General features: G+C 43.4%; 47 protein-coding genes (1 of these 47 only partly in view). 19 read left to right on the top strand and 28 right to left on the bottom strand.

What is annotated here, in order from left to right; all coding sequences use genetic code 11:
* Positions 1 to 172: 172 nt before the first annotated feature.
* The 10 genes from B2746_RS16360 to aspS form a co-directional block, all read right to left on the bottom strand.
* On the bottom strand, positions 173 to 550 hold the full coding sequence (locus B2746_RS16360; RefSeq protein WP_290796061.1) for a hypothetical protein: 378 nt from the start codon (positions 548 to 550) through the stop codon (positions 173 to 175).
* A 27-nt stretch (positions 551 to 577) separates the two neighbouring features.
* Complete coding sequence (locus B2746_RS16365; protein WP_290796063.1) at positions 578 to 1,546, bottom strand: DUF6089 family protein; 969 nt, start codon at positions 1,544 to 1,546, stop codon at positions 578 to 580.
* A 121-nt stretch (positions 1,547 to 1,667) separates the two neighbouring features.
* Entirely contained in the window at positions 1,668 to 2,117 is a 450-nt protein-coding gene (locus tag B2746_RS16370) for a GNAT family N-acetyltransferase (RefSeq protein WP_290796065.1), read from the bottom strand.
* Between the two features lie 9 nt (positions 2,118 to 2,126).
* A complete protein-coding gene (locus B2746_RS16375; protein WP_290796067.1) occupies positions 2,127 to 3,476 on the bottom strand; it encodes a M28 family metallopeptidase in 1,350 nt (449 codons plus the stop codon).
* Between the two features lie 12 nt (positions 3,477 to 3,488).
* Entirely contained in the window at positions 3,489 to 4,751 is a 1,263-nt protein-coding gene (locus tag B2746_RS16380; RefSeq protein ID WP_290796068.1) for a replication-associated recombination protein A, read from the bottom strand.
* A 49-nt stretch (positions 4,752 to 4,800) separates the two neighbouring features.
* Entirely contained in the window at positions 4,801 to 5,745 is a 945-nt protein-coding gene (locus B2746_RS16385) for a transglutaminase family protein (protein ID WP_290796070.1), read from the bottom strand.
* A gap of 8 nt (positions 5,746 to 5,753) precedes the next feature.
* On the bottom strand, positions 5,754 to 6,695 hold the full coding sequence (locus B2746_RS16390; RefSeq protein ID WP_290796072.1) for an alpha-E domain-containing protein: 942 nt from the start codon (positions 6,693 to 6,695) through the stop codon (positions 5,754 to 5,756).
* A 23-nt stretch (positions 6,696 to 6,718) separates the two neighbouring features.
* Positions 6,719 to 8,131, bottom strand: a complete 1,413-nt coding sequence (locus B2746_RS16395; protein ID WP_349680616.1) for a circularly permuted type 2 ATP-grasp protein — start codon at positions 8,129 to 8,131, stop codon at positions 6,719 to 6,721.
* A 132-nt stretch (positions 8,132 to 8,263) separates the two neighbouring features.
* Positions 8,264 to 8,776: a hypothetical protein gene (locus B2746_RS16400; protein WP_290796076.1), complete on the bottom strand. Its 513-nt coding sequence runs from the start codon at positions 8,774 to 8,776 to the stop codon at positions 8,264 to 8,266.
* 52 nt (positions 8,777 to 8,828) lie between these two features.
* Positions 8,829 to 10,652, bottom strand: a complete 1,824-nt coding sequence (gene aspS, locus B2746_RS16405; protein WP_290796077.1) for an aspartate--tRNA ligase — start codon at positions 10,650 to 10,652, stop codon at positions 8,829 to 8,831.
* Positions 10,653 to 10,696: 44 nt separating this feature from the next.
* Between aspS and B2746_RS16410 the strand changes: the two genes are divergently transcribed.
* Both B2746_RS16410 and B2746_RS16415 read left to right on the top strand, forming a co-directional pair.
* On the top strand, positions 10,697 to 11,521 hold the full coding sequence (locus B2746_RS16410) for a zinc-dependent peptidase (RefSeq protein WP_290796079.1): 825 nt from the start codon (positions 10,697 to 10,699) through the stop codon (positions 11,519 to 11,521).
* 217 nt (positions 11,522 to 11,738) lie between these two features.
* Positions 11,739 to 12,539, top strand: a complete 801-nt coding sequence (locus tag B2746_RS16415; RefSeq protein ID WP_290796081.1) for a zinc-dependent peptidase — start codon at positions 11,739 to 11,741, stop codon at positions 12,537 to 12,539.
* On the opposite strand, the gene B2746_RS16420 is transcribed toward B2746_RS16415, so the two are convergent.
* Positions 12,536 to 12,826 carry a SelT/SelW/SelH family protein gene (locus B2746_RS16420; protein WP_290796084.1) on the bottom strand — a complete coding sequence of 97 codons (291 nt, stop codon included), beginning with the start codon at positions 12,824 to 12,826 and terminating at the stop codon, positions 12,536 to 12,538. The genes B2746_RS16415 and B2746_RS16420 overlap by 4 nt on opposite strands.
* 47 nt (positions 12,827 to 12,873) lie before the next feature.
* Here B2746_RS16420 and B2746_RS16425 point away from each other — a divergent pair, with 47 nt between their 5' ends.
* Complete coding sequence (locus B2746_RS16425; RefSeq protein WP_290796086.1) at positions 12,874 to 13,671, top strand: MOSC domain-containing protein; 798 nt, start codon at positions 12,874 to 12,876, stop codon at positions 13,669 to 13,671.
* On the opposite strand, the gene B2746_RS16430 is transcribed toward B2746_RS16425, so the two are convergent.
* The 7 genes from B2746_RS16430 to B2746_RS16460 all read right to left on the bottom strand — a co-directional run bounded on the left by B2746_RS16430 (position 13,658) and on the right by B2746_RS16460 (position 26,373).
* Positions 13,658 to 14,017 (bottom strand): hypothetical protein, encoded by a 360-nt coding sequence (locus B2746_RS16430; RefSeq protein WP_290796088.1) that lies wholly within the window; start codon positions 14,015 to 14,017, stop codon positions 13,658 to 13,660. The two genes, B2746_RS16425 and B2746_RS16430, sit on opposite strands and share 14 nt — an antisense overlap.
* A gap of 26 nt (positions 14,018 to 14,043) precedes the next feature.
* Entirely contained in the window at positions 14,044 to 15,123 is a 1,080-nt protein-coding gene (locus B2746_RS16435) for an NAD(P)/FAD-dependent oxidoreductase (RefSeq protein ID WP_290796090.1), read from the bottom strand.
* A gap of 5 nt (positions 15,124 to 15,128) precedes the next feature.
* Positions 15,129 to 21,176 carry an alpha-2-macroglobulin family protein gene (locus B2746_RS16440; RefSeq protein ID WP_290796092.1) on the bottom strand — a complete coding sequence of 2,016 codons (6,048 nt, stop codon included), beginning with the start codon at positions 21,174 to 21,176 and terminating at the stop codon, positions 15,129 to 15,131.
* A 331-nt stretch (positions 21,177 to 21,507) separates the two neighbouring features.
* Complete coding sequence (gene sucD / locus B2746_RS16445; RefSeq protein ID WP_290796094.1) at positions 21,508 to 22,380, bottom strand: succinate--CoA ligase subunit alpha; 873 nt, start codon at positions 22,378 to 22,380, stop codon at positions 21,508 to 21,510.
* A 74-nt stretch (positions 22,381 to 22,454) separates the two neighbouring features.
* Positions 22,455 to 23,264 (bottom strand): ABC transporter ATP-binding protein, encoded by an 810-nt coding sequence (locus B2746_RS16450; protein WP_290796097.1) that lies wholly within the window; start codon positions 23,262 to 23,264, stop codon positions 22,455 to 22,457.
* Between the two features lies 1 nt (position 23,265).
* The gene (locus B2746_RS16455; RefSeq protein WP_290796099.1) at positions 23,266 to 24,003 is read right to left on the bottom strand and encodes an MlaE family ABC transporter permease; all 738 of its coding nucleotides are present in this window, start codon (positions 24,001 to 24,003) and stop codon (positions 23,266 to 23,268) included.
* Between the two features lie 24 nt (positions 24,004 to 24,027).
* Positions 24,028 to 26,373 carry an NADP-dependent malic enzyme gene (locus B2746_RS16460; protein WP_290796101.1) on the bottom strand — a complete coding sequence of 782 codons (2,346 nt, stop codon included), beginning with the start codon at positions 26,371 to 26,373 and terminating at the stop codon, positions 24,028 to 24,030.
* Positions 26,374 to 26,480: 107 nt separating this feature from the next.
* Here B2746_RS16460 and B2746_RS16465 point away from each other — a divergent pair, with 107 nt between their 5' ends.
* Genes B2746_RS16465 through B2746_RS16480 form a run of 4 tightly spaced genes read left to right on the top strand, consistent with a single transcriptional unit; the run spans position 26,481 to position 29,284 of the window.
* Positions 26,481 to 27,311 (top strand): ATP-binding cassette domain-containing protein, encoded by an 831-nt coding sequence (locus tag B2746_RS16465; protein ID WP_290796102.1) that lies wholly within the window; start codon positions 26,481 to 26,483, stop codon positions 27,309 to 27,311.
* A 24-nt stretch (positions 27,312 to 27,335) separates the two neighbouring features.
* The gene (locus B2746_RS16470; RefSeq protein ID WP_290796104.1) at positions 27,336 to 28,145 is read left to right on the top strand and encodes a hypothetical protein; all 810 of its coding nucleotides are present in this window, start codon (positions 27,336 to 27,338) and stop codon (positions 28,143 to 28,145) included.
* A 25-nt stretch (positions 28,146 to 28,170) separates the two neighbouring features.
* On the top strand, positions 28,171 to 28,548 hold the full coding sequence (locus tag B2746_RS16475; RefSeq protein WP_290796105.1) for a GntR family transcriptional regulator: 378 nt from the start codon (positions 28,171 to 28,173) through the stop codon (positions 28,546 to 28,548).
* Positions 28,549 to 28,558: 10 nt separating this feature from the next.
* Complete coding sequence (locus tag B2746_RS16480) at positions 28,559 to 29,284, top strand: hypothetical protein (RefSeq protein WP_290796107.1); 726 nt, start codon at positions 28,559 to 28,561, stop codon at positions 29,282 to 29,284.
* On the opposite strand, the gene B2746_RS16485 is transcribed toward B2746_RS16480, so the two are convergent.
* The 3 genes from B2746_RS16485 to deoC form a co-directional block, all read right to left on the bottom strand.
* Positions 29,285 to 30,487 carry a M20 metallopeptidase family protein gene (locus B2746_RS16485; protein WP_290796110.1) on the bottom strand — a complete coding sequence of 401 codons (1,203 nt, stop codon included), beginning with the start codon at positions 30,485 to 30,487 and terminating at the stop codon, positions 29,285 to 29,287.
* A gap of 62 nt (positions 30,488 to 30,549) precedes the next feature.
* The gene (locus B2746_RS16490) at positions 30,550 to 30,978 is read right to left on the bottom strand and encodes an SPOR domain-containing protein (protein WP_290796112.1); all 429 of its coding nucleotides are present in this window, start codon (positions 30,976 to 30,978) and stop codon (positions 30,550 to 30,552) included.
* A 62-nt stretch (positions 30,979 to 31,040) separates the two neighbouring features.
* The gene (gene deoC / locus B2746_RS16495) at positions 31,041 to 31,718 is read right to left on the bottom strand and encodes a deoxyribose-phosphate aldolase (protein WP_290796114.1); all 678 of its coding nucleotides are present in this window, start codon (positions 31,716 to 31,718) and stop codon (positions 31,041 to 31,043) included.
* Between the two features lie 91 nt (positions 31,719 to 31,809).
* Here deoC and B2746_RS16500 point away from each other — a divergent pair, with 91 nt between their 5' ends.
* The 4 genes from B2746_RS16500 (at position 31,810) to B2746_RS16515 (ending at position 38,239) form a co-directional block, all read left to right on the top strand.
* On the top strand, positions 31,810 to 34,887 hold the full coding sequence (locus B2746_RS16500) for an amidohydrolase family protein (protein WP_290796116.1): 3,078 nt from the start codon (positions 31,810 to 31,812) through the stop codon (positions 34,885 to 34,887).
* A gap of 12 nt (positions 34,888 to 34,899) precedes the next feature.
* On the top strand, positions 34,900 to 36,210 hold the full coding sequence (locus B2746_RS16505; RefSeq protein WP_290796118.1) for an amidohydrolase family protein: 1,311 nt from the start codon (positions 34,900 to 34,902) through the stop codon (positions 36,208 to 36,210).
* A gap of 289 nt (positions 36,211 to 36,499) precedes the next feature.
* On the top strand, positions 36,500 to 36,946 hold the full coding sequence (locus B2746_RS16510) for a hypothetical protein (protein WP_290796121.1): 447 nt from the start codon (positions 36,500 to 36,502) through the stop codon (positions 36,944 to 36,946).
* 84 nt (positions 36,947 to 37,030) lie between these two features.
* A complete protein-coding gene (locus tag B2746_RS16515) occupies positions 37,031 to 38,239 on the top strand; it encodes a DUF5009 domain-containing protein (RefSeq protein WP_290796123.1) in 1,209 nt (402 codons plus the stop codon).
* Here the strand turns inward: B2746_RS16515 and B2746_RS16520 are convergent.
* From B2746_RS16520 to B2746_RS16535, 4 genes are read right to left on the bottom strand one after another with little or no spacing between them, the layout of a single operon-like run.
* Positions 38,234 to 39,811, bottom strand: coding sequence for a calcineurin-like phosphoesterase family protein (locus B2746_RS16520; protein ID WP_290796125.1), 1,578 nt, complete (start codon positions 39,809 to 39,811; stop codon positions 38,234 to 38,236). The genes B2746_RS16515 and B2746_RS16520 overlap by 6 nt on opposite strands.
* Positions 39,812 to 39,816: 5 nt before the next feature.
* Positions 39,817 to 41,250 carry a SusD/RagB family nutrient-binding outer membrane lipoprotein gene (locus B2746_RS16525; protein ID WP_290796127.1) on the bottom strand — a complete coding sequence of 478 codons (1,434 nt, stop codon included), beginning with the start codon at positions 41,248 to 41,250 and terminating at the stop codon, positions 39,817 to 39,819.
* Between the two features lie 18 nt (positions 41,251 to 41,268).
* On the bottom strand, positions 41,269 to 44,508 hold the full coding sequence (locus B2746_RS16530) for a SusC/RagA family TonB-linked outer membrane protein (RefSeq protein WP_290796129.1): 3,240 nt from the start codon (positions 44,506 to 44,508) through the stop codon (positions 41,269 to 41,271).
* Between the two features lie 22 nt (positions 44,509 to 44,530).
* The gene (locus B2746_RS16535) at positions 44,531 to 45,571 is read right to left on the bottom strand and encodes a FecR family protein (RefSeq protein WP_290796131.1); all 1,041 of its coding nucleotides are present in this window, start codon (positions 45,569 to 45,571) and stop codon (positions 44,531 to 44,533) included.
* 200 nt (positions 45,572 to 45,771) lie between these two features.
* Here B2746_RS16535 and B2746_RS16540 point away from each other — a divergent pair, with 200 nt between their 5' ends.
* The gene (locus B2746_RS16540; protein ID WP_290796133.1) at positions 45,772 to 46,266 is read left to right on the top strand and encodes a sigma-70 family RNA polymerase sigma factor; all 495 of its coding nucleotides are present in this window, start codon (positions 45,772 to 45,774) and stop codon (positions 46,264 to 46,266) included.
* On the opposite strand, the gene B2746_RS16545 is transcribed toward B2746_RS16540, so the two are convergent.
* Positions 46,247 to 47,089 (bottom strand): 3-keto-disaccharide hydrolase, encoded by an 843-nt coding sequence (locus B2746_RS16545; protein ID WP_290796134.1) that lies wholly within the window; start codon positions 47,087 to 47,089, stop codon positions 46,247 to 46,249. The two genes, B2746_RS16540 and B2746_RS16545, sit on opposite strands and share 20 nt — an antisense overlap.
* A gap of 79 nt (positions 47,090 to 47,168) precedes the next feature.
* Positions 47,169 to 50,495, bottom strand: coding sequence for a preprotein translocase subunit SecA (gene secA, locus B2746_RS16550; RefSeq protein WP_290796136.1), 3,327 nt, complete (start codon positions 50,493 to 50,495; stop codon positions 47,169 to 47,171).
* 211 nt (positions 50,496 to 50,706) lie between these two features.
* Here secA and atpG point away from each other — a divergent pair, with 211 nt between their 5' ends.
* From atpG to B2746_RS16585, 7 genes are all read left to right on the top strand, one after another.
* The gene (gene atpG, locus B2746_RS16555) at positions 50,707 to 51,588 is read left to right on the top strand and encodes an ATP synthase F1 subunit gamma (RefSeq protein ID WP_290796138.1); all 882 of its coding nucleotides are present in this window, start codon (positions 50,707 to 50,709) and stop codon (positions 51,586 to 51,588) included.
* 129 nt (positions 51,589 to 51,717) lie between these two features.
* Positions 51,718 to 52,488, top strand: coding sequence for an SMC-Scp complex subunit ScpB (gene scpB, locus B2746_RS16560; RefSeq protein WP_290796140.1), 771 nt, complete (start codon positions 51,718 to 51,720; stop codon positions 52,486 to 52,488).
* A 52-nt stretch (positions 52,489 to 52,540) separates the two neighbouring features.
* On the top strand, positions 52,541 to 53,746 hold the full coding sequence (gene lysA / locus B2746_RS16565) for a diaminopimelate decarboxylase (protein ID WP_290796142.1): 1,206 nt from the start codon (positions 52,541 to 52,543) through the stop codon (positions 53,744 to 53,746).
* Between the two features lie 67 nt (positions 53,747 to 53,813).
* A complete protein-coding gene (locus tag B2746_RS16570; RefSeq protein WP_290796144.1) occupies positions 53,814 to 54,479 on the top strand; it encodes a ferritin-like domain-containing protein in 666 nt (221 codons plus the stop codon).
* 47 nt (positions 54,480 to 54,526) lie between these two features.
* Positions 54,527 to 55,363 carry a ferritin-like domain-containing protein gene (locus B2746_RS16575; protein ID WP_290796146.1) on the top strand — a complete coding sequence of 279 codons (837 nt, stop codon included), beginning with the start codon at positions 54,527 to 54,529 and terminating at the stop codon, positions 55,361 to 55,363.
* Between the two features lie 90 nt (positions 55,364 to 55,453).
* Positions 55,454 to 55,939: a DUF4442 domain-containing protein gene (locus B2746_RS16580; RefSeq protein WP_290796148.1), complete on the top strand. Its 486-nt coding sequence runs from the start codon at positions 55,454 to 55,456 to the stop codon at positions 55,937 to 55,939.
* Complete coding sequence (locus tag B2746_RS16585; RefSeq protein ID WP_290796150.1) at positions 55,936 to 57,339, top strand: MBL fold metallo-hydrolase; 1,404 nt, start codon at positions 55,936 to 55,938, stop codon at positions 57,337 to 57,339. The genes B2746_RS16580 and B2746_RS16585 overlap by 4 nt, the downstream gene beginning before the upstream one ends.
* Here the strand turns inward: B2746_RS16585 and B2746_RS16590 are convergent.
* Positions 57,331 to 57,671, bottom strand: partial view of a trans-sulfuration enzyme family protein gene (locus B2746_RS16590; protein WP_290796152.1) — the 3' end only. 826 nt of this gene lie beyond the right edge of the window; 341 of the gene's 1,167 nt are visible here — the last part of the coding sequence; the start codon falls outside the window, past its right edge; the stop codon is at positions 57,331 to 57,333. The two genes, B2746_RS16585 and B2746_RS16590, sit on opposite strands and share 9 nt — an antisense overlap.

The raw sequence follows: 57,671 nt of genomic DNA on the forward strand, positions 1-57,671 counted from the left end.
CCTCGCACCTTTCACCTTTCACCTTCTTATCCGATAAGAATCGGCAGGTAGTCTTAATAAAATCGTTGCATATAAAGGGTACTAAACTATAGGGAACGGATCAGGTTCTAAAACCGGATAATTGGATTTTATCAATTTCCCTGCCTTCTTATCGGGATGCTCTTTAATTCGATTATTGTACAAGTATGGTTCCGCTTTCGATCAGAACATTGTCACTGAATACTTCATAGTAATAACTACCCTTTTCCGGTTTGCTCACCACTGTAGTTTCCCTGTTTCGGATTTTACTTTGTTTCACAAGGACTCCCTTTTGACGAAACAGTAAAAATTTGTAGGTGTTTCCTTCATCTCCCTGTGCACTGAAAAACAATACTTTCTGGGATGTATTCGTGTAAATATTGACCGTATGCTTATGATTGTTGTTTAGTTTTTGAATTATTATACTGTCTACTTCTGCCGGATAGTTTTTCTCCCCGGCCATTGCAACTATACTTCCCATACAACTCGCCATGATCATCCACAGTTGCCGCTTCAGGAACTTGCACTTCATGGGTTGGTTTATTGATTACACAATAGTTTAGTAACGTAGCAAAGTCGGACATTTCATCTGCCTGCTGCTATTTGTAGAACGGGCCAGTTTGAAACTTAATTTAAAGTTGAAAGAATAGTACCCGTCATTTTGTGTGGGTGTTCCTCTTTTATCACCCGGACCAAAACCTGCCGAAGCACCACTGCTCTGATCTGTTTTATTGGCCATACGACGGGCAAGCTGGGCTTTTTGTGTACCCACTCCAAAATACTGATCAAATAAATCCGGATCAATATAATTGGTACTCACATCATCAATATAATCAGTGAATGTTTTACGATGTAAAACCTCCAGGGAAAGGCTGCTTTTTTCACTCAGGAAATATTTTACACCAATGCCCATTGGAATATTCAATTGAGTAAGTTTATACGGCTTCCTGTCTGGATGCTCTGCAAATCCCTGTCCCTCTGTACTCAGTGGTTTCAGGTTTACATATTCACCGGTTAAGGGGTCTGTACCCTGTGGATTAAAGTTGAATACACCCACACCGATTACACCATAAGGACGAAATTTACGGTATAAATCCTCCGGATCCCACTCAAATAAAACAGTTGGATAAACCTCTGCTACCAGCATTCCTTCCAATACACGGGAGCGAAAATCGTTATTACGAAAACGACGGGCTTCTTCCCATCCACCCTGTCCTTTAATTACAGCGTCATCGCCAGCAATGGTGCCATAATTGGCCGCCAGTCTCAGTCCAAGTAAAGGAGATTGGTAAGCCGTAATATGTCCGCCTATAAAGAATCTGGTTTGGGAAAAATTATTGTCTTTCAGGAAGCCTGTTCCTTTTCCACGGTTACCACCAAGGTCGCCAAGAAAGTTAGATGGACCAATAGTGATACCCGCTTCCAGCTCATTGAAGAGTCCGATTTGAGCAAAAGAGGCCTGCGTGCACGCCAAAGCAACTATGGACAAGGCACATTTACGCAGGAATAGGGGTAAATGCTGTTTCATGAATATCAGATTTTGTTTTCGAACGGTTACTTGGATTACATCTACTAACGAGGATTGGAAGACTCTCGTATAAGGTTCGTAATCTTTTTTTTACGTTGCGTAAAACTACCTGCTGATATTACTAGATATTTTTTAGCATCTCTACGTGGGGAATTCCGTCTTCAATATAGGGCTCTCCATCTGTTTCAAAGCCCAAGGACTGGTAAAATTTCTCCAGATATTGTTGAGCACCAATGCGTATGGGGCTTTTACCCCATTGCCTGTAACAGGCATCTATAGACTCTTCCATGAGTTGCCTGCCAATTCCCGTGCCACGAACCTGCTGAGAACTTACAACACGTCCAATCGACATTTCGTTATAGGAAATTCCCGGTGGCACCAAACGGGTAGATGCTGCCAACAAATCGTTCTGCCATCCTAATAAATGAAGGCAGTGCTGATCCTTGTTATCCATGTCCAGAAAAACACATTGCTGCTCTACTACAAACACCTCGCTTCGTAACCGAAGTAACTGATATAGTTCAGTCACAGTAAATTCACTGAATGATTTGATTTGCCAATTTGTAACCATACACTCAAGTTATCTGCCAACCTGTGGCGTTACGGGTAAACTTTCCTGTCCGTTTTCACTCACCGATTGAACAGCAAAAAAATAATTATCCTTTGAATAGGGAAGGCGTAAAGAAGTTTCAGTTGTAAATATTTTTTTCTGCCAGTGTGATTCACTGGTTTCACGCAATAATATATAATAGCCTTTGGGTTTACCCGTTAACGGTGCTTTCCAATAGAGATAACTTGAATTGGTCAGATTTTTTACATCAATTTTTAGCTCCTGAGGTGCCCCCGGTGAGCCTGCCAGATTCGCCAGACAGGCAAGATTCACTGCCGTGTTTTTTCGGAGGTATTCAAAATCCATAAACTCCCTAAGATCACCATATTGTATTCCATTTTCTTTCCGAACATCCTGGTGCTGGTGCAGAAAATTTTCATTCATCTCAGTTATTCGTACCGCAGCAAATCCTTTTTGAATAAATGGTGTATGATCACCACCTCTTAAGAAACGATCATTCCGATAAATCAATTTAATTTCAAGATGATCTACATAGCGTTCTCCAACTTCCTTTACATATCTGGCAAGCTGTCTGGAAGGGCCATCATTTTCCAGCCCCATTCCTCTGATTCCCGCTGCTTTTTTATCGAGTTCATAGGCCGGTAGTCCCTCACTGAAAACGCGCAACCGGGTATTATCTATGATATTGGTTTCACTGCTGTTATTGCTGCCCATAATATCGTTATTCAGAACAGCTTCAATCTGCCAGCCTTCCCTTTTAGCTTTTTCGGCAAGATATCCAGCTCCGAGTAGCCCCTGTTCTTCCCCACTAACGGCTACAAAAATGATGGTGGCAGGATAGGCAGACTGGCTCAATATTCTGGCCGATTCAATTACAGCTGCCACACCACTGGCATCATCATTGGCACCGGGTGCGTCTGCTGCAGCATTCATGACATCCGTAACCCGGCTGTCGAGATGTCCGCTTATCAGAAAGATCCGTTTATCCAAAGCATCCGTTCCTTTCAGGATCGCCATCGCATTGCCAAGATTTACTTGCTGATTGATTCGTCTGCCATCAGGCTGGAGGGTGGTGGTATCCACAAAGGCGGTCATCCGGCCATTTGTTTTACGCGCGAATTCAGTAAACTTCTGCACTACCCAGTTACGGGCTGCACCAATTCCTTTTTTAGGATCCGTTGTTGAACTCAGCGTATGCCTGCTTCCGAATTTCACTAACTGATCAATATAAGATTGCAGAGAATCGACAGAAACTTCGTTTACCATTTTTTCAATTGTCCGATCTCGAACAATTGTTGTTTGTGCCTGGGAAAAAAATCCCGCTCCAAGGACTGTACAAATAATCAGTGCTTTTTTCATAAACGGATCGTATTAATAATTGTATTTATCCTTCCATCGCTGCTGAAGGAATTTACGAATTTCTTCTTCTCTTGCATTTCTTCCGGGTTTATATATAGGCCGTCCGCTCAATGCATCCGGCAGGTATTCCTGGGCTGAAAAATTCAACGCATAATCATGGGAATACTGATAGCCTTTAGAATACCCCTGTTCCTTCATCAATTTGGTGGGTGCATTTCGTAAATGAAAGGGGACAGGCAAATCGCCGTGTTGTTGAACCAGCGCGATGGCTTCATCTATGGCGAGATAACTTGCGTTGCTTTTGGCTGATCCCGCCAAATAAACGGCACATTGTGAAAGAATTATTCTTGCTTCGGGATTACCTATTTTATTTACGGCATCAAAACAGGCATTGGCCAATAAAAGCGCATTGGGGTTAGCATTGCCGATATCTTCACTTGCCAGAATGACCATTCTGCGTGCAATAAATTTGATGTCTTCTCCACCTGCCAGCATTCTGGCCAGCCAGTACACAGCACCATTTGGATCGCTGCCGCGAATGGATTTTATAAAGGCTGAAATGATATCATAATGCTGTTCTCCCTGTTTATCATACAGCGCTACTTTCTGTTGTGCCACCTGCATTACAAACTCGTCTGTGATAATGATGGGTGATGTATTACCTGCCGCCTGCACTACCAGTTCCAGCAGGTTTAGCAACTTACGGCCATCACCGCCGGAAATTCGTATCAATGCAGCCGTTTCTTTTAATTCAATAGTTTGCTGCTGCAACCATTCATCTCTTTGCAATGCATCTTCCAGTAAGTCAGTCATCGCTTTTTCTGAAAGCGATTTCAATACATAGACCTGGCTTCTGCTTAACAAAGCGCTGTTTACTTCAAAAGAAGGGTTTTCTGTGGTGGCACCAATCAGTGTAATCGTGCCTTTTTCAACAGCACCCAGTAATGCATCCTGCTGCGATTTATTAAAGCGATGGATTTCATCAATAAAAAGAATCGCTTTCTCCTGGTTTTTGGCAAGTTCAATTACTTCGCGCACTTCTTTTACGCCGGACGAAATTGCACTTAATGTATAAAAGGGACTATCCAATGTATGCGCAATAATATTGGCAATGGTGGTTTTGCCCACACCCGGAGGTCCCCATAGGATCATTGAAGGCACTTTTCCCTGTTCAATGGATTTTCGCAGGATACTGCCTTCACCAGTAAGGTGTTCCTGGCCAATTAACTCATTAAGTGTATGCGGACGTAATCGCTCTGCTAATGGAACCGGCATGGCGTTGAATTAGTCGACAAATGTACAGGAATGCCTGCATTTTGGCAGCTTATTGCTGTTGTCTGCCGGCTTCATCCACCGTCGGACGATACTCTCCATCATTGGAAGGAACAGGAGTCTTTACCTGGTTTCTTTCCTCAAAGCGATGACCATCTTCATATCCTACTGATACGAAAACATACAACATCTGCTGAGCCGGCCCTTTAAAAGTTCCTTTTACGGGTGAGCAGTCTGTGAAATTTCGTCCCACGGCGAGCTTGACATGTGTATTGCTTACCCAGATATTATTGGTGGGATCAATGCCCGTCCATCCATAGTTGGGTATCCAGGTTTCTACCCAGGCATGGGTGGCCCCTTCGCCGCGTAAGCCGTTTTTATTCGGGCAGATATAGCCACTCACATATCGGCTGGGTATTTTAAGCGTACGCAATACCTGCAGCATTACATGTGCAAAATCCTGACATACTCCGGATCGGTGTTCAATGATCTGATCCACCGTTGTTTCAATATCCGTAATGCCTTTAATATATTGAAAATGCTGAAAGATAAACTGGCAGCAATCCTGTACCGTTGCCGCTACCGATTTCCAGGGTTGAAAAATCTGACGCACGATATCCTGAATGGCTTCCTGGTACTGAATGGCTTCCGGCTTGGTTAATTCCAGCAGGGGAAGCGATTGGTTGATTTCCTGCTGTAACTGCTCAAAGCCGGTATTGAAAACCAGGGTGCGATCCGTTGGCGCTTTTGTTCGTACCACCAGCTTACTCTCAATCACCAATTCGGAATGCGGTGGATTTAGATTGAACTGCCCTATTCTGTTTCCCCAATAATCAGTATAGTGCAGTATGCTTGGATTACCGGTTATATTCAATTCGTGTTCCAGTATTTCCTGTTCTTCACAGGCATAGGGCGTGATCCGGATTTCATTGATGCTTTCAGTTACGGGACGGTCGTATTCGTAACTGGTGATATGGTGAATTTTGAACGTTGGCATGATTCTTTTTAAGCGTATGAAAAGAAAACCTGACTAAAGCGCTGATTAAAGTTGAACAACTCTGTTTTGATTTCCTGAAGATAAGGCTGTAATCCTTTTTCTCTAAGTACTGACAAATCAGAATATTCTATTTTACTATGCAGGCGACTAAATTCACGATACAAGCTGCGCGCCTCTTCACTGTTATTGTCCGTTACTACTTTTTGTAAATAAAATTCGATCCGGTCAAAACAATAACTGGCCGATCTGGTAAACTGTTTGCTGAATAATACCTGTGATGCCACATGCTGGTTATGATGCGGGCTGCGATAGGTTTTAAGATATAATTCATATCCGGAAAGAGACAGTAATAAAGACCGCCAGAATAATACATCCTTCGATTGATCAAGTGAGTAATCGGTTTCTGCAAAAAAGCGATCGGCAAGTTCAATGCTGATTACCGCCCGTTCTACAAATTTCCCCAGTGTCATGAAATTCCAACCCATATTTCGCGGCATGGTACTGTCTGTAATGCCTGCATAAAGCGTCATCTGGTTGCCAAGTTCAGCCAACACATTCAGTGCATCGTTTCTCACCAGCTTTTGCTGCAGCATGGGGTTGTTGATAAGATGGTAAAACTGATTCACCTGTTCCCAAACTTCTTTGGTTATATGATCCTGTGCTCCACGCGCATTTTCGCGTGCCCTTATAACCATAGCACGTATGGAATTACCATTGGTGGTATCATAAATCAGGTGCTGAACAAGTTGAAGAGGGTGCTGATCAAATAGCTGTTTTTTTGCATCCTCAGCAGTGCTGAACATATGAGTTAACTGGGTCCAGAAATGAATAGAATGTTCGCCTTTGTCCAGCCAGAGGGTATAATTGATATGCAGGATGCGTAAGATGGCATCGCTTCTTTCGAGGTAACGGTTGAGCCAGTAAAGAGAGTCGGCTAATCTGCTGAGCATAGTTGGTGTTGAAGGTTCTTTGATTAATTGATGATCCAGGTGTCTTTACTTCCGCCACCCTGAGAGGAGTTCACCACCAGGGAGCCTTCCCGAAGCGCAACACGGGTGAGTCCGCCTGGCACAATCTTTACGCCACCCGGACCAAAAAGTGCAAATGGTCGCAGGTCCACATGCCTGGGTTCAAATCGATTGTTTATAAAACAGGGAACAGTTGATAACTGAATAATTGGTTGCGCAATAAAGTTGCGGGGATCTTCATCCACCGCTTTCATCATCAAATGGATTTCTTCATCTGTTGCGGAATTTCCCATTAACATGCCATAACCACCTGATTGATTAGTTCGTTTAATAACCATCTCACGGATATGATCAAAGGTATATTTCCGTGCATCCGGATCAACCAATTGATAGGTGGGCACATTGGCCAGAATAGGTTCTTCATTCAGGTAATACCGGATCATTGCCGGCACATAGGCATACACCGCTTTATCATCCGCCACCCCATTTCCAATTGCATTGATCAGCGCGATATTTCCTTTGCGATAGGCGCCTAATATTCCGGGTATTCCCAATGCACTATCAGGCCTGAATACCAGCGGATCCATGTATTCATCATCAATTCGGCGATAGATTACATCCACCTGTTGAAACCCCAGGGTGGTTTTCATGTACACTTTGTGATTGTCTACAACAAGATCACGTCCCTCCACCAGCGGAATGCCCATCGAACGTGCCAAAAACGTGTGTTCATAATAAGCGGAATTAAATACTCCCGGTGTTAATAGAACCACCGTTGGGTGGGCAATTTGCCGGGGTGCCAGGGATACCAGCACATTGTATAGTTCCAAAGGATAATTATTCACCATCCGTACCTTACTGGAGGTAAGCATATCCGGAAAAATCCGTTTGGTTACTTCCCGGTTTTCCAGCATATATGATACGCCGGATGGGGTTCGTAAATTATCTTCCAAAACATAATAGGAGCCGTCCTTTCCGCGGATCAGGTCAATTCCTGCAATATGAACATAAATATCATGGGACACCCGGATCCCAAAAATCTCCCTGGTATAATGCGGACAGGATGCAATCAGTTCTGCCGGAATAATGCCGTCTTTAATGATCTGCTGGGTATTGTAAATATCTTTCAGAAAGAGATTCAGAGCTTTCAGGCGCTGTGTGATACCTGCCTCAATATGATCCCATTCGTTCCCGGGTATTATCCGGGGAATGATATCAAAGGGGAAAATCCGTTCGATTCCTTCATTATCACTGTAAACAGTAAATGTGATACCCTGACTCAGAAAAAGCTCGCTCGCCATCCGGTCGCGATCATTCAGGCTGGCTGCACTTAGCTGGTTGAGGGTTTCAAATACCTGCTGATAGGGGAGACGCACATTGTTACCATCGCACATTTCATCCCAACTCATAGGAATCATACAATAGTTGCTGAAAACTGAATGTTCGAGCATAGTTTTGGTTATAGATAAAAAATGGTTGCTGCCCCACGTATGGAGCAAGCAACCAGTATTTCAAATATAACGATTCAGAATTGTTTTTGGAACCTAAAATTATGCTTCGTTGGACGGCAAATCAAAAGCATCTGCATGTTGCCGGAGCAGTCTGAATGTGATGAATATATGCAGCAGGAGCCCAATACTGTAAAACAGGAGGAATTTAATGGTGTAATTCATAAAGGAAATCATCATTTCTTCCATGCCTTCCACCTGCTCTTTTTGCATGGACATGGCTTGTTCAACTACTTCGTTTAATGTAGACGGATTCATCATCAGCATGATACAGTTCACAATGGTAAGGGAAGCGAAGCCCATGGTTCCATATCCGTTTACGCGGATGAGGTCACGCAACGAGGGCCGGCAATACATATGAGCATCAATCCCTCTGCTCAGAAAACGGAAACTGCAGTAGGTATAGATGAGCACACAGGCCAGCAGGAAAACCGGGAGTAATAATACCGGATTGGCTAGCGCAGCCATCAGCATTCCAAGCAGTAATAAGGCTAAAAATCCGCCGATTGCCAGCAAAACATAGGTTAATATCCGGTAAACTGTCAAATTATTCATGGGTCATTCCTTTTTTCCACCCGTCGGGTTTACCCGACAGGTGGAGGGGGCGTTAGGTGTTCAGTTTGATGCTTAGTTCGGTGAGTTGTTTGTCGTCGATGGAGGAAGGAGCATCCAGCATTACATCGCGGCCCGAATTGTTTTTGGGGAAAGCGATGAAATCGCGGATGCTTTCAGAGCCACCCAGAATCGCGCAGAGCCGGTCAAAGCCAAAGGCAATTCCACCATGCGGAGGCGCACCATATTCAAATGCTCCCAGCAGGAACCCAAACTTATGCAGGGCTTCTTCCTTACTCATGCCAAGCGCATCAAACATTTTTTCCTGCAGCTCCCGCTGGTAAATTCGGATGGATCCACCACCAATCTCATTCCCGTTCAATACCATATCATAGGCATTGGCCTTAATATTCGAATAGGGGTGTTGCAGGTAATTAGCCGCGTCGGTAATTACCGGATCATTTTCAATCATCACTTTAATATGATCGGGCTTGGGTGAAGTAAAAGGATGGTGCCTTGCTACCCAGCGATTTTCTTCTTCTGCATATTCAAACAGGGGAAAATCCAATACCCATAATAATTTGAATTCATCCTTACGGCGTAAGCCCAGGCGTTCACCCATTTCCAGTCGTAATTCACTGATCGCTTTACGGGTTCTTTCTTCACGGCCGGCCAGAATCAAAACAAGGTCGCCGGGTTTGGCATTCGCTAATCCCGCCAGCGTTTTCAATTGCTCCTCATTGAAAAATTTATCGGCGCTGCTTTTAAAACTGCCATCCGCATTACAACGGATAAATACCAACCCGTTCATTCCGATTTGCGGACGTTTCACCCATTCTGTTAGTTCGTCGGTTTGCTTCCGGGTATACTCACTGCAACCAGGCACAGCAATCGCCAATACGGTTTCTGCTTCATTGAATACTTTGAAACCGGACGCTTCAAAAATGCCAAGCGCTGTTGCATCTCCTGTTTGTCCTTCGAATACGGTTTTAAAATTAGCCAGTTCCATACCAAAACGGATATCCGGCTTGTCGTTTCCATATTGTAACATGGCATCGTTCCAGGTCATGCGCTGAACCGAATCCGTATAGTCCATATTCTTAACGTCTTTGAATATGCGCTTTATCAATCCTTCAAACATCTGAAGGATATCTTCCTGTTGCACGAAACTCATCTCGCAATCAATCTGTGTAAATTCCGGCTGCCGATCGGCACGAAGGTCTTCATCCCGAAAACATTTCACTACCTGATAATAGCGATCGTATCCGCTCACCATCAGCAATTGCTTAAAGGTCTGCGGACTCTGGGGCAATGCATAAAACTGTCCGGGATTCATGCGCGATGGCACTACGAAATCGCGCGCACCTTCCGGCGTACTCTTAATCAGAAAAGGGGTTTCAATATCCATGAAACTATTTTCATGCAGGTAATTCCGGGCCGAACGGTTTACAGCATAACGTAGTTCGAGATTCCGTTTAACCGTATTTCTGCGTAAATCAAGATAGCGGTATTTCATGCGAAGGTCATCGCCGCCATCGGTATCATCCTGTATGGTAAAAGGTGGTGTTGCTGCTTTATTCAGAATGGTAAAACTGATTACATCAATTTCAATATCACCGGTTGCAATATTTTTATTCTTACTGGTACGTTCTATAACTTTACCGGTAACCTGCAGAACAAACTCCCTACCCAATGGCTGACCATCAAGTTGGGGGGTGAGAGTTTCACCAAATAATAACTGTGTAATGCCATACCTGTCCCGTAAATCTACGAAGGTGATGCTGCCAAATTTCCGGATAGTCTGTACCCAGCCTGCCAGTGTCACTTCTTTTCCAATAGAATTTGAATTTAATTCGCCACAAGTATGCGATCTATACATATAGAATTTATATTTTCGGTTTGTTGCTGAGGTGCAAATGTAGCATGATTACCGTAATTACCATATTAGGCAGTAGCAGCCTCCTGGTTTTTCTGATTTGGAGCTGGGAACGCTTCCGGTACGATTATCGCCGGATGGCAAGAGACAGTAATCATCCGGCTCCGGAAGGTTCGGGTTCTCTTTTGCCCGAATGGGCACAGCACCATGATTGGCTTCGTACCCATAATATCTATTACCGTGCACTGAATCTGGATAACCAGGCCCGATTCCTCAGAAGGGTCATGGACTTCATGCGTTACAAAGAATTTAAATATATCGATCTGGACCCCGACCCCATGATCCCCCTCCTGATCAGTTCAGCAGCCGTTCAGCTGACATTTGGACTGAATGATTTTAGGCTTGATTTTTTTGATAAAATTTATGTTTCCGGCTCCGCATACCGGGTGCACTGGCATAAACAGGCTTTTCAGGGACATGTAAGCTTACAGGGCATTTACCTGAGCTGGGATCATTTTTTTCATGGTTACCAGGAATACGACGATGGCCATAATGTTGGCCTGCATGAAATGGCGCATGCTCTGACCTACGGTGCCCTGATGGGCAAAACCACCATGGAAAAAAGCTTTCGTATTAAATTCAAAGACTATGTCAAAGCGGCTCATCCTATCTATACCAATATGAGAAATGGCGCGGAATCGGTCCTGGACCGTTACGCGGCCACCAATTTTCACGAATTCTGGGCCGTTTCGGTAGAGGCATTTTTCGAAAAGCCCCTGCTGCTCAAAACCTGTGAGCCCAATTTATACATCTCTATGTGTGAATTGCTGAACCAGGATCCCCTTCAATTGATGGTGGTAAAAGCGGTCTGAATCGTCCATTCGTCGAAAACTTCGTTTTTGCAGGATTTTAAGACCAAAATGCTTTTAATCTTCAGATTCAAGAATTAACTTGTGCTTAATTAGTACCTAACTCGAACCGTCGAGTCTTTTAATCCGTACCAGTCTCCTCTCCGAAAGGCCCTCGTATCCATTTCTGTGTTTAACCAGCAAGACAATTTCGATTTTCTTACCCGTAAAGTTGACCCTTATGGAAATCGTTTTCATTTGTTTGCTGGTGTTCAGTACGATCTTTTTATTTGACTTACTGAACAATCGCTGGCAATATTTTTTACTCTATCGTCGCCGTAAAGGCTTTGAACTGCATGAAGAACAGTTCCGGAAGCTCATCTCTTCCAACATCCGCTATTTTAATAAAGTAGATGAAGCTACCCAGCAGAAATGGCTGTTTCGCGCCTATCTCTTTTTCCGCTCAAAGAAATTTCATTATGTAGGAGTGGACAGAAAAGAAGAAATGCCGATCCTGATCAGTGCCACTGCGGCGCAGTTAACACTCGGACTGGAAAATTTTTCGCTCAATTATTTCAGAGATATCTATGTGCTTCAGCACGATTACCATTATGGTCATTATTCACTTCCCTTTATGGGACATGTAGACAGTTCAGGCATCTATCTGTCCTGGCATAATTTCCTGGAAGGAATCCGGAGTGCACACGACAGCAGTAATGTTGGGCTGCATGAAATGGCGCATGCGCTGGCTTATGTGAACTTCATTACCAAAACAGATGAAGACCGTCACTTCAAAAAAGAATTTCATAATTTTTCCAAGGTTGCCCGTCCTATTTTTCAGGATATGCAAAGAGGGCGCAAAACCATTTTGGGTGAATACGCTGCTACCAATTACCATGAGTTCTGGGCTGTTAGCGTGGAAGTGTTTTTTGAAAACAGTGTGCGTTTACGGCACGACCTGCCTGAATTGTATGAAGCGATGGCAAAACTGTTGCGTCAGGACCCTTACAAGGTTTTGTTAAGCCGATTGGCAGCAGCCTAGTGCGATTCCTCCTTTCGGTCTGAATGTCCGAGTGCTTTTCCAGGTGCTACTTTGTCGCGTACCAATTGTTTTATGACTTTGATTTCAACGAAGCCTCCATCCCGTTTGCGATCAAAAACCAATTCGTCATTTATGGAGATGATGTAGCGTCCGGCTACCTCACTGGGACGAAGTGCCACTTCTTCCAGTTCCTCCTCAAAAGTGGTTAATAATTCCTGTGCCATATAAGCTGCTCTCAGAAGCCAGTGGCATTTAGGACAGTATTCAATGATGATTTTGGCTTTCATGTTGATTCAATTCAGCCAAAGGTAAGCGCAGTTTAGTATTTTGCAGTATGGCTACAATCAGCGGATTATTTATTTATCCCATCAAATCCCTTGGTGGTATTGAACTGGATTCTGTTTTGGTAACCGATCGGGGTTTGCAATATGACCGTCGCTGGATGCTGGTGGATGCAAACGGACGTTTTCTCACGCAACGCGAACATCCGGTAATGGCATTGTTACAGGTAGGGTTGGGAGCGGACCATTTGCTTGTTTTCCATAAACACCATCCAGAAGAAGCGATTCAGATTCCTTTGGACCTAACCAATGGAATCGAACTTTCCGTAACCATTTGGGACGATACCGTTCAGGCGCTGTTGGTTGATAAAAACCTGGACAACTGGTTTTCCCGCCAGCTCGGGATAAATTGCAGCCTGGTATATATGCCCGATAGCAGCCGAAGGGAAGTGGATTCACGTTATGCCAGCCAAAAAGAAATTACCAGCTTTTCGGATGCCTATCCAATGCTCCTGATCGGACAAGCTTCACTGGATGATCTTAATACCCGGCTTGCATCACCCGTACCTATGAATCGCTTTCGGCCAAATATAGTAGTGGAAGGATGGGAAGCTTATGAAGAAGACAGCATCGGGTCTTTTCAGGCCGGCGCTATAAAGTTTACTGCAGTTAAACCTTGTGCCCGTTGTGTATTGACAACCATCAACCAGGAAACTGGTGAAAAAGGCAAGGATCCTTTAAAGACACTGGCATCCTATCGTACACAAAATAATAAAGTGCTATTCGGGCAAAACCTTGTACATATTGGAAGTGGATACCTTGAAAAAGGTATGAACATTATTTCTTTTTAAGTTCCACCAGATAATACCAGGCTATTGCCAGCATTCCCATGCTAAATGGAATCGCCGTATAATAACGGTAATGATCGGGTGTTTCATAAAATTCCAATACCATCCAGGAACAGTTGGCAATGATCCAGAAGAGTACGGCCAGATTATGGTATAGTTCCGATTTAATATTTCTTGTCTGGTAAGTGATTAGGACTGCCACCGTCAGTGTTGGAATAATCATGATCATCCCAATTGGTTTCCACAACAATGCCCAGCTCATATCTTTCAAAAGCCAGAATACAATGTGCAGATTTTCTATCCGGCGAAACCGTTCTGGAATCGCATACATACCGGGTTTGCTTGCCATTTCAGCGTAAAATTTCAGCGGCAAAGTTAGGGCCTGAGCAGTCTCGAAAATCGATTGATATGCGCTTCCGGCAGAATCGGACTTCCATCCACAATTGACTTCGCCAGTTGCTGACCGAAATAAGGCGCCAGTGAACATCCCTTGGTGCCAGTTCCGTTTAATATTCCGATGGATGGATAGTGTGGATGCATGCCGGCGAATGGCCGGCGTTCCATATTTGCCGGACGCACACCCGCCCAATGATATAAGGTTTTGAATGGCAGTTTAATCCAGTTGCGAACCAGTTGCTCTGTTCGTTCCCTGAATTCTTGGGTGGGTTCTTCCGTAATAAAATCATTTTCGTAAGTTGAACCTGCCCAGAAAAAAGTGGGGTTCTGCTCCCCATTAATAGTTGGATAAGGCACTATACTGATCCCTTTTTTATAAATATGGCCGGATGGTAATCCGGGGATCTCCAGCAACAAAGCCTGCCCCTTATTGGGCGCGAAAGGAAGCCGGTTAAAATAAGGAAGCTGCATTCCCTGTATGCCATCGCAATAGATGATGCGATCCGCCCGGATATCCCGGTATTGAATGGAGTTTTCGGAATGAATAAGTTCAGTCGGCTCAAATCGCTCCAGGATCAATCGGTTTTGGTGGAGTAATTCCTCCTTCCAGCGACCTAACAAAAGATTCAGGTTAATGAGTAAGGCTGGTTGAATGCTGCCAATTCCATACGGACTTTCCATCAGCGTTTTCCAATGGTCCAAGTCATCCGGAACCTGCAGGTATTCGCCAAATTCCGGCAACCTTGCATCGAAGGCTTCCTTCATTTGTAAACTCGGGAAACTATGCAGGATGCGGGTGGATTGAATACATTCAATTCCCAAACTATTGCCCAGTTTTGTGTAGGCGTCCAAAGCAAATGGCAACAATGTTTCAATCATCCAGGTTTTTGCCAGAATGCGTCCGGTTACCGGATTTATAACACCTGATGCGATGCGGGAGGCGCTGGTCGTTTTCCCTTCATCAATCAGCAAAAAATCATGTTTATGTTGGGTTAACCACCAGCTCAGCCAGGTTCCGCAAAGTCCCTGTCCAATGATCAGGGTATTCGTATGCCGCATCCGTTTTAATTTGCTTCTATGTTTAATTTAATGCCTTCCGTATGGCTCGTAAATTCCGGAGCATACATGCATTGAATACTGCTGATCCCATTACTAAATGTTCCTGCATGCGAAACAAACAGTGAATATTCCATAACATGCGTTCCTTTTGGAAGATACTGAATGAAGAAATTAGTACTTGCATCACGGGTGCTTTCATAATAACCCAGTGATCCTTTCCAACGATATCCACTTAGTACATTTGTTGGTTCCAATGAAGATGCCCGCATATCTTTCACATGCACATATTCCATTGGACGATCTGTTTTGATTTCGAGCCGTACCACCAGTTTATCGCCCACTTTTAAAAAGCTTCCATCCTGTATGGCTTCCAAAACGGGACCTTTATCAGTCAGTTTTTCAACCAATACCTGTTTGTTGATAGAAAGTGGTCCTTTTGCAGCAGTGATATTTTCCAGATTATCAAAATACTGCCAGTAGATGGCACCCCATACAGGAGCGTTGGCTTTTGGCGCCTGAGCCTGTTCCACATTTATTTTTATTTGTCCCATTTCCGGAAAAACTGCCGTGCCCGGAATGATCTTTTGGTAATATCCGGTACCGGCTTCCTCTTTTGCGCCAGTAATAGTAGTTACTCCTCCCAGCTTTACACTGATTTTTGGTTGTGCTTCCAACCAGTTATCACCTTGCAATAACAGTGCATAACAGGCGTCTGCCGTTGCTTTGGTACTGCTCCAGCGATTGGTTTGTTTATTCAGCAATAACCAGGCTTTTAATGCATTTACAGTGGTGGCCGGTTGCTTTAATTCCTGAAATAACTCAATCAATAAAGCCTGCGTTTCAATCGGCGCTTCCTGCCAGTAATAACCTGCTGTATTGGCTTTCCAATACATGCCTTTGTCTTCGGTTTTAATGGCTGTTTGCTGCAACGATTTCAGGATATTGGAGGCCGTTTGTTTGTCTCCGGTTCTGTGCAATGCCAGCGCAATCATTGCTTTTGAAAACAGGTTTCCTTTTATCCAAAGTGACTGAATTTCCTTTCTGTAATGATTGGCAGCCAGAACATATTCACCTGATAACCCAACACTGCTGTAAAAACTGCGCATATAATGATATTGCACCGCAAAATAATTCAGGTAAGTGGGTTCTTTGGCTCCCTTATCGCGTTTCTTATAATCTTCCAGGATACGCTGATCGGAATAAGCGAGTCCGGGTGTTACAATAGGTGCAAAAATTCCATAGTCTGCTCCAATAATTCCCAGCTTTTGTAAATGCCCGATTCCGGTTAGAATATACTGCGTAATATACCGATCATCCGGTCCGCCTTTGAACCAGCTGAAGCCGCCATTGGAACTCTGCATTTCTTTTAGTTTGGCAATCATTTTACCTGACTCCAGGCTAAGTTTTCCGGCATCAAAGAGCAGTAGCAGGCGTTTCTTTTGTTCTGCTTCTGATTTTGCTTCCAGCACCCAGGGGGTTTCTTCCAGCAATACCTGTTTCAACTGCTCATTTTTCTGCAGATTGCTCAATAAGGCACTGGTATCTTTTTGCTGCCATTCTTCCAGCACTTTTTTGATGCGGGGAGCAGATTTCAATAAATGATCGGCGATCAGATAACCATATAAACGATTAAAACTTTGCTCTGCACACTCATAAGGATAATCAGTCAGATAAGGAAGCGACTGAATGGCATACCAGGCCGGATTAGAAGAAAACTCAACCGTCAGGGATTGATTGCTGAGCGTTTCGCTTTCCTTACTGTTGATCAATTTTATTAGTGGAATTTCCTTACTGGATGAACCGTTGATAAAGAAGGGAACTGCTTCGGTTACCAGTTGTCGATTGCTTAATACAGGAAGTGTAGAAGATTCTCCATCGGTTTTATCACCCACCCGGGCAATGATTTTCCAGGTAAGGGCCCGGTCAAATAAGAAGGGGACTTCCACCGGGAATTTCACCAGCTCACTCGATTTTGGTCCAACTGTGAAATATTGATTGGGGAAGAAATTGCGGAACCAGCCATCCACCGGTTGATTGGTGGTAGCATCAATCAGTTGCAATTCTGCTTGTCCGGTTACTTCTTTGTCTGTTAGGTTTACCACTTTGGAGGTGATTTCCATTTTATCACCCTCCCGCAGAAAACGTGGCATATTAGGTTGTACCATCAGGTCTTTCTGCGTTACTATACTTTGTTGCAGGTAACCCATTGCCAGCGATTTGGTATGTGCAAACAACTGCCATTTCCAGGTGGTTACCGATTCGGGCATGGTGAAACTAAAACTGAATTGTCCGTTGGAATCTGCTGATAATTGCGGAAAGAAAAATGCTGTTTCATTGAAATTGGTGCGGATGGCGGGGGGAGCTGTTGCGGGTGGGGGAGGGGGAACGGCAGATGTATTATCACCTATAATATTTAATTCCTCCGCTTTTACTGTAGCAACTGAACCTGTTATTTCTTTTTTTACAGAAGTGGCATAAGCTGTTACAACCACTTCATCCATTTCGCCTTCCTGTTTTTCTCTTGCACTTAGTGTTGCATGACCTCTAATTTTAATTCCCGGTGCCATCATCCTTCTGCGCTCCGCAAATTCAAATCCTAACAATTCATCCATTCCTGCCCATTTCAATTCCTTTTTTTCTACCGGAATCTGGTAATCAGCGCCACCCTGCGCTACAAAATTCGTGCGCCCGCTCCAATTACTCAATCGCTGCAAACTTGGCCATAGCCCCGGTTTATTCCAGTTATGCGCACCAAACTGATCCAGCGAAGCATCATACATCGATGTCAATAATTCCATTCCAAATTTTTCCGCTTCTTCTCCTGAAATGGATACCGTCCATTTTTCTTGTTGTCCGGGTTCCAGTTTGTCACGGTAGGTCTGCAGCTTAATCTTTAATTCCTTTTCTTCCATCGGCACCGCAAAATAACTCTCCTTCGTATACACCCGATTATTCCGAACAAATACATGTTGAACCTCAATCCCTCCTTTATCTGCTTCTCCAGCAAGTACAGGTATCAATACCCGCTCTTTATTCAGCTCAAACAACCGGTATTTTTCAGAAAAGGGGAGTTTAATATCACCGGACTGCCCTTTCCAGTTGATTCTTTTTTCTATTACGAAAAGATCAGTCGCTTCTGTTGCCAGTTCTATAGTGGTTTGCTCCCCTTGTTTCAGCAGTTGTTTTCCCTGTGTTCCTGAAAGGTAACCTGCTTCTGCCACCGATTTCCCGGTTGGATCAGTTAGGAATACAATGGACTTCGCTTCAATACTGTCTCCATTCGGATCCACTCCTTTGGCGATCAGTTGATACCATCCGGCAGCCCATTTTTTTCTGTCCAGTTGTACCATACCGCTGGAATCCGTTTGAATGGTTTTCTGCCATACTGCTTTGCCAGCCGGCCATGTTTGCGGATCGTCTTCGTTTTTATACAGATCATTCGGGAAATATTGACGATATTCTTTTTCAGTTAATACAAAAGTATCAGGCGTTTCCCAGTAGCGGGAGCGAAGCAGTCTACCCGGACTCTTTAAAGGAAGGATCTGCACAGCCAGCGTGGCTGTTTGTGGTTCACCCATCAGGTTGTTAGCTGCCAGCTTAATTTTCTTGAAATCAGTTGCCGCCAGTTTATCCTGCTCTGCACTTATATTAATTTCTACTGATTTATACGACACCGGTACCGAGCTGTTGGCTGATCGGGTCTCACCATTCAGATCAGTAATATCAATGGTTATTGCATATTCAAATACAGGATCTGTTTTGCGATCTATTGTTGCATCTGGAATAGCCGGAAAGGAAATACTGAAACTTCCATCTGCTTCTGTAGTTAACTGACCATGTGCAATTTCAGCTGTTTTATACCTCGGACGGAAACCATAACCAGATATTTTCCAGGGATAGAGATACCGGGTTCCTCTTGTTACCCTAAATGTACCGGTCGCGTTGCTAATGGCATTGCCAGCATAAGCGATTGCCTTTCCTTTAATGGTAACGGTATCGCCTAAACGAACGGTTGTTTTTAGTTTGTCCAGAGTTACTTCAAATCGTGGCCGCTTGTATTCTTCCACATTAAAGTAAGTGGATGAATGATACAACTCTTCCTGCAGGTAAAACTGTCCGGTTAATCCGCTGGAAGGCAAAGTGAATTTCCCTGCAACTGATCCAAATTCATTGGATATTACGACTATGGAATCTGTTTTTTCGTCATTGGCATTATAAAGATAAATCGATGTTTTTCTTCCTGTTAATAACTGAGGTAATTGTGTTTCCTTGTCCTTGCTGGTTAATACAGCTTTAAAATAAATAGTTTGTCCCGGGCGGTAGATGTTCCGGTCCAAAAAATAAAAAACTCTTGCATTCCGACGCTCGTATTCTGCTGCAGACGTATCCCGATCCCGCTGATTATAGGAATAAATATACTCCTGGTCATCAATACGCAGATAATCATCCCCGTGTTGAATGTCCAGTGAAAAACTGCCGTATTCATTTTTACCGGCTTTGCTGATCCGTACAAATCCTTTCTCATTTGCTTTCAGCTCGTCTGCTTTAATCCGATTATAGGTTCTGGTCTGGTAATCATAGGTTCGTTGAAAAAGTTGAATAGTTGCATTGGATAGAGGTTGTCCGGTATTTCTGTGTAAAACAAAATAATCCTTCTCCGAACTGATATAACTGATATTGGAAACCTGCAATTCAACCAAGCCGATATTGGATGATTCCAAAGCAAAAGAAGCATGATCGCTGGCTAGTAAAAAATAAGCGCCGATTGGAAGTGCATCAATTTTGATCTCGGTTGTATGACCTTTATAATCCTGCATCACCGGTAAGTATTGCTCCCAGGCTTTTACTGTCGGTGAACCAGCTAATAACGCGTAATTAGCCGAATCAAAATACCTTGATTGCTGTAATAACTGACTATGTTTTACGGGATCAATTTTTACCAGCCGGAGATAGATTTTTCCCAGGTTTTTCCAATTTACAATTGCCCGGAAAGGTTCACCGGGAATATTCACCCGCTCCGTCTGGATACCCAGAGCTGGTGCTTTAATATCCTGAATCAGATTGTAGGACTGAATGGCACCCGGACTGTTTTTTTGCTTATCAACCAATTCTTGTGCAATGGATAAGGCTTTTACAGGGTCTTCATTTTCATCCAACTCCCAACTGGCCAATAAATAAACCGCCTGATCAGCAGCTAAAGTTCCTGTATAATTTTTTCTGAATCCTTCCAACGCAGCAAGGTAAAGAGCTTCTGAACTTGCTGATTCTGCCTTGCTTTTCAAAAACTGAAACCGCTCCAGATCTGTTGCCGCAAGTTGTTCATTTTTATTGCCAGCTTTATAATAGCGTAGTAATTCCTGATATAATTTTAAACTTATCAGTCCCGGTGCTAAACTATCGGAGTCTGATATCATAAGTTTCGTAAAATTCGCCGCGTCTTTCCACAACTCTTGATTCTCCCAAAAGGATTGATCTGCCTGAACCGGTAATTCCACCGGATCAGCTTTAAAATAACCCAGTGCTTTCTGAAAAACCAATTCGTACATCGATGGACGGTAGTCGGTATTTTCACCTTTTTTGATTATTCCTTCAAAACTGGTTCGCGAACCTTCTTTTTTCAAGGAAGGCTCCTGCAAGGCTTCCAGATAAGCAGCAGTAATTGCACGGTGAAAATCCGCTGCAGTCCAGGTTTGAATATCTTCAGAAACGCCATCAGCCAATGGTGTACGCTCATAAATGGTCCATCGATTCCGGTCGTATTGTTTTTTATAATAATCAGCCAGCAATGTATTCAGCAAAGCGCGACTAATTCCTTTTTCTGAAGCAATTTCTTTTCGCAATAACCCCAGGGCAAGCGTATCGCTTTCATCAACCAAAACTTCCTGCAATTGAATCTGATAAAGAATTGCTTTGATCTGTTCACCTGCCGCCTGTTCTGCTTTAGCTTTGGTATAAAGCAATTTTACTTCTTTGAGAGCTGATTCATACAGGCCACGCTGGTTAACCAGTGAATCTATTTTTTTCCACCAGTTGCTATAATTGTTTGTTGGCATTTTTTGGGCGGATAAGGAATACGTGAAAAAAAATAACAACGTGCTTAGAACTAAGCGCATAATCTTCATTTTATTACAAGTTATAGAAAAGCATACAGACCATAGATGCAGGCAAATTCACTTTACACAGCAGCCAGCCTGAAAAACAATGATCTTAACAGAACCTTGATGAGTGATTAGTCCCCATCGTTGCAAAGGCAAATAAAAAAAGGCTGCCCTCCAGAGAGAGCAGCCCTATGTTGGAGTGAATGGGAGACTGCCTTGGAAGGGTACAGAAAGACAAAAGCGGTACAAATATTGCACCGCTTTTTAATATTTCCTAGTAGTTCTACTATTTTTTAATTACTTCAGCCATTTTTTTACCAATATCAGCCGGACTTTGTACGACGTGGATTCCACATTCGGCCATAATCTTCATTTTTGCCTCAGCTGTATCATCGGCTCCACCAATAATGGCTCCTGCATGCCCCATCCGGCGACCGGGAGGAGCTGTTTGTCCGGCTATAAAACCAACCACCGGTTTGGTGCCATTTTCTTTGATCCATTTGGCCGCTTCTGCCTCCATACTACCACCAATTTCTCCAATCATCACGATTCCCTCTGTCTCCGGGTCGTTCATCAGTAATTCAACCGCTTCTTTGGTTGGGGTTCCGATTATCGGATCACCACCGATTCCAATGGCAGTAGAAATTCCCAATCCGGCTTTAGCTACCTGATCAGCGGCTTCGTAGGTCAGCGTACCACTTTTTGAAACAATTCCGATTTTACCTGCTTTGAATACAAAACCGGGCATGATGCCCACTTTACATTCTCCTGCAGTAATAACACCCGGACAGTTCGGCCCAATCAGACGGGTTGCACGGCCCTGCAGGAAATTTTTGGCACGAACCATGTCCTGAACCGGAATTCCTTCAGTAATACATACAACCAATGCAATCCCAGCTTCAGCAGCTTCCATTATAGCATCGGCAGCAAATGCAGGTGGTACAAATATGATTGAAACATTGGCGCCGGTTGCTTTTACCGCATCAGCAACAGTATTGAAAACGGGACGATCGAGATGGGTTGATCCGCCTTTACCTGGTGTTACACCACCTACCACCTGGGTACCGTACTCGATCATTTGAGAGGCATGAAAGGTGCCCTCTGTACCTGTAAATCCCTGAACTATAATCTTTGATTGCTTATTAACTAAAACGCTCATATAGCTGTATTTTAATGATCGGTGGCAAAACTAAGGTATAATGCCCAGAAATAGAGGCTAATTCAAATGGAAAATTACTGGAGCAAATCATCCATATTTCGGTTATTATCAATCTTGCCCGTCTGTTCCAGCATCCGCATATCTTTGGCATCTTTTAGAAATTCAGAGGCAAAGATGAAATCATTAAGGCGCTGACTTTTGCTGAAAATAATCTCTTTATTGGTGCCTTCCCACTCTTTCTCTCCCTTATACATGTAAATAATTTTATCTCCGATTTCCATCACGGAGTTCATGTCGTGGGTATTTATAACTGTTGTTATATTAAATTCTAGTGTCAGCTCTTTAATCAGCTTGTCAATTACCAGTGAGGTTTGCGGATCCAATCCTGAATTCGGCTCATCACAGAAAAGATACTTGGGATTCAATACAATGGCCCGGGCAATTCCCACTCTTTTTTTCATTCCACCGCTTATCTCCGCAGGGAATTTTTTATTGGCATCTTTCAATTCAACCCGGTCCAGCACTTCATTAACCCGCTTTTTCTTTTCAGCCAGGGTCCAGTCGGTAAACATATCAAGGGGGAACTGCACATTCCTTTCAACAGTCAGGCTATCGAAGAGAGCAGACCCCTGAAATAACATACCTATCTTTTTTCTAATTTCCTTTCTTCCAAGAGTGTCCATATTGGTGAAGTCTTCACCGTCATAGAGAATGGATCCACTGTCTGGCCGAAACAGGCCCACCAGACATTTCATAAAAACGGTTTTACCACTTCCGCTAGAACCGATGATCAGGTTACATTTCCCATCATCCATTACGGCACTTACATCGTTGATTACGATCTTGTCGCCAAAACCTTTTTTGATATGTTGTACTTCAATCATATTACAATAGTATGGCTGCCAATACGTAATCGGCAAACAGAATTAATATACAGCTTACCACTACCGATTTGGTAGAAGCACGGCCAATTTCCAATGCCCCCCCTTCCACATAATACCCATAAAAAGCAGGAACACTGGAGATAATAAATGAAAATACATAGGCCTTTATCATGGCAAAGACCACATTGTAGGGAAGAAAGGAGTTTAATAATCCTTTATCATAATCTGTGGTGGATAATATCCCCGCTGCCTGTCCGGCTAATCGACCTCCCCAGATTCCCAATCCGGCTGATATCACTACCAGCATCGGAATTACAATCATTGCCGCTACAATTTTGGGAAGCACCAGATAGGTTTTGGTATTGATTCCCATGATTTCCAATGCATCGATCTGCTCACTAACCCGCATATTACCTAATTCACTTGCTATTTTGCTTCCTACAACACCTGCCAGTACAATACATACCAGGGTAGGAGCAAATTCCAACAATACCGTATCCCGTACAATCTGAGCAATGGAAGATTTTGGAATCAACGGACTCACCAATTGGTAAGCTGTTTGTAAGGTAGACACTGCTCCCATAAATATGGAAATGATAACCACAATGCCTAAGGATCCTATACCGATATCATTACACTGGTGCATGAATTCCTTCCAATACACCTTGCGGTTCTCCGGTTTGGAAAACATATCCCTTAACATCAGAATGTACCGCCCAAATTCATGGATAAATTTCATGCTAATAACCTGGTTGTTTAATTACTACAATTCCTTGCTTACCTTCTGGAAACGCTTCCACCACTTTGATTTGCGGACGATTTCTTCTGTCTGATTCCGGCTGCATTTCATCTGCGCGTCAATCACGGCCACCAATGCCATGTTAAATATACTGCGGACAGAACTACCTAACTGTAATACATGCACGGGTTTTTTCAATCCCAGCAAAATAGGCCCGATTGCATCCGCTCCACCTACTTCTTTAAGCAGGTTGTAGGCGATATTCCCCGATGCAAGATTTGGGAAAATCAGGGTATTCACATCCTTATCCACCAATTCACTGAATGGGTAATTATCTTTCAGTATTTCTTTATTAAACGCAAGTATACCCTGCATTTCACCATCTACAATCAAAGAAGGATTCCTTTCTTTTACCAGTTTGCGCGCCTTTGCAACTAATTGTGCCTCCGGTGATGCACTGCTGCCAAAATTGGAGTAACTCAGCATCGCAATTCTGGGGGTGAGGTTGAAATTCCGGACTTCCTTTGCTACCATCAGGGTAATCTCCGCCAGCTCTTCTGCAGTTGGATTGAAGTTTACCGTCGTATCTGCCATGAAAATGGGTCCTTTTTTCGTCAGCAACAGATACATCCCGGCTATCTTATTCACGCTTTCTTCTGTACCGATCACCTGCAAAGCCGGACGTATGGTTTCATCATAATTCCTGGTCAGTCCGGATATCATCGCATCCGCATCGCCGGTTTCCACCATCATGCAACCAAAGTAGTTCCGGTCTCGCATGATTTTATATGACTCGTATTTATTCAAGCCTTTGCGTTGTCTTTTTTGGAAGAGCAACTGCCCATATTCACGCCTTTTTTCTTCCTGGTCATCACTACGCGGATCAATTATCGGAATCCCATCCAGCTCAATTTGATTGGCTTCTGCAATCCGCTTTATTTTTTCTTCATTCCCCAGCAAAATCGGATAAGCTACTCCTTCCTCATAAACTATGGAAGCGGCTTTCAGAATTTTCAGATTATCCGCTTCTGCAAATACCAGTCGTTTCGGATCTCTTCTTGCTTTACTGCCAAGCACCCGCATTAATTGATTGTCGATACCCAGTCGGTTATTCAGCTCTTCCTCATATGCATCCCACTTGGTTATTGTGGTGGTAGCCACACCACTCTCAATGGCTGCTTTGGCTACTGCCGGTGCTATACATGCCAGCAGACGGGGATCCAGCGGTTTTGGTATGATATAATTTGGGCCAAAAACAATATTTTTTTCGTTGTATGCCAGATTCACAATATCCGGAACCGGACTTTTTGCCAGATCTGCCAACGCATGCACTGCCGCCAGTTTCATGGCTTCATTAATGGAAGTTGCCCGAACATCCAAAGCTCCCCGAAAAATGAACGGAAATCCCAATACATTATTTACCTGATTGGGATAATCACTTCTTCCTGTAGCCATTATCAGATCCTTGCGCGCAGCTATTCCTTTATCATACGTGATTTCAGGATCCGGATTGGCCATTGCAAATACAATGGGATTTTTTCCCATGCTCTGCACCATCTCTGTGGTGATAACATTTCCAACACTCAGTCCCAAAAACACATCGGCATCCTTCATGGCTTTGCTTAGGTTCCAGTCGGCAGATTTTACTGCGAAAGGAGCTTTGTCTTCCCCCAGATCAGTACGACCGGCATGCAATACCCCATCCTTATCAAACAAAATGAAATTTTCGTAACGGGCACCCAGGGATACATATAATTTCACACAGGCCATGGCCGCAGCACCTGCACCGTTTACAACAAAGCGGACCTTTTCAATTTTTTTCTTCTGCAATTCCAGTGCATTCAACAAGGCTGCTGAACTGATGATGGCCGTTCCATGCTGATCATCGTGCATTACCGGAATTTTCATCCGTTTTTTCAACTCCTTCTCTATATAGAAACATTCGGGTGCCTTGATATCCTCCAGATTGATGCCTCCAAATGTGGGCTCCAGGGCCTGAACGATTTCAACAAATTTCACCGGATCCTTTTCATTAATCTCAATATCAAATACATCGATATCAGCAAAAATCTTGAATAGTACACCCTTTCCTTCCATCACCGGTTTGCTGGCCTCCGGGCCAATATCCCCCAACCCTAATACTGCTGTACCATTGGTTATTACGCCAACCAGATTTCCTTTGGCTGTATACTTATAAACATTCTCTCTGTTTGCTTCAATTTCTTTACAGGGCTCGGCCACACCCGGACTATAAGCCAGCGATAAATCCCGCTGGGTCTTGGCTTCCTTGGTGGGAATCACTTCAATTTTCCCGGGCCTTCCTTTCGCGTGGTACTCAAGGGCCTGGGAACGACGGGTTTCTTTACTCATACGGGTGCAAAATACGAAATGGGAATTTTGTAAAAAGATTTGGTGATAAAAGAAAAGCTTCTATATTTGTACTGTACTAGTATGGTAGTACACTAAAACAATAAGCAATGATATCCATCCAGAACATTCATTTCAAATACGGAGGCAAGCCGGTATTCAAAGGACTTTCTCTGGATTTGCAACCCGGACATATATACGGCTTGCTGGGAAAAAACGGTACAGGTAAGTCAACTTTACTCCGATTAATCAGCGGATTGCTTTTTCCGAAAGAAGGAAAACTCAATGTATTGGGGTTTGAACCAGGAAAGCGATCCCCTGCTTTTTTGCAACAGGTTTTTCTGGTGCCGGAAGAATTTTACCTGCCTAATATTTCCATAGGGCAGTTCATTCAGGCCAACGCGGGTTTTTATCCCAATTTCAGCCGGGAGCAGTTCAGGCAATACCTTTTGGAGTTTTCCATACCGGAAGGCCAGCATCTCCAGGAAATGAGTTATGGACAAAAAAAGAAATTACTGATCAGTTTTGGGCTGGCCTGCAATACGCCGATTCTACTGATGGATGAACCGACCAACGGTCTGGATATCGTTAGTAAGAGTCAGTTCAGAAAAGTAATGGCAGGATCGGTCAGCAATGAAAAATGTATCCTTATTTCCACCCACCAGGTAAAAGATCTGGAAAACCTGATCGACCGGATTACCATTATTGATGAAGGCGGCATTTTGTTTGATCAGACAATCGGACGGATTACCGACCGGCTTCATTTTAAAATTTCCTTCGACAGTGAAGAAGTGCGGGCAGCATTATATAAAGAAACATCCCTGAAAGGCAGTGCCATCATCCTGATCAATGAAGCAGGAGAGGAGGGCCGGTTGGATCTTGAAATGTTGTACAAAGCCATCATCACCAATAAAGAGGCCGTTCAACGGGCATTCAAATAATCAATCACCTTTTATCCAACTGATATGAATAGCAATTTTAGTTTTGAACGTTTGTTCGGATTGATCCGCAAACAATGGATTGAAAACAGCCGGTTTTATTTGCTGGGCTCGCTTGCCTTATTTGGCCTGATGGCCATCTGTATGATCATTTTTTGGGTACTGATGGATGGTGATAATTACAGTGAATCGTTTGCTTATAATTTATATATCATCGGATTGATATTAACCGGAACGATTTATGGAAGCATCAGCTTTTCCATATTGGGATCCAAAGAAAAAGGACAGTACTGGTTGAGTTTTCCTGCCAGCCACTCAGAGAAATTGGTTACTTCCATTTTTTACAATGTGATCCTGTTCTTCATCGTATACACGCTTTCTTTTTTGGTCGTAAAATGGGGCTGTCAAACCTATATTGAAAGTTATATCCGTACGCATAAATGGGCCAGTATCCGACCAATGAATTGGGAAGATGGCTTTGGCGAAGTTTTCTACTATATCATCTGGGGGTACTTCTGTCTGCAGGCTTTATTTATGTTGGGATCTGTATACTTCAGGCAATACGCATTTATTAAAACGGCCATTTTTGTTTCGATCATTGCAGGCATACTTACATTTTTTATCGCAAAGATTTCCATGAATATGTTCCAGGGCCATGGGTTTTTCTGGAACGGTCTGGAGTTAAGGGAGCATCATGTGCCGGATAATTATGGAATTTATAAATCATATTCCCTGGGTACAACATTATCGAAAGTATTGGGTTACCTGCTCACCTATTGCTGGATTCCTGTTTTTTGGCTGGTTACCTGGTACCGCTTAAAAGAAAAGGAACTATAACGTATAACTGTAAACGAATCAATATATGCAATTCAATAATACCGGCCAGGCCATCTATCTCCAGATCGTAGACTATGTTTGCGAGCGGGTACTCCTGGGTGAGTTTCGGCCAGAAGATAAACTTCCCAGTGTTCGGGAAATGGCAGTTCAGTTGGAGGTGAATCCCAACACGGTGATGCGGGCCTATGAATTCCTCAAGCAGCAGCAGATCATTCACGATAAAAGAGGCATAGGATATTTCATCAGTGAAGAAGCCAAATCGGCGGCCCTTGCTTATCGCAAACAGGAATTTACAGAATCAGAGTTGCCCGCATTTTTCAGGGTACTCTTCATGCTAGGAATGGAGCCGCAGGATCTCCTGCCCGCATTCGAATCATTCAAAAACAAATACGTAAGAGCTTAAATCGTTTCAGATGAAAACAAGTAATAAAATCTTATTGGGCATGGTGGTTTTTCTGGTACTGATTCCGGCATCCATCCTGGTAGCACTTTCCATTAAAGTTAAAAATGGAGATTACACAATTAAGATGAGCGAATGGGAGCAACTGGCCCGTACCGCCAAACCAATAACCAATACCGGCTTTATGAAAATCGCTACCCCTGCAACTACAAAGCTGGAATGCACCATCCGTTATTCAGACAGCATCTATTACCGGAAGCATGGTTCTAATCATGATAGTCTGCAGGTGGAAAAATCCGGAGACACCTTATATTTCACCGTTATTTCAAGAGATCCCAAATCTGAAGGAACGGATAAGCATGAAATGTTTTTGGATATTTTCATGCCCTTCAAAGGTTTGCTGATGCTGGATGGTGCCGGGGTAACACTTGATTCCGTTGCAGCAGATGCAGCCATCACAGTTGATATGACCAATAACAGCACGTTGAATCTGGGGCAGTCCAATCCGGATAATAAGAAAATAATAAAGTTTTCTTCGCTCTTTGTAAAAGGCGATCAATCTAAACTGGTATTGACAGATAATACAAGTATTGACAGTGTCTCAATCAATTTAAATGGTAACTCCAATTTGTATTTTGGAAAAGAACTTTCTCTCGGATCAATTTCCGGTGCAATTTCCGCTGGTACCGAAGTGAATGGTGCCGCCAAATGGATTTATCAGTTGAAGCCGATGCCCTGATCAGGGTTGAACCAGCGCACCAAATGCAGCCATCATACCAATGCCTGTTTCTATAGCGCTTTCATCAATATTGAACGTGGGAGTATGTACGCCGGATACAATTCCACGTTCTTTATTCATGACACCAATGCGATAAAAGCAGCCGGGAATCTGTTGGGAATAATACCCAAAATCTTCTGCGCCCATCCGCAATTCAGTTTCTTCCACTTTCTCTATGCCCATTAAGTCAATTGCAAGAGCTTTTGCCTTTTCATGCAATGCCTCATTATTATATACTGTTGGATAACCCACATCAATATGTAAGTTTACTTCTGCTCCCATTGATTTAGCTGTGCCTTCCACAATGTTCCGGATAAGTTCATGTGCCTGAAAGCGCCAGCCTTCATCCATCGCGCGGAAGGTTCCCATCATCTTAACTTCACTGGGAATTACATTGGTGGTATGGCCGCCTTGTATGGAAGTAATAGACAAAACAGAAGGTTGATGCGGATCCCGGTTTCGGCTGATTACCTGTTGAAGTGCAACCACCATATGAGAAGCCACCAGTAAGGTATCTGTGGTAAGATTAGGCGCAGCTGCATGTCCGCCTTTCCCTTTTAGGGTGATATAAATTTCATCAGCACTGGCCATTACTTTTCCAGCTCGCAGGCTAACCTGTCCCACTGCTAATTGTGGATGCACATGTAAACCGAAAATGGCGGATGGTGCCGGATTTTTTAGTACGCCATCGCGAATCATATAACTGGCACCGCCCGGGTTTTTTTCTTCACCTGGCTGGAAAACCAATTTTATCGTACCGGTCCATTCTTCCTTTAATTCATGAAGGATTTTCGCAGCTCCCAGGAGACAGCTGGTATGCACATCATGGCCGCAGGCATGCATGATACCCGGACGGGTTGATTTATAAGGAACATCATTTTCTTCCAGAATCGGAAGGGCATCCATATCAGCTCTAAGTGCAATACAACGGCTTTCAGGAGCCCGACCCTCAATCAAACCTACAACACCCGTTGTCGCCATTACCGTAAAAGGAATTCCCAATTTAGTCAGGTGTTCCTGCACAAAGGCACTGGTCTCAAATTCCTGGTAACTTAATTCGGGATGTGCATGCAAATGTTGCCGAACCTTGATATAGTCCGCTGCATAATCCGCTGCCTTCTGTCTGATTTTATTTAGTAATGCCTGCTTCTCTCTTGAATCCATCCCACAAATATAAGCCCTCACTTCTCACTTCTCACTTCTCACTTCTCACTTCTTACTTCCTCTCACTCCTCATTGCTTCTATCCGGATTCACCTCCACTACATCATTAACTATATACACATTCTGTTTGAATTCGCGGGATAACTGTCGCTGGTAAGATTCCGCAGCCTTGCGATCTTCAAAATTTCCGACACGTAAACGGAAATAAGGGGACTGATAAAGTAGATAGGCTTTCAGCTCAGGAAAAAGGCGATATACGGTAGTTTTTGCCTGAATGGCGGCATTCCGGTCGGTGGTATTGATAACCTGGATGCGAAAGCCAGGTACATTGCGACGGGCTTCCCGGGTGGTTACTTCATTTATTTCTGTTTGTTTTTTAACGAGCATATCCAGGCGTGGGTCCTTTTTCACGATGATTGTGTCAGCTATCGGATTTGAATAACTGACCATTGATATCAAACAGGCGCTCAGTAAAAAAGTAAAGGGTTTCATATGAGTAAGCTAAAACAAATTCCTCGCCAATTATTGGGCTTAACAAATTTTTTAATCGGATACTAATACCCTGCGGCATCGCTACTGGCCGGTCCGCCTTCCACAATGGCAATACTGGCACTGCATCCCAGCCGGGTTGCTCCGGCAGCAATAAGAGAACTGGCAAATTCAAAATCCCGGATTCCGCCGGATGCTTTAATTTGCACCTGTTTGGGTAAATGGGAACGCATCAACTCTACAGCTTCCACAGAAGCCCCTTTTTCCGCATAACCGGTAGAAGTTTTCATAAAATCTATACCTAGTGGCCCCAGTTTTTCACAGCAGCTAATAATTTCTTCTCTGCTAAGGATGCCTGATTCAATTATCACTTTCAGAATCCGTCCCTTATTATGACATACTTCTACCAGCAGCGCAACTTCTTTTTGCAAATAGGTCCAGTCGTATTGCTTCAACGCAATCAGATTAATTACCATATCAATTTCCTGTGCCCCGTCTACAATCGCTAGAACAGCTTCTGCTACTTTTGCCTCCGTTGGCGAATAACCAAAGGGGAAACCTACCACAGTAGCCACTTTTACATGGGTTGGTGCCAGGATGCTGGCTGCCCTTTTTACAAAAGGAGCCGGTATGCAAACCGCGGGAAATCCATAGGCCACCGCTTCCGCACAAACTTTTTCAATCTCCTGTATAGTGGTGGTGGGCTTTAGAATTGTGTGATCTATAAAAGAAGCTATATTCATAATATGTTCCGACCGCTGATAAAAATCGGTAGTCGAAGTTATACCATTTACTTAAATTCGGTACTTCACACAAACGAAACAAGTAACACTCATGAGAAAGCTTTTTTTGCTGCCTGCCCGGCGCAGGGTGCCTGCATTGCTTGGTGCATTGCTGGCGGCAACCCTCAGTCAGGCACAACCGACTTTCCCGGTTAATGGCATTGCGGACGATAAGCCGTCCACCTACGCATTTACAAATGCAACCATCGTAGCACAATCGGGTTCTGTCTTATCCGCTGCCACCATGGTGGTAAAAGAGGGAAAAATTTTGGCCATCGGTACCAATGTAACAGTTCCTAAAGAAGCCATGGTAGTGGATTGTAAAGGGAAATTTATTTACCCTTCCTTTATCGACATCTACTCCGATTATGGAATGCCCCCACTGGCTCCGGTTCAACGTCGCTTTAATTTTGGTGCACCGGCTCAGTTAACCTCCAATCAGAAAGGTGCCTATGGCTGGAATCAGGCCATTCGTTCTGATGTGCAGGCTGTAACCCTTTTCTCCGCAGATGAAGAAAAAGCAAAAACGCTGAGAGATCAGGGATTTGGAACGGTGCTGACCCATGCAAAAGATGGGATTGCACGTGGAACCAGCACCCTGGTAACACTCGCAGATGATAAAGAAAATAAAACCATACTGAAGGAAAAAGTGGCTGCACATTATTCCTTTAGTAAAGGCTCTTCCACACAAACATATCCGAGTAGTTTGATGGGAACGATCGCGTTACTCAGGCAAAGTTTCCTGGACGCGCAATGGTATAAAAATAATGCTGCGAAAGAAGGACTGAATCTGAGTCTGCAGGCCTGGAATGAAAACCTTAGCCTGCCCCAGATCTTTGAAGCAAATGATAAATGGATGGCGCTACGTGCAGATAAAATTGGGGATGAATTTGGCGTTCAATATATCATTAAAGCTGGTGGAAATGAATACCAGCGTATTCAGGATATGGCAGACTCAAAAGCATCTTTTATTCTTTCGCTGAATTATCCGCAGGCAATGGATGTGGAAGATCCCAATGATGCCCGTTTTATTTCACTGGCAGATATGAAACATTGGGAAATGGCCCCGGCCAATGCTGCAGCTTTTGAGAAGGCATCCATTCCTTTTGCATTGACTTCCGCAGACCTGCGCGACGCAAAACAATTTATGGCCAATCTCCGTAAAGCCATTGAATTTGGATTGACAGAAAATAAAGCCCTGGATGCACTCACCAAAACACCGGCAACAATGTTGGGTGTATTTAATCAAGTTGGTAGCCTGGAACCAGGGAAGCTGGCGAATTTTATAATCACTAATGGTCCTGTATTTGCTGACAAAACAGTCATCCTTCAAAACTGGGTACAGGGAAAAAAACATGGAGTTAAAGAAGATAACTGGAACAGTACAAATGGTGAATACCAATTGGCCCTGGTTGGCGCCAAAGGAACGCAGAATTATTCACTGCTTGTTAAGCCTGGTGGCACTGCTTCCGTGATTCAGAAAGATACACTGACCGGTAAATTCAGCTTTGATGGCAAAATGATTAAACTCAGTTTCCCTGAATCCAAACAATCAAAGAAAACAATCCGGCTAAGTGGTGTAAGCCAGATCGATGGATGGCAGGGTACCGGTGAGGATGCTGATGGTGGCAAACTGTATTGGACCGCCAAACTTCAGAAAGAAACTCCTGCAGTTGACAGCACCAGGAAAAAAACAGCGCCGCAGCTGTCCGCAATTCCTTATCCGTTTAATGGATACGGATTTGAAACAAGTCCGGTTCAACAAACGCTGCTCATTCGCAATGCAACTGTCTGGACCAACGAAAAAGAAGGAAAATTGGAAGGTGCAGATGTATTGATCAAGGGGGGTAAAATTGCCGCAGTTGGTAAAGGACTGTCTGATGCCGGCGCAACTATTGTTGATGGTACTGGTAAACATATTACTGCAGGAATCATAGATGAACATTCCCATATTGCAGCAGCTTCCATTAATGAAGGCGGACAATCGGTTACTTCTGAAGTTCGTATTGCAGATAACCTGAATCCGGATGATATCAATATTTATCGCCAGTTAAGTGGCGGAGTTACGTCTTCCCATATTCTGCATGGTTCTGCCAATACAATAGGTGGACAAACGCAACTGATTAAGTTAAGATGGGGTGCCAATGCCGAAGGACTAAAATTCGCTAACTGGACACCACAAATCAAATTTGCGCTGGGTGAAAACGTAAAACGTTCCGGCTCCTCTGCAAACAATCGCTTCCCTGATTCAAGAATGGGAGTTGAAGAAGTTTTGATGGATGCGTTTACACGTGCCCGTGATTATGAAAAAGCTATTCAGGAAGCGTCTGTTGTTCCTAAAGGGAAAAAAGGCGCAGTTGCCAATCCCTGGTCAACTGTTCGTCGTGATCTTGAATTGGATGCGCTGGTGGAAATTCTAAATAAGAAACGATTCATTACCTGCCATTCCTATGTGCAAAGCGAAATTACAGCAGCCATCCGGGTAGGAGATAAGTTTGGATTCACCTTCAATACATTTACACATATACTGGAAGGTTATAAAGTGGCAGATAAAATGAAAGCACATGGCTCTAATGCCTCCACTTTCTCCGATTGGTGGAATTACAAAATGGAAGTAATAGATGCCATTCCGCAGAATGCTTCCATCATGCATGAAGTTGGATTAAATGTTGCCATCAACAGCGATGATGCTGAAATGGCACGCCGCCTTAATCAGGAAGCTGCTAAAAGCGTAAAATACGGCGGCATGAGTGAAGAAGATGCCCTGAAAATGGTAACCCTGAATCCGGCCAAAATGTTGCATGTGGAAGATCGTGTGGGCAGTATCAAAGTGGGCAAGGATGCAGATATCGTTGTTTGGACAGATCACCCGCTAAGTATCTATGCGAAGGCTGAAAAAACCATTGTGGATGGCATTGTTTATTTCGATCGCCAGAAAGATCAGGAATTGAGAAATAAAATAACAGCAGAAAGAAATCGCCTGGTTCAGAAAATGATTGGCGAGAAAAAATCCGGTTCGCCAATGGCTCCGGCCAGGGCAAGCATGGAAATCATGCATACCTGCAGTGATCATGCACACAGCCATGGATTACTTGTTGTGGATGCTGATGAGATCAACGCTAATCAATAAAGAGATCAACCAATGACAAAAAATATAGTAACAATTATTGGAGCCTGCCTGCTTAGCGCAGCCTCCATTGCACAGGAAAATGTATATCCGGCTCCCGAATACAAGGGCTTGCTTTTCCTGAAAAATGCAACCGTTCATGTCGGCAACGGACAGGTACTTGAAAACACAACTATTCAAATATCAAATGGCAAGATTGAAAAAATTGGTCAGAACCTGCCTATTCCAATGGATGATGTGAAAGTGTTTGATGTAAGCGGCAAGCATGTATATCCCGGTTTGATTCTGAGCAATTCTCAATTGGGATTGGTTGAAGTGAACAGTGTTCGTGCTACCATCGATCATAGCGAAATTGGTGATATCAATCCCTCCATTCGTTCCATTGTTGCCTACAATACCGATTCAAAAGTCATCAATACATTGAAGACAAATGGAATTCTGATGGCGAATATTGTGCCCGGCGGCGGACTTATCAGCGGCTCCTCCTCCGTAGTACAACTGGATGCCTGGAATTGGGAAGATGCTGCTGTTAAAATGGAAAATGGTATTCATCTTCGGTTACCTTCCTTAATTAACCGGCCAAATCCCTTTGCCGCATTTTTTGGTCCTGCGCCTGCTGCAGATCCTGTTAAACGCGGACTGGAGCGGATTGATCTGATCAAGGCATTCTTTCGCGAAGCACAGGCTTATGCAAACGAACCCAAACATACCAGCACCAATCTGAAATTCGAAGCAGTTAAAGGGCTGTTTAATAAATCGCAAAAACTCTTCGTTCATTGCGATATCGTAAAAGAAATGCTGGTGGCAATTGATTTTGCCAAAGAATTTGGAATGGATGTGGTGATCATGGGAGGCAGTGAGTCCTGGCAGATGGCAGATCTGCTAAAACAGAATAATATCGCTGTTGTACTGGCACAAATGCACAGCCTTCCTACCATGATGGATGACGATGTTGATCAGCCCTACAAATCAGCCGTTGCCCTTCAGAAAGCCGGCGTGTTATATGCTATCAATGATGAGGACGGCCAGACAAGAGGTCGTAACCTTGCTTTCAATGCTGGTACTTCCGTAGCTTACGGGCTTACAAAAGAACAGGCATTGCAGGCTATTACCTTAAATGCCGCCAAAATCCTTGGGGTTGAGAAGCAGGTTGGTTCCATCGAAGTAGGAAAAGATGCCAGCCTCATAGTGAGTGAAGGAGATATCCTGGATATCCGCTCCAGCATCATTTTACATGCTTTTATCCAGGGTCGAAAAGTTGATCTGACCGATAAGCATAAACAATTGGATGAGCGTTACAGAAAAAAATACGGGTTAACTAAATAAACGCTCGGTTGAATAGTAATTGGAAAAGGTAGCCTGCGGGTTACCTTTTCTGCTTTGGGGAATCAAGTAGTATATTCCATTTCGAATTAGTTGAATTTGGCTTTGCCAGACGGATTTCTGCCGCTGACCCAGTCGGGCCTGCGTCCTTTTCCTGGTTTTAAGCAGGTAAGGCTGCAATGCAACTAGCTAAGGCGGCAGCTTTTTTCTAATCTCCGGTTACATTTCTTTTTCTTGCGGCAACCTATGGATGATAGGATTCGTTTTGAATAAATCACCCAAAAAAATCAGTATGAAAAAGCGTGGCCGTATTATTTTGTTTGCCTTTATATGCAGCTTGAGTCTGGTTGCCTGCGATCGGTCCGATGATGACGACGATGATCCAACTAATACCCCTGCAAATTCAGTTACCAATTCATATCTCATCGCTGGGAGCTGGAAAGTAAGTCTGCTCACCGATGATGGCAGAGACGAAACCTCCGATTATGACGGTTATACCTTCGAATTTGCAGCAGATGGCAAACTAACCGCTTCAAAGTCTGGCATTACCACCAATGGAACCTGGCGTACCCAGCGCGATGATGGAAGCAATGAACTACTAATTCAACTTGTTACCACCGACAAAGATCTGGATGAATTAAACGACGACTGGGATATCGTCCTTAGCACCAATTCCAAAATTGAACTGCAGGACGATAACGAGGAGCGTGACGAAAAACTCCACTTCACCAAAAAATAAGCAAACTTTCACCCGACCGGTGCCACCCGACCGGCGGCACCGGTCGGGTGAAAATTGGTATATTAGGGGGATAACCCTGAATGCATGACCAAACCAACTGCAGGCCATCCGGCCATCCGGATTTTATCGATTGATGTGCTTCGCGCACTTACCATGTTCGGAATGATTTTCGTAAACGATTTATGGTCGCTGAAGGATATCCCTTCATGGCTCGAACATGTTGCTGCAGATGCGGACGGAATGGGCCTGGCAGATATCGTTTTTCCAGGTTTTCTCTTTATTGTAGGCATGTCTATTCCCTTCGCTATCAGAAATCGTCGCGCCAAAGGTGACACAACCAGCCAGCTTGCCATTCATATCCTGCAACGCGGTCTTGCACTCCTCTTAATGGGTGTCTTTCTCGTAAACGGAGAAAATATCAATGAAGCCGTAACCGGCATCTCAAGAGGCGGCTGGAATGTAATCAGTTGGATCGCCTTCATGGTTTTGTGGAATCAGTATCCCAAAAACTGGTCGAAGCCATTGATTCGCATTTTACAGGTGCTGGCTTTGCTAACCCTTGCATGGCTGGCCTTTATCTATCGGGGAGGCGCAACAGAAAATCTGGCGCGATTTACCACCTGGTGGTGGGGCATTCTTGGCTTAATCGGATGGGCCTACCTGGTCGCAGCCCTCTATTTCACTTATAGTGATGGAAAAATCCCGGTGCTTGCTGCCGGCGCTCTTGTTAGCATCCTTATTTGCGCAACACATCATCTGGACGCTTTACCTCAAATCTCCCTCCTCAATAAAATTTTATCTCCCATCGGATTTGGTGCCATGACAGCTTTTACCCTTGGTGGAGCCTGGGCCTCCCAAGTCTTCTGGACATTAAATGGAAAAAATAAAAGCGCAACCAGTTTGCCTTTGCAATTTGGGCTGGCTGCGCTTGTATTATTAATTGCCGGATTTTTAACCCGTCCACTATGGGGAATCTCAAAAATCCAGGCAACCCCCTCCTGGGTATTAATTTGTATCGCAATTATGCTGGTACTTTTCCTGCTGGTGTTTTGGTTGGTAGACCAAAAACAAAAATCCAACTGGTTTTCTCTTATCCGTCCGGCTGGAACCGACACCCTGCTCTGTTATTCACTTCCTTACTTCGCATACGCATTAATCCGGCCTTCTGGCTTGCATTTACCTGATTGGGCGCTTACCGGTGGCGTGGGATTACTAAAATCAATCCTGTTTTCATTATTGATCATCCAGTTAGCCGGCTTGTTAAGTAAAAAAGGTCTTCGATTGAAATTATAATGGCTGCTCCACTTTAAAACCTGCTTTCGAATGAAAGGTTCTTCCAAAATAATCAGTAGCTCGAATTTCAATTTCATGATCACCCAGAGATAAATCAACTGGAAATCCAATCCTGAATAAATGCGTGGAGTTTTCCGGATTACTGGGGCGCTTTCCATTTAACAAAGTGTCAGACAAATCCCATTTAAACACCGATTGTAAATAGGAGGGATCTGCATCCTCCACATAACTCATTTTTTTCCACTGACCCTGGTCGATTCTGCATTCCACAATAGATTCTCGATAGCCCATGAAAAAATTAACATGAATACCGGCAGATGTTCGCTGTTTAAAAGGAATTACTTTAGGTGCTGCAATTTCCATCTGATAAGAAGCTGGTTGTCCGGCTACTTTATAATCAATCTTATATTGATTACCCTCAATCCGAAGAAAAGCATAACCTTTTGGTGTACCATCCCTCATGGTGGAAATTGGTATGCCATCTTCATTCAATTCCCCTTTGTACCAATCTCCGGATGTAGTGCCTGCATTGAATTCATGATGCGGTTTTTCTCTGTCAAATCCATCTGCTTTCCCAAAAAAATCGTTACGCTGCAAATGGGTATGCGCAGAGAGCGATAAGGTATTGGGATAAGCCTTCAATAATTCAAACAATCGATTCCGGTCGGCAGACCTGAATGCCTCCTCTGTATTTTTTAATGGGATATGAAAAGCTAGAACGATTAACCGATCTTTTGGAACAGTCTTTAAATCATTTTCAATAAACTCCAATTGTGAATTGCGAAAACCACCCCAGTATCCTTTGCCATCTCTGGGATCCGGATACAAGATATCATCCAGTATAATGAAATGCGCCTTGCCTACATTATAAGAATAATTTGCCGGACCGAAATTTCTTTCAAAAGTTTCATCAGATAAGGAATCAGCGGTGGCATCATAGTTCATGTCATGATTTCCCATCAGATTATACCAGGGAATTCCAATTTTCTGCGTTGCTTTTATATAAGGATTATGCAGATCCAGATGGTCGCCTACCAGATCACCTAAACTTAAACCAAATACAGCTTCTTTTGACCCTTCCAGTTCAGCTACAATACCTTTTGCAAAATACGCCACTTCCTGCTCTGTATAGGGTTGCGGGTCGCCAAAAATAAGCGCCGTATAGGCATCCGGCTCAGGCTGCGCAATCAGTGGGAAATCAATCGATCCCGGCATAGCACCAGTTGGCTCAACCCCTTTGTATTTACTGCCAGCTGGTGATCCTCCCGGTTTGTGATTGTAAAAAAACTGTGGCTGATTGAATTCATTAACCGGACACCTGTATTGTGCTGGTTTTATAACAAAGATGATCTGATCGGATGATACCGGAATTTCATAGAATCCTGCCTTATTGGTTTGTACCACCTGGATGCCATTGGAAACGGCTACTCCTTCAATTCCTTTTTCTTTTTTATCGCGCTTATTGTTTTTGTTGCCGTCTTCATATACATATCCTTTGGCTATTGTTTGTGCCAGTCCGGCATAGGTAAACAAGCAAAATAATAGGCAACTGCTGATTTGTTTGTAATTCATATAATTTAGTTTTCCCACCATCCTTTAATATTGATATTGTCTCCACCCATTCTCTCTACGGCCTTATTGTAATTTTCCGTATTGGTAGATCGAATGGCAATCGGATAATAATACCGTACCGGCATTTTCTGCTCGTTAACCATCCCTGCTCCTTTGGGTAATTCAGGAAATCCGGTCCTTCTGTATTCAAACCATTGCTGGAAATCTACAAAATAAAGACTAAAATATTTTTGCCGGTGAATCCGTTGCAAACTGCCATCAAATGCTGCTTCCGGATTGTCGAAATAGGTGGCAGGCAAGCTGGCTCCCCATTGTTCCACCGCCGCCTTTGTTCCTTTTTCATAAGCGATTTTTGCATTGGCTAAATCATCTGATAAGATTGCCAGCTCGGCTTTTATAAATTCAACCTCAGCATAGGGCATAATTGGACAAATCATCGGGGCTGTTACCAGCGCAATATTCAGGTTGGATGGGATGTAATCAAACTGACTCTCGGACCCGTCAAATCCGCTTGGAATTCCCATATAGCCTATTGTTGCAGAGCCACTGGCATTTCTGGCCTGTGTGCAGAATTTTTCCCTTCTCGGATCTTCCATCGCATTTAATTCATCTGTAAAGAATTTACCGATTGCTCGGAAAGTGGTGAAATCAACCGCTCTTCCCCAGGGGGATAAAAACGGCGTTACACCTGATAATTTCAAAATTGCCGCATCCTCATTGCTGGTGAAAACAGGATAGGTGGCGGGGTCTGCAAGCATGGTTTGTAATTGCGCCAGACTATTCATTTCCGGTTTGCCAGATACACGTAATAACAAACGCATCCTTAAAGAATTCGTGAATTTCTTCCATCGGCTAACATTGTTTCCCATCAGGATATCCGTTCCAAAATTCATGGCTTTAGTTGTGTTATACAATGTATTTGCCTGTTCCAAATCAGCCAGGATTCGGGTATAAACTTCCTGTTGGGTGTTGAAAGCCGGACGAAAAATTCCTTCGTCCCCTCTTGCTGCTTCATCCATTGGAATATCTCCGAAACAATCAGTTGTATTGGAAAGAATCCAGGCCTTTAATGTTAACGCAATAGCCTGGTAATTTCCATCTTCCAGCGCCAGCGCCGCATTGTACATTTCTTTTACATTTGTCAGCCAGCGATAGTAGGTATTCCAGGTGGATGCACCTGCATTTTCAGAGATATCATACCGGTGAACACCTCCTGCCACACTCGGGTAAGGTAGCGAAACCTGCATCAGGTTAAAAGTGAAATCATCCGCTTTGCCCATATTAAAGGCTGTTACCGAATATAAAATTGGATTGAGAAGGGTACCCGGACTAATCTGGCTGATACGATTAGGATCCGTATTGATTTCATCAAAATTCTTGGTGCAGGAAATCAGGCTGATCAAAGAAGCTACAAGAATGCTTATTCTAAACTGTTTCATTTTCTCAGATTAAAAGGATTAAAGTTTTACTGTGAGGTTAAATCCAATGGTTCGCTGTGTTGGCATTTGACCCATTTCAATACCGGGAAGTATGCTGGAACCATTCAAAGCCGCTGTTTCCGGATCAAAAATTGGGAACTTTGTCCACATCCACAGATCACGACCATATAAGGCTAATGATACCTGCTGGAAACTTGTTTTTCTAATCCAGTTCATTGGCAGACTGTATTCAATTCTGGCTTCTCTTAATTTGATAAAAGAAGCATCAAATGAATTGGATTCCACATTGGCTCTTCTATAATAATCGGCATAATATTGATTAGGTAATACCTTGGTGGTATTCGGTACATATTTGCCATCTGCACTCAGAACTACCCCTTCACCAATAATGAAATTTTCTTCACGACCTCTTAGGGTATGTTCAAGTTTGCCCTGCTCGCTCATTTTATGATGTGTTTGCGAGTAAATAATACCACCATACTGTCCATCAAACAAGATACTCATGCGCAGATTTTTATAGGAGAACTCGTTTCTGAAACCTGCTTTCCAATCAGCATAGGCATTACCGATATATTGAATTTCCTGCGGACGGGCGGGTAATCCGGCAGCTGTATATACGACCTGTCCATCCGGCGCACGTAGGAATCCAAATCCATAAATATCACCGGTTGTTCCTCCAACTCTTGCCTGAATGGTTGCATTTCCGCCATATCCAATATCCTGCTTGTCTTCCATTCCTTCAGTCAGCTCAAGTACCCGATTCTGGTTTTTAGACCAGGTAATAAAACTGTTCCAGCGGAAGTTTTTAGTTTTCACCGGATCTCCTGTCAATACCAGTTCAACCCCACGGTTTCGAATTTTACCTCCATTTAGAACGGCTCTTGAATAACCTGTGGTTGGGTCAAGCGGCGCTTCCAGAATCTGGTTTTTGGTGATATTGTTATAATAGGTAAGATCAATTCCCAGTCTTCCTTTGAAAAAACGAAGATCCAGTCCGCCTTCCATACTGCTGGATATTTCCGGTTTAAAATTCACATTGTGCAACGTTGTTGGAACAGAACCCGAACTCGGAAACTCACTGGTTCCATAATATTTCTGCGTTTTATACGGATCGGTATCATTGCCTACCTGTGCGGCTGATAAACGGAGTTTGGCAAATGAAATAATAGCGGGCAATTGCATCAATTCGGATAATATAAAGCTACTGCTTACAGAAGGGTAGAAGAAGGAGTTGTTTTGTTTTGGAAGCGTGCTGCTCCAGTCATTTCTTCCGGTAAGATCAAGAAAAATTTTACTCTTGTAATTAATGGATGCCAGCGCATATAAACTGTTCAGGTTTTTATTTCGATCAATTGAGTTGGTAACAGGTATCCCAATTCCATTCGCCAGCATATAAACACCCGGAATTACCAATCCATTTACATAACTGGTCAAACTGGTATAACGTCTGGTCATCATATTGCCACCTGCAGATGCTGTAAGTTGAAAATTCCTGCCAAGCTGTTCTTTGTAGGTAAGCAGGGCATCTGTATTTACTTCATAAAAATTGATGGCCTGTTCTTTATAATAACCATTCTTAAAATTGGCAGAGCTGAATGGCCGCCTGGTCTGACGGTCGTCCATACTCATATCTATTCCTGTACGAACCAGGAAATCAAATTTCTTGCTGATGGTATAATTCGCACTCAAATTACCTACTACCTGATTGCTTTTTACACTATTCGTCATTTCATAGGCAATGAGGTAGGGGTTGTCGATGAATGAACTAAAGGGATGAACCTGATCAATCTGATTCAATCCTTTTTTCCAGATCGGGCGATACCAGTTGAGGTCCACATTCGGATTCTGGAAAATCATGAAATAGGAAATGGATTGATTATTATAACCTGTTGCAGGAAGGTTATCACTTGATTTGTGGGTGAAATTTACCTTTGAACTAATTCGAAGTTTGTCCGACACCTTGTAATTTAAACTTACCGCAGCCGTGAGTCTTTCAAATCCCGTATTGGGCATAATCCATTCATTCTTGGTATGAGTAATGGAAGCCCGGGCAGATCCCTTATCAGAACCTCCTTCAATTGATATATTGTTGCTTAATGTATAACCTGTTCTCCAAAAATCTTTCACATTGTTTTTATAAGGTCTCCATAAGGTTCTTTCTGCACCCCTTCCTTCTACTGTTGGGTCATACTGATAATAAAATTGTCCATCAAACCGGGGGCCATAGGCACTACTGGTTCCACTGGTACTGGCGCCGTCTTCAGATGCACCATAGGAATAATACTTTATACCATCCGCATTCAACTGTGTGCCGGTTCCCTGCCCATATTCATGTTGAAAGTCGGGCCATCTCAATACATCGTTGATACTGGTATTGGAATTGAACGTGATGCCTGCTCCCTTCGATTTTTTTGAACCGGATTTGGTTGTAATTAAAAGCGCTCCATTCGCAGCGCGGCTTCCATAAAGGGCAGTGGCACTGGGACCTTTTAATACGGTGATACTCTCAATATCATCCGGATTTATATCACTGATTCCATTACCGAAATCAACCGGTACATCATTTCCTGAACCTGCCTGATAGGCATTGGAAACTCCGGAGGAAGTCAGGTTACTATTCATCGGTACTCCATCCAATACAATTAAGGCATTGTTGCCTTCCGGATTCAAGGAGGCATCACCCCGGAGAGATATTCGAACGGAATTCAGTGGTCCGGAACCCGGAGAAATCATGGTTAATCCCGCTACCTTTCCTGATAATGCATTGGCAAAGTTATTAGAACGCGCATCGTTTATTTCCTGGCTGCTTACGGTTTGCGCTGCATACCCAATTGCTTTTTCTTCTTTCTTAATTCCCAAAGCGGTCACCACCACTTCATTCAGAGAAGCGGAAGAGTCTTTTAATTGCAAATAGATGGATTCGGTTTTTCCTGTTTGGATATTGGAACGGGTAAACCGCTGCGAAATAAATCCTATGTGGGAAATACTGATCTGAACAGTACCTGCAAGCTTCGCGTCTGAAATGCTGAATAAACCCCGGTTATCAGTACTGATACTTTTATCAAAACCGGCTTGTTTATTTTCTATTCTGATGGTAACTCCATTTAATGGTTCTCCATTCTCATTTTCAATCAATCCTTTAATAATGGTTGCCGGACTTTGTGCCTGCAATACAGCCTGTTCAGTTGGATAAAAAAATAGCAGAAAGCTTAAGCTGAACACAATAAGCCCCCTCATCACTGTGTAGTAATGTTTCATGATAGCTGAATATTTAATTGTTTTAGTTCTTTTGAATTACCAGTCTCTTTTGAGTCGTTTGGATTCGGAGATTGTGTAAGGTCTCCAGTCGTTTTATAATAGTACCCAGTTTGTCCTTTGATTTGATTTTTCCGGTGAAATACAAATGGCTTAAATCAGTGGAATCATAGTGAATGGTAACCTGATATCCCTTCTTTAATTGATCCAGTACATCAGGTAATGATGTTTGCATGAATTCAAAACTGAATCCGGTTGTTTGCAGCAGCTCGTTGTTGATTGGTTGTACTTCAGGCTTTATGAATTTTCTGCCTGATTTTACAAGCGTCTCTACAATGCCAGTTGCTTTATTCATTACCAAACTATCTCCTGGATTCATCAGCACAGGATCCTGCTTCATTTCCGATTTAGTATAAACAACCTGTACTTTACCGGTATGTAGTTTGATTTTTGTGGCCGATTCAGTCCTGTTATCAATAGTGAAACTTGTTCCAAGAGCTGTTGTGTTTATGCGGTTGGTTTGTACTGTGAATGCATGCTTATGGCCTTTCTGTACTGAAAAATAGGCCTTTCCATTCAGTTGTATAATTCGGTCCCTGAATGAAAATGCAGAAGAGAATTGAATGGATGATCCGGGTGATAATTCAACTATTGAGCAATCATTCAGACGGATAATTTGTTTGTTCAATCCTGTATTTACCAGCTCCAGTATGTGGGAGACGTTGTTTGCTGCAACTGATTTCTGGTCATACGGTACTTGTTTTGGCCAAAATAAACTCATTGACACAATGCATCCTGCAAGCATTGCAGCTGCTGCCCATTGCCAGAATTTTAATGTTCTCCCTGATTTAATAGTTGTTCCTTCTTTCTGTTTTATTTTGTATTGGATTTCCTGAAACATTTTTTTTGAATAGAGCTGAATCTCTTCATCCGACATGTTGTCAAAATAATTAAGGTCCCTGTTTGCCAGCTCCTGAAACCAGTTGTCCAGTTCAATTGATTCGCTTTCATTCAATTGATTCTTCTGATAGCCATCCAATAAATACAATAACCTGCCTTGAAGCATTTATTCCCTTTTGCATTGATATGCCGTCAACTGAATTTTACCCCCATCTGTTTTTGTCCAAAAAGGCTGAATTCATATTTAGTTAATATTGGCCACCTAGTTTTGTTTAAAACAACGGCCGTATCACTAACACTGATTCACATAGCACAAATTCACTTTGGTTATTAATCAAAAAAGGAGATGCCTGTGCATTTGAAGAATTGTACACCAACACAATTCAGCAGCTTACAAATTTTAGTTTCAGTCTGCTTGGAGACGATGACCTTGTCAAAGATGTATTGCAGGAAGTATATTCGACTCTTTATGTGCGTAGAAATGAGTTGCCGGATGAACTCAATGTGGTGGGGTACCTTACAAATGCAATAAAATATCAGTCAGCGCATCATGTCAGGCATCAACTGGTGAAAAATACCTACTCCAATTTTATTGAGTTTTCTTCTGCAACTGAAACTAAAATTCCCGATGCTCATATGGAACATCGGGAATTAAATAATCGTATCGGGAAATCACTTGCTTCGCTTCCTGAAAAATGCAGAACAGCATTTGTTCTTCATAAATTGGAACAGCATCCTTATAAAACAGTTTCTGAAAAAATGGGCATATCTGTTAAAACAGTAGAAAAACATATCAGCAAAGCACTCAAACAATTAAGAACAGAGCTGAGTGATGTTCGTTCTATTTTCCCTTTTTTGTAGCAGGAATTTTCCTGATTGCTTCGTTCAGTGAAACAGAACTCGCTTTATAGGCGCTCAAATCCACTATTTCCACTTTTCTGTATTCTATGGGATGACTTTCTGATTGCAAGGATATATAACCTTCACCAATCAGTCCGCCATCCGCAAAGCCCATTCCTTTTACCCAGGGGTCACGTCCATCGTATTGTGGTTTGGAATAGGTCAACACCGTATCGCCTTCCACAATATGATGAATAATTGAGTCGCCAAGTACCAACATCTCAACCCGTACCCACTGATCGCCATGATAGGTCTTTGAGCTGGATGTTACGCAATGTGGTGTAAACAAAGCATTTTTCATCACAACATTGGTGCCCGGTGTGCAAAGATTACCGGTTGTTCTTGGGTCCTTTCCATTTCCGCCTAAAAACTGTGCTTCCATGGAAATTGGAAAATCCTGCTCTTTTTTCATTGTTTCAGGTGCCTGGCAATGCAACATGGCGCCGCTGTTCCGAATCGCCCAACCCGGACCTTCTTTCACCTGCTCACCTACAAATCGATATTCCACTGCCAGCAAATAATGACTGTATTTATTCTTATGAAAAATATGGCCGTACTTTTCTTTGAAGCCATCATATTGATCGTATGAAACTTTCATTACTCCGTTTTCAACGCGGAATGTATTACCGAAGTTTTCATTCAGTTCATGGTCTTTTATTTTAATTGTCCAGTCGGCCAGGTCTTTTCCATTAAACAACTGGACCCATTGGGGAGATGCATTTTTATTGGTTGATCCACAGGAGAGCAACATCGCCATACCGGCAGCAAACAGCAGCTTTTTCATTTTTATATGTTTCAACTTGGAAGATAAAAAGAAAAGGTGCCCCGAAGGACACCTTTTAGTAGTTTAATCAAACGATTGCTTATGCTCCGTGGCAATTTTTGTATTTCTTGCCACTGCCACATGGACAAGGATCATTCCGGCCAACTTTTGGTCCAACCCGGATTGGCTCCCGAACTGCCGGTGCCCCGCTTGGATCAAAATAGTCATTCTGATTGGCTCCATAGTCGTCTCCTTTTGCATCCACTTCCTCTTTGTTCGACTGAAGCTTACTCATATCCGTTTTTTCCTCTCTTCCTTCCTTAATAATATCGGCCGGTTGCTGCTGTTCCATTGGAATACCGCAATGGCAAAGGAAAGAAACAATTTCACGGTTCACTTCGCCGTCCATTTTTCTGAAGAGATCAAACGCTTCCATTTTATAAATTACCAATGGATCTTTCTGCTCCAGGTAGGCGGTTTGCACACTCTGTTTCAGGTCATCCATGGCACGAAGGTGTTCTTTCCAGGTATCATCAATCAGCGCCAGCGTAATGGTTCTTTCAAGTGCATTGGTTAACTCACGACCATCGGTATCAATTGTCTTTTGCATATTGCTGAGCACATTGATGCCACGTCTTCCATCTGTAAATGGAACCACCACATTCTCAATATGCATTCCCTGTGATGTCCTTATATTCTGAAATACCGGTACAGCCTGTTGCGCAACTGCCTGCATTTTTTGCTGGTATCTTGCCGTTGCTTCCTGATATAACTGATCGGCTAGCTGTTGAGCATTTCCGGATTTGAAACCTGCTTCCGTAATTTGCGTATCAAGCCCGAAATTCATGATGGCAGCAAGTTTGAATCCTTCAAAATCTTCCTGCTCTTTAAAGGAAGTGACCAATCCTTCAGCCACGCCATAAAAAGCATTATCAAGGTCCAATGCAAGCCGTTCTCCAAACAGGGCGTGATTACGTTTCTTATACACCACATTCCGCTGCTTATTCATTACGTCATCGTATTCAAGCAGTCGCTTCCGGATTCCAAAGTTGTTCTCTTCCACCTTTTTCTGCGCACGTTCAATGCTTCGGGTAATCATGCTGTGCTGAATCACTTCGCCTTCTTTATAACCCATGCGGTCCATCAGTGATGCAATCCGGTCAGATCCAAACATACGCATCAGATCATCTTCCATGGACACATAAAACTGTGAAGTTCCGGGATCTCCCTGCCGACCCGCACGACCACGTAACTGACGATCCACCCGGCGACTTTCATGCCGTTCCGTACCAATAATTGCTAAACCTCCTGCATCTTTTACACCAGGTCCTAATTTGATATCGGTACCACGGCCGGCCATATTCGTTGCAATGGTAATGGCGCCTGCTAATCCCGCTTCGGCAACTACCTGTGCTTCACGGGCATGCTGTTTGGCGTTCAAAACATTATGTGGAATTTTTTTACCCTGTAACATCCTGCTCAGTAATTCACTTACTTCAACAGAGGTGGTACCTACAAGAACTGGTCTGCCAGCATTCCGTAACTGCTCAATATCTTCAATTACGGCAGTGAATTTTTCTTTCCTGGTTTTATACACCAGATCCTGGTGATCTTTTCTTGAAATTGGCAGGTTGGTTGGAATATTTACCACATCCAGTTTGTAAATATCCCAAAGCTCCGCTGCTTCCGTTTCTGCTGTACCCGTCATACCAGCCAGCTTGTGGTACATCCGGAAATAGTTCTGCAGGGTAATGGTAGCATAGGTTTGCGTTGCCGCTTCAATCTTCACATTCTCCTTTGCTTCAATTGCCTGGTGAAGTCCGTCTGAATAACGACGGCCTTCCATAATCCGACCAGTTTGCTCATCCACAATTTTTACCTGCCCTTCAATCACCACATATTCCACATCCTTGTCAAACAGGGTATAGGCTTTCAGTAATTGTTGTATGGTATGAATCCGGTCGGCCTTCAGTGTATATTCATTCAGGAGAATTTCCTTACGCTGTAATTTTTCTTCAGCAGTAGCTGTTGCGTCTGCTTCGATCTCTCCGAGTTTAGAACTGATATCCGGCAATACAAAGAACTCAGGATCTTCACCTGATTTTGTAATCATCTGAATACCGCGTTCTGTCAGATCAACCGAATTGTTTTTTTCTTCGATATAGAAGAATAACTCGGAATCCACTTTCGGCATTTCTTTGGACTGATCCGCCAGGTAATAATTCTCCGATTTCTGCAATTTTACTTTTACTCCGGGCTCACTCAGGAATTTGATAAGAGCGCTTGTTTTTGGTAAGCCGCGATAAGCACGCATCAACGCCAGACCACCATCTTTTGGATCATCATTCCCTTCTGCTATTTTTTTACGCGCTTCAATCAGGAATTTATTCACTACCTGTTTCTGCGCTTCGATCAATTGTAAAACACGTGGTTTCAACAAATGGTATTGTTGTTCATCGCCTCTTGGAACCGGACCGGAAATGATCAGAGGAGTACGGGCATCATCAATCAATACGGAATCCACCTCATCCACCATGGCAAAATGGTGTTTGCGTTGTACCATTTCATCCGGACTGTGCACCATATTATCACGCAGGTAGTCAAAACCAAATTCGTTATTGGTTCCATAGGTGATATCTGCCTGATAGGCTTTTCTGCGCTCTTCACTGTTTGGCTGGTGTTTATCAATACAGTCAACGGTTAGTCCCAGCCACTCGAAAATTGGACCATTCCATTCAGAGTCACGTTTGGCCAGGTAATCATTCACCGTTACAATATGCACCCCTTCTCCGGCTAATGCATTCAGATAGGCAGGCAGGGTAGAAACCAGGGTTTTACCTTCACCCGTTGCCATCTCGGCAATTTTACCGGAATGCAATACATAACCACCAATCAACTGTACATCATAATGTACCATGTTCCAGGTTACGGTACCGCCACCTGCTGTCCAGGTATTGCTGAAATGGGCCTGATCACCCTCAATTTTGATATAGTCTTTTTTAACCGCCAATTCACGGTCCAGGTCGGTTGCTGCAGAACTAACAACAGACTGTTCCTTAAACCTGCGACCGGTTTCTTTCACCACGGCAAACGCTTCCGGGGCAATTTCTTTCAGAATTTCCTCAATCTGTTCATTCCTTTTTTTCTTCAGTTTATCGATCTCCTGGTAAAAACTGTCTTTTCCTGAAAAATCACTGAATGGTAGTGCTTCTGCCTGATTCGTCAACTGGCTGATTTCTTCGTTTATGGCTATCAGGTGCTGTTGGATCCGGTCTTTAAACTCCCGGGATTTGGCACGGAGCTGATCATTGCTAAGTGATTGGTAAGCAGCAAAATACTCATTCGCTTTGGCCAATAATGGCTGGATTGTCTTTACATCTTTCTCCGATTTGCTTCCACCAAATAATTTCTGGATAAAACCTAACATTGTTTTGGGTATTGTCTTAAGAGATTTCGTTAAATGTGCGTTGTTTTAGCTGTCAATTTCAGTGCTACAAATCATTTATAGTCAAATTGTCAGGGAGGCAAAGGTACGGTAAGACATTGGGAATTGAAACCGGCACATTTTCCCTGAAATTGCATTGAATTTACCTGTTTTCTTTTACCTTTGCGGCCAAATTGAGGAAAATCATCCCACTATGTCAGGAGCATTAAAAGAAGTCCGCAACCGGATCAAATCCGTTCAGAGCACCCAGCAAATCACCAAAGCCATGAAAATGGTGAGTGCAGCCAAATTACGCCGTGCCCAGGATGCCATTCTGCAGATGCGTCCATATGCCAATAAACTTCAGGAAATGCTTTCCAATATCGTAAGCAATTCCGAAGGAGAAGTGGGAGGTAGCCTGGCAACAGAGCGTGCTGTTGAAAAAGTACTCCTGATCGTGATTACCAGTGATCGCGGATTGGCAGGTGCGTATAACGCCAATATTATCAAAGCGGCTAAAGCAGCTATCGCTGACCGTTATCCAACCCAATTTGCGAAGGGCAATGTTTCTATCTGGAATATTGGAAAAAAAGGATACGAAGCCTTTGTTAAAGTGAATTATAAGGCCGACGCTACGTATAAAGATATTTTCCTTGATCTGCGTTTTGAAACCGTGCAGGCCTGTGCCCAGGCTGCTGTAAAAGCGTTTGAAAACAACGAATTTGATGTGGTGGAAATCGTTTACAGCGAATTTAAAAATGCGGCTACCCAGCGTTTTGTGGTAGAGCGTTTCCTGCCCATTCCTAAAGTGGAAGCCGGACCAAATGCCAAAAAAAGCGATTTCATCTTCGAACCCAATAAAGAAGAACTGATTGCCGAGCTGATGCCTAAAATCCTCAATACGCAGTTATACAAAGCCGTGCTGGATGCCAATGCTTCCGAACATGGTGCCCGTATGACGGCTATGGACAAAGCCTCTGAAAACGCAAATGAATTGCTTCGTTCACTCAAAATCAGTTACAACCGCGCCCGTCAGGCTGCCATCACCACAGAATTGACCGAAATCGTTAGTGGCGCTGCTGCATTACAGGGCTAATTAAGCAGCTTTTCCACATTGTGTATAACTCCATTTCCTGGTTTTAGCATTTTTGAGAAGCTTGCGGCATGTTCATTGCTGAATAGTATATGAAGCTGTGCGCAAGATGAACATTAAAATGTAGTAACCATGGAAATCGGACATATCATACCTCATATAGAAGCCCTCATCTTTGCAAGTGAAAAGCCATTAGGTGCCCTTGAACTGACGGATCTGATTAATCAGGCCTTTGGTTTCATGGAAGATAAACTTACACTCGACCAGATAGAAGCTGGCATTGAGGGGATTGTAGAAAAATACCAGTCTGAATTTTATCCCTTTGAACTTCGCTTCAGCGGCGGTGGCTGGCAATTCCTTACCAAAAAGGAATACCATAAAACGGTTGCCCAGCTGAATGGTGATAAATTCCTGAAAAGACTCAGTCCGGCTGCCATGGAAACCCTGGCCATCATTGCCTACAAGCAGCCAATCACCAAAGGTGAAATTGAATCCATCCGTGGAGTTAGTGCAGATTATTCCATCCAGAAATTATTGGAAAAAGAACTGATCATCATCAGCGGCAGAAACGAAGACATGCCGGGGAAACCCCTTGTTTATACAACTTCCCGCTCTTTCATGGATTATTTCGGTTTAAACGGTCCGGAAGATTTACCAAGAATCAAAGAAGTATTGGCAGACCAGATAGTAGAACCTACCCTGTTATCTGGCGGACAGGTTCATGTTGCCAATGGAGATGATGAAACAGTTACCGATACATTGGTTGAAACCATCGAAGACGCAGATCATGCCAAACTTTTACTGGTAAGCGAAACCGGAGAATTACTGGAAGCTGATGATCAGGAAGAAGAGCAGGATGCGCAGGATGCAGATGGTAGTTCTGATGAAGATCCTCAGGCATAGGAAATAAGGCAGATCTGCTGTATATTCGCCAAATTTGCAAGCAATCCAGATTATGTCTTATTTATCAGATGAAACACTGGTGCAGTTAGCCCAGGAATACGGTACGCCGCTTTATGTGTACAATGCCAATCAAATCAGTGAGCAGTACAATAAATTGCAGTCGGCTTTCAGTAAAGTGAATGCCCGTTTTTTTTATGCCTGTAAAGCACTCAGCAATATCAATATTCTCAAGTATGTAGAATCTTTAGGAGCTTCACTTGATTGTGTCAGCATTCATGAAGTGCAACTTGGATTGAAGGCAGGATTTACCCCAGACCGCATTTTGTTTACCCCCAACTGCGTTGATTTTGCCGAAGTGGATGAAGGTAAAAAACTGGGCGTAAACATCAATATTGATAATATTTCCATTCTTGAACAATTTGGTGCCCGATACAAAGGAACTTATCCCATCTGTATCCGCTTTAACCCGCATATCATGGGAGGCGGGAATTATAAAATTTCTACCGGTCATATCGATAGCAAGTTTGGGATTTCCATTCACCAGCTCAGACATATTGAGCGGGTGGTGAAATCAACCGGACTGAATATTGAAGGCATCCACATGCATACCGGAAGTGATATTAAAGATGTGAATGTATTTCTGCAAGGCCTGGAAGTCATGTTTGAACTGGCTACCCATTTCCCTAACCTGAAATTTATTGACCTGGGCAGCGGATTTAAAGTGCCGTATCAGGATGGCGATGTACAAACGGATATCGATTTACTTGGCCAAAAAGTGGCGGAAGCGTTTGAAGCCTATAAAGTAGAAACAGGTAAAGAACTGCAGGTTTGGTTTGAGCCGGGCAAATTCCTGGTTAGTGAATCAGGCTATTTCATTGTAAAAGCCAATGTAATCAAACAAACCACTGCTACGGTGTTTGTTGGTGTGAACAGTGGTTTTAATCACCTGATCCGTCCCATGTTCTACGATGCCTATCACCGCATAAAAAATATTTCCAATCCAAATGGAAGCGATCGCATTTATACCGTTGTTGGTAATATTTGTGAAACCGACACCTTTGCCTGGGATCGCACCCTGAATGAAGTAAGGGAGGGCGATTTCCTCGTATTTTATAATGCAGGTGCCTATGGATTTGAAATGTCCTCTAATTTTAATTCCCGCTTAAAACCTGCCGAAGTAATGTTGCTGGATGGTGAATCAAAGCTGATCCGCAGGCGCGATACCTTCGAAGACCTGCTCAGAAATCAGGTAATTTAATTGAGGCAATCCGGCTTTTCGGTTTTCTCGTATATGGATTTATCCATTAACCAGAAAATCGAAATGTATGATCCAGAAACCTTCTGATGCCTATTCAAGGCGAAAATTTCTTGGAATTGCAGGAGCTGCTGCAGGCATTATGGTGCTTGCAAGTTCCTGTGATAAGGACGATGATAGTATGATGCCGAATGAGGGCGTAGATCTTGGAAGCGGGGATGTAGGTATCCTCAATTATGCGTACGCCCTTGAACAATTGGAAGCTGCGTTTTATACCAAAGTAGCAGAATCTCCCTACAGTGGAATTACTGCTTCGGAAACAGCATTGCTAACGGATATTCGCGATCATGAAATTGCCCATCGTGAATTCTTTAAAACAGCATTGGGCAATGCAGCAATTACCAACCTGGAATTTAACTTTAGCTCCATTGATTTTGGCAGCAGAAACAGTGTATTGGCTACAGCAAAGGCCTTTGAAGACCTGGGCGTATCTGCCTATAACGGCGCAGGTAAACTGATTACCACCCCGGATTATCTGACCCTTGCCGGAAAAATTGTTTCTGTTGAAGCAAGACATGCGGCCTATATCCGTGACCTGATCAATAATGGCAGCTTCGCCGACAATACGGTTATTGATAGTAATGGTCTGGATACCAGCAGAATGCCGGCTGAGGTTCTTGCTATTGCTGCTGGATTTGTGAAAACAAAAATCAATGCATCCAACCTGCCTCGTTAAGCTGCCCTCTGCAGACTTACCATTATCAACCACTTAAAAGAAGAAAAATGCAATTCCAACATATTTTCAACGAAATCAAAAAAGTTGATCCTGAACTGCCAGAGCGGTTGAGTGATCGTCGGACTGCCATGAAATCTTTTGCAGGAATCGGTGCAAAAATTGGATTGGCTGCCATGCCCTTCTTAATCGGTTCCATATTTAAAAAAGCCTATGCACAAAGCGGACCTTCACAAGGTGTGGTACTGGATGTGCTTAATTATGCACTTACTCTGGAATACCTGGAAGCTGAGTTTTATGCCATGGGTATTGCAAAAGGAACTGCACTGGTTCCGGCAGGTGCTCCGGCAAATGCAATCAAAACAATTGGAGACCATGAAACGGCACACGTTAATTTCCTGAAAACCGCTATCACTGCGGCAGGAGCCACGCCTGTTGCAAAACCTGCCTTTGATTTTACTGCTGGTGGTGCTTTTGCTGATGTGTTTACCAACTATGCAACTTTCCTTGCGGTTGCTCAAACATTTGAAGATACCGGTGTAAGAGCCTATAAAGGACGCGCTGCTGAAATAACCGGTGGGGGAGATGTACTTACTGCTGCTCTCAATATTCATTCTGTTGAAGCACGCCACGCGGCACATATCCGCTCCATGCGAAAAGCAAACAATTTCGGAAATGTAAAGCCCTGGATCACCGGAAAAGAATCTGGTATTGGTGCGGTTGTACAAGCCAGTTATGATGGTGAAGAGCTGAGTACACAGGCGGGTGTTACTATCGTAAATATAAACGGAACAAATATCTCTGCTGCCGCTGCTACGGAAGCGTTTGATGAAGGCCTGACCAAAGAACAGGTTCTTGCAATTGTTGGTCCTTTTATTGTTCAGTAAATTGGTCCGGTTGTGTTGGTCTGCCGCGTCGAAAGACGCGGCATTTTATTTCCTGCTTATTTGGTATCTTAGGTTTCAATCAGCAGCAATATGCAGGAAACTTCTCCCTTTCTCAGGTTGGTCAGGAATTCTTTTCGGTTCCGCCTGTTTATGCTGATGAAATTACCCAGCGCTTATTTTTCAGGTGTACGGGTGCTTCAGATTGATGAAGCTTCCTCGCAGGTTTCCGTCCCTTTTAAGTGGTTTAGCCAGAATCCTTTCAAATCAACATATTTCGCCTGCCTTGCCATGGCTGCTGAAATGAGCACCGGAATTCTGGCAATGACACACACCTATAAACGCAATCCTGCGGTTTCCATGCTCGTAACCAACCTGGAAGCGAATTACAGTAAAAAAGCAACCGGCACTACTGTATTTACCTGTGAAATGGGGGATGAAATCAAAGCAGTTGTAAATGCTGCTATTGAAACAGGCGAAGCACAAACAATTAAAGTGCGCTCTGTCGGAAGAAATACCGCCGGTGAAGAAGTGGCTGAATTTTTTATAACATGGTCCTTTAAAATAAAAAAACTATGAAGATTGCCTTTCATGGTGCTGCCCGTTCCGTTACCGGATCCAAGCACCTGCTTACCTTAAAGAATGGACGAAAAATTTTGCTCGACTGTGGTATGTTTCAGGGCATGGGCAAAGAAACGGATTCCTTAAACAGACATTGGGGCTTTGATCCTGCTGAAGTGGATTTGCTGATATTATCACACGCGCATATTGATCACAGTGGGTTGATTCCCAAACTGGCCAAAGATGGATTCCATGGTAAAATCTATTGCACACCTGCTACGCGTGCCCTGGCCTCCATCCTGTTGGAAGACTCCGCTGAAATTCAGGAAGATGATGTTAAATACATCAATAAAAAACGGGCTGCATCGGGTCAGCCTTATTTAAAACCACTGTACACAAAAGAAGATGCATTGGCTGTACTGGGTTCCTTTTATGAAGTGGAATACGGCTCCTGGTTTAAAATTGAGGAAGGCGTTGAATTACTCTTTACAGACGTTGGTCATATTATTGGAAGTGCCGCCGTTCACCTTCGCATAACAGAGAATGGTAAAACAGAACAGGTTACCTTCAGCGGTGATGTGGGTCGTTATCGCGATATTATTCTTCGCTCACCGGATACCTTTCCACAGGCAGATTATATAATTATTGAATCAACCTATGGCAACAGCCTGCACGATCTTCAGGTTACCACACCGGATCACTTACTGGAATGGATCGAGAAAGTTTGTGTTAAGCGCAGAGGAAAATTAATTATCCCCGCTTTCAGCGTTGGCCGCACGCAGGAAATTTTGTTTTCTTTGAATCAGCTGGAGGTGGAACGTCGCTTACCTGAATTAGATTATTTTGTTGATAGTCCGCTTAGCATTGAAGCCACTGAACTTATTAAAGGCTATCCTCATTATTTTAATAAATCCATTCAAAAAATTCTGCAATCCGATACTGATCCATTTCATTTTAACGGATTGAAATATGTCAAGACGGTGGATGAATCCAAGCTGCTGAATTTCAGAAATGAACCCTGTGTTATTATCAGTGCCAGTGGTATGGCGGATGCCGGCCGGGTGAAACATCATATCAGTAATAATATCGAAAACAGCCGCAACGGCATATTGATGGTGGGCTATTGTGAACCAAGCTCTCTGGGTGCCCGCTTATTATCAGGCAAAAAAGAAGTATCCATATTCGGAGTTGAACATGAAGTGCACGCAGAAATTGGCTCCATCCGAAGCATGAGTGCGCACGGCGATTATGAAGACCTGAGTCAATGGCTGGCTTGTCAGGATATGCGCGCAGTTAAAAAATTATTCCTCGTGCACGGCGAATACGAAGTGCAGCAACAGTTCAAACAACGATTGGTAAACAAAGGTTTTTTAGATGTTGAAATTCCGGAAAGACATTGGGAAGTTGGCTTAAGTTAATGCCAGCGCTTGTAAAATATCGTCCAGAATATCTTCCTTGTTTTCAAGGCCAACAGAAATGCGGATCAGTCCGGCACTGATACCAACAGCTGCCCGTTCTGATTCGCTTAATTTTCCATGCGTGGTGCTGGCCGGATGTGATGCAATCGACCTGGTATCACCCAGATTGGCTGAAAGAGAAAGCATTTTGAGTGAATTCAGGAAGGTTCTGCCGGCATCAATTCCACCACTTAATTCAAAACAAACAATTCCACCACCGTTTTGCATCTGTTTTTTTGCAATTTCATATTGCGGATGATGCGGAAGGAAAGGATATTTTACCCAGGACAATT

The sequence above is a fragment of the Flavihumibacter sp. UBA7668 genome, from assembly GCF_002483205.1.
Classification (GTDB): Bacteria; Bacteroidota; Bacteroidia; order Chitinophagales; family Chitinophagaceae; genus Flavihumibacter.

Excerpts from the sequence above, each read along its gene's own strand:
- atpG (WP_290796138.1), top strand. The coding sequence starts at position 50,707 with ATGTCAGGAGCATTAAAAGAAGTCCGCAACCGGATCAAATCCGTTCAG.
- sucD (WP_290796094.1), bottom strand. The coding sequence starts at position 22,380 with ATGAGCGTTTTAGTTAATAAGCAATCAAAGATTATAGTTCAGGGATTT.
- B2746_RS16360 (WP_290796061.1), bottom strand. The coding sequence starts at position 550 with ATGAAGTGCAAGTTCCTGAAGCGGCAACTGTGGATGATCATGGCGAGT.
- B2746_RS16415 (WP_290796081.1), top strand. The coding sequence starts at position 11,739 with ATGGAAATCGTTTTCATTTGTTTGCTGGTGTTCAGTACGATCTTTTTA.
- B2746_RS16385 (WP_290796070.1), bottom strand. The coding sequence starts at position 5,745 with ATGCCAACGTTCAAAATTCACCATATCACCAGTTACGAATACGACCGT.
- B2746_RS16575 (WP_290796146.1), top strand. The coding sequence starts at position 54,527 with ATGCAATTCCAACATATTTTCAACGAAATCAAAAAAGTTGATCCTGAA.
- B2746_RS16510 (WP_290796121.1), top strand. The coding sequence starts at position 36,500 with ATGAAAAAGCGTGGCCGTATTATTTTGTTTGCCTTTATATGCAGCTTG.
- B2746_RS16480 (WP_290796107.1), top strand. The coding sequence starts at position 28,559 with ATGAAAACAAGTAATAAAATCTTATTGGGCATGGTGGTTTTTCTGGTA.
- B2746_RS16460 (WP_290796101.1), bottom strand. The coding sequence starts at position 26,373 with ATGAGTAAAGAAACCCGTCGTTCCCAGGCCCTTGAGTACCACGCGAAA.
- B2746_RS16515 (WP_290796123.1), top strand. The coding sequence starts at position 37,031 with ATGACCAAACCAACTGCAGGCCATCCGGCCATCCGGATTTTATCGATT.
- aspS (WP_290796077.1), bottom strand. The coding sequence starts at position 10,652 with ATGTATAGATCGCATACTTGTGGCGAATTAAATTCAAATTCTATTGGA.
- B2746_RS16425 (WP_290796086.1), top strand. The coding sequence starts at position 12,874 with ATGGCTACAATCAGCGGATTATTTATTTATCCCATCAAATCCCTTGGT.
- deoC (WP_290796114.1), bottom strand. The coding sequence starts at position 31,718 with ATGAATATAGCTTCTTTTATAGATCACACAATTCTAAAGCCCACCACC.
- B2746_RS16535 (WP_290796131.1), bottom strand. The coding sequence starts at position 45,571 with ATGCTTCAAGGCAGGTTATTGTATTTATTGGATGGCTATCAGAAGAAT.
- B2746_RS16410 (WP_290796079.1), top strand. The coding sequence starts at position 10,697 with ATGATTACCGTAATTACCATATTAGGCAGTAGCAGCCTCCTGGTTTTT.
- B2746_RS16390 (WP_290796072.1), bottom strand. The coding sequence starts at position 6,695 with ATGCTCAGCAGATTAGCCGACTCTCTTTACTGGCTCAACCGTTACCTC.
- B2746_RS16370 (WP_290796065.1), bottom strand. The coding sequence starts at position 2,117 with ATGGTTACAAATTGGCAAATCAAATCATTCAGTGAATTTACTGTGACT.
- B2746_RS16450 (WP_290796097.1), bottom strand. The coding sequence starts at position 23,264 with ATGATTGAAGTACAACATATCAAAAAAGGTTTTGGCGACAAGATCGTA.
- B2746_RS16580 (WP_290796148.1), top strand. The coding sequence starts at position 55,454 with ATGCAGGAAACTTCTCCCTTTCTCAGGTTGGTCAGGAATTCTTTTCGG.
- B2746_RS16530 (WP_290796129.1), bottom strand. The coding sequence starts at position 44,508 with ATGAAACATTACTACACAGTGATGAGGGGGCTTATTGTGTTCAGCTTA.
- B2746_RS16430 (WP_290796088.1), bottom strand. The coding sequence starts at position 14,017 with ATGGCAAGCAAACCCGGTATGTATGCGATTCCAGAACGGTTTCGCCGG.
- B2746_RS16475 (WP_290796105.1), top strand. The coding sequence starts at position 28,171 with ATGCAATTCAATAATACCGGCCAGGCCATCTATCTCCAGATCGTAGAC.
- B2746_RS16525 (WP_290796127.1), bottom strand. The coding sequence starts at position 41,250 with ATGAAACAGTTTAGAATAAGCATTCTTGTAGCTTCTTTGATCAGCCTG.
- B2746_RS16380 (WP_290796068.1), bottom strand. The coding sequence starts at position 4,751 with ATGCCGGTTCCATTAGCAGAGCGATTACGTCCGCATACACTTAATGAG.
- lysA (WP_290796142.1), top strand. The coding sequence starts at position 52,541 with ATGTCTTATTTATCAGATGAAACACTGGTGCAGTTAGCCCAGGAATAC.
- B2746_RS16585 (WP_290796150.1), top strand. The coding sequence starts at position 55,936 with ATGAAGATTGCCTTTCATGGTGCTGCCCGTTCCGTTACCGGATCCAAG.
- B2746_RS16455 (WP_290796099.1), bottom strand. The coding sequence starts at position 24,003 with ATGAAATTTATCCATGAATTTGGGCGGTACATTCTGATGTTAAGGGAT.
- B2746_RS16400 (WP_290796076.1), bottom strand. The coding sequence starts at position 8,776 with ATGAATAATTTGACAGTTTACCGGATATTAACCTATGTTTTGCTGGCA.
- B2746_RS16505 (WP_290796118.1), top strand. The coding sequence starts at position 34,900 with ATGACAAAAAATATAGTAACAATTATTGGAGCCTGCCTGCTTAGCGCA.
- B2746_RS16485 (WP_290796110.1), bottom strand. The coding sequence starts at position 30,487 with ATGGATTCAAGAGAGAAGCAGGCATTACTAAATAAAATCAGACAGAAG.
- B2746_RS16420 (WP_290796084.1), bottom strand. The coding sequence starts at position 12,826 with ATGAAAGCCAAAATCATCATTGAATACTGTCCTAAATGCCACTGGCTT.
- B2746_RS16520 (WP_290796125.1), bottom strand. The coding sequence starts at position 39,811 with ATGAATTACAAACAAATCAGCAGTTGCCTATTATTTTGCTTGTTTACC.
- B2746_RS16435 (WP_290796090.1), bottom strand. The coding sequence starts at position 15,123 with ATGCGGCATACGAATACCCTGATCATTGGACAGGGACTTTGCGGAACC.
- scpB (WP_290796140.1), top strand. The coding sequence starts at position 51,718 with ATGGAAATCGGACATATCATACCTCATATAGAAGCCCTCATCTTTGCA.
- B2746_RS16395 (WP_349680616.1), bottom strand. The coding sequence starts at position 8,131 with ATGATTCCTATGAGTTGGGATGAAATGTGCGATGGTAACAATGTGCGT.
- B2746_RS16570 (WP_290796144.1), top strand. The coding sequence starts at position 53,814 with ATGATCCAGAAACCTTCTGATGCCTATTCAAGGCGAAAATTTCTTGGA.
- B2746_RS16490 (WP_290796112.1), bottom strand. The coding sequence starts at position 30,978 with ATGAAACCCTTTACTTTTTTACTGAGCGCCTGTTTGATATCAATGGTC.
- B2746_RS16500 (WP_290796116.1), top strand. The coding sequence starts at position 31,810 with ATGAGAAAGCTTTTTTTGCTGCCTGCCCGGCGCAGGGTGCCTGCATTG.
- B2746_RS16545 (WP_290796134.1), bottom strand. The coding sequence starts at position 47,089 with ATGAAAAAGCTGCTGTTTGCTGCCGGTATGGCGATGTTGCTCTCCTGT.
- B2746_RS16375 (WP_290796067.1), bottom strand. The coding sequence starts at position 3,476 with ATGAAAAAAGCACTGATTATTTGTACAGTCCTTGGAGCGGGATTTTTT.
- B2746_RS16465 (WP_290796102.1), top strand. The coding sequence starts at position 26,481 with ATGATATCCATCCAGAACATTCATTTCAAATACGGAGGCAAGCCGGTA.
- B2746_RS16470 (WP_290796104.1), top strand. The coding sequence starts at position 27,336 with ATGAATAGCAATTTTAGTTTTGAACGTTTGTTCGGATTGATCCGCAAA.
- secA (WP_290796136.1), bottom strand. The coding sequence starts at position 50,495 with ATGTTAGGTTTTATCCAGAAATTATTTGGTGGAAGCAAATCGGAGAAA.
- B2746_RS16365 (WP_290796063.1), bottom strand. The coding sequence starts at position 1,546 with ATGAAACAGCATTTACCCCTATTCCTGCGTAAATGTGCCTTGTCCATA.
- B2746_RS16440 (WP_290796092.1), bottom strand. The coding sequence starts at position 21,176 with ATGCCAACAAACAATTATAGCAACTGGTGGAAAAAAATAGATTCACTG.